The sequence below is a fragment of the Paractinoplanes ferrugineus genome (genome assembly GCF_016862195.1).
In the GTDB taxonomy this organism is placed as follows: Bacteria; Actinomycetota; Actinomycetes; order Mycobacteriales; family Micromonosporaceae; genus Actinoplanes; species Actinoplanes ferrugineus.
The window spans coordinates 228,472-269,281 of sequence record NZ_BOMM01000050.1 but is presented as its reverse complement, the minus strand read 5'-3'; the positions used below and the strand labels follow the sequence as shown (position 1 = coordinate 269,281).

Annotated in this window: 26 protein-coding genes (1 of these 26 cut by a window edge); 13 read left to right on the top strand and 13 right to left on the bottom strand. The window is 69.3% G+C overall.

What is annotated here, in order from left to right; genetic code table 11:
• The first annotated feature begins 680 nt into the window (after positions 1-680).
• Positions 681-1,745: a tyrosine-type recombinase/integrase gene (locus Afe05nite_RS28330; protein WP_239118248.1), complete on the top strand. Its 1,065-nt coding sequence runs from the start codon at positions 681-683 to the stop codon at positions 1,743-1,745.
• A gap of 84 nt (positions 1,746-1,829) precedes the next feature.
• On the opposite strand, the gene Afe05nite_RS28325 is transcribed toward Afe05nite_RS28330, so the two are convergent.
• The 3 genes from Afe05nite_RS28325 to Afe05nite_RS28315 form a co-directional block, all read right to left on the bottom strand.
• A complete protein-coding gene (locus Afe05nite_RS28325; protein ID WP_203820270.1) occupies positions 1,830-2,213 on the bottom strand; it encodes a helix-turn-helix domain-containing protein in 384 nt (127 codons plus the stop codon).
• On the bottom strand, positions 2,210-2,605 hold the full coding sequence (locus Afe05nite_RS28320; RefSeq protein WP_203820269.1) for a hypothetical protein: 396 nt from the start codon (positions 2,603-2,605) through the stop codon (positions 2,210-2,212). Before Afe05nite_RS28320 ends, Afe05nite_RS28325 begins: the two co-directional genes overlap by 4 nt.
• Positions 2,606-3,565: 960 nt before the next feature.
• Positions 3,566-6,340 (bottom strand): AAA family ATPase, encoded by a 2,775-nt coding sequence (locus Afe05nite_RS28315; RefSeq protein ID WP_203820268.1) that lies wholly within the window; start codon positions 6,338-6,340, stop codon positions 3,566-3,568.
• A gap of 187 nt (positions 6,341-6,527) precedes the next feature.
• Between Afe05nite_RS28315 and Afe05nite_RS28310 the strand changes: the two genes are divergently transcribed.
• A complete protein-coding gene (locus Afe05nite_RS28310) occupies positions 6,528-9,059 on the top strand; it encodes an AAA family ATPase (protein WP_203820267.1) in 2,532 nt (843 codons plus the stop codon).
• Complete coding sequence (locus Afe05nite_RS28305) at positions 9,056-11,809, top strand: helix-turn-helix transcriptional regulator (protein WP_203820266.1); 2,754 nt, start codon at positions 9,056-9,058, stop codon at positions 11,807-11,809. The genes Afe05nite_RS28310 and Afe05nite_RS28305 overlap by 4 nt, the downstream gene beginning before the upstream one ends.
• Here the strand turns inward: Afe05nite_RS28305 and Afe05nite_RS28300 are convergent.
• Positions 11,779-12,645: a serine/threonine-protein kinase gene (locus tag Afe05nite_RS28300; protein ID WP_203820265.1), complete on the bottom strand. Its 867-nt coding sequence runs from the start codon at positions 12,643-12,645 to the stop codon at positions 11,779-11,781. The genes Afe05nite_RS28305 and Afe05nite_RS28300 overlap by 31 nt on opposite strands.
• Before the next feature lie 197 nt (positions 12,646-12,842).
• Here Afe05nite_RS28300 and Afe05nite_RS28295 point away from each other — a divergent pair, with 197 nt between their 5' ends.
• The 4 genes from Afe05nite_RS28295 (at position 12,843) to Afe05nite_RS28280 (ending at position 17,713) form a co-directional block, all read left to right on the top strand.
• Complete coding sequence (locus tag Afe05nite_RS28295; RefSeq protein ID WP_203820264.1) at positions 12,843-13,667, top strand: alpha/beta fold hydrolase; 825 nt, start codon at positions 12,843-12,845, stop codon at positions 13,665-13,667.
• A gap of 8 nt (positions 13,668-13,675) precedes the next feature.
• Positions 13,676-14,995 carry an MFS transporter gene (locus tag Afe05nite_RS28290; RefSeq protein WP_203820263.1) on the top strand — a complete coding sequence of 440 codons (1,320 nt, stop codon included), beginning with the start codon at positions 13,676-13,678 and terminating at the stop codon, positions 14,993-14,995.
• 92 nt (positions 14,996-15,087) lie between these two features.
• Positions 15,088-16,116: a DUF4331 family protein gene (locus tag Afe05nite_RS28285; RefSeq protein WP_203820262.1), complete on the top strand. Its 1,029-nt coding sequence runs from the start codon at positions 15,088-15,090 to the stop codon at positions 16,114-16,116.
• A gap of 4 nt (positions 16,117-16,120) precedes the next feature.
• Positions 16,121-17,713, top strand: coding sequence for a SulP family inorganic anion transporter (locus Afe05nite_RS28280; protein ID WP_203820261.1), 1,593 nt, complete (start codon positions 16,121-16,123; stop codon positions 17,711-17,713).
• Positions 17,714-17,771: 58 nt separating this feature from the next.
• Here the strand turns inward: Afe05nite_RS28280 and Afe05nite_RS28275 are convergent, their stop codons facing one another.
• The 5 genes from Afe05nite_RS28275 to Afe05nite_RS28255 all read right to left on the bottom strand — a co-directional run bounded on the left by Afe05nite_RS28275 (position 17,772) and on the right by Afe05nite_RS28255 (position 26,044).
• Positions 17,772-18,719: an NADP-dependent oxidoreductase gene (locus Afe05nite_RS28275; RefSeq protein ID WP_239118252.1), complete on the bottom strand. Its 948-nt coding sequence runs from the start codon at positions 18,717-18,719 to the stop codon at positions 17,772-17,774.
• A gap of 2 nt (positions 18,720-18,721) precedes the next feature.
• Entirely contained in the window at positions 18,722-19,510 is a 789-nt protein-coding gene (locus Afe05nite_RS28270) for an alpha/beta hydrolase (RefSeq protein WP_239118247.1), read from the bottom strand.
• A gap of 94 nt (positions 19,511-19,604) precedes the next feature.
• A complete protein-coding gene (locus Afe05nite_RS28265; RefSeq protein ID WP_203820258.1) occupies positions 19,605-22,340 on the bottom strand; it encodes a helix-turn-helix transcriptional regulator in 2,736 nt (911 codons plus the stop codon).
• Between the two features lie 101 nt (positions 22,341-22,441).
• Positions 22,442-25,222, bottom strand: a complete 2,781-nt coding sequence (locus tag Afe05nite_RS28260) for a helix-turn-helix transcriptional regulator (RefSeq protein ID WP_203820257.1) — start codon at positions 25,220-25,222, stop codon at positions 22,442-22,444.
• A 66-nt stretch (positions 25,223-25,288) separates the two neighbouring features.
• Positions 25,289-26,044: a PP2C family protein-serine/threonine phosphatase gene (locus Afe05nite_RS28255; protein ID WP_203820256.1), complete on the bottom strand. Its 756-nt coding sequence runs from the start codon at positions 26,042-26,044 to the stop codon at positions 25,289-25,291.
• Positions 26,045-26,235: 191 nt separating this feature from the next.
• On the opposite strand from Afe05nite_RS28255, the gene Afe05nite_RS28250 reads away from it, so the two are divergent.
• Complete coding sequence (locus tag Afe05nite_RS28250; protein ID WP_203820255.1) at positions 26,236-26,706, top strand: DUF1003 domain-containing protein; 471 nt, start codon at positions 26,236-26,238, stop codon at positions 26,704-26,706.
• Between the two features lie 11 nt (positions 26,707-26,717).
• Here the strand turns inward: Afe05nite_RS28250 and Afe05nite_RS28245 are convergent, their stop codons facing one another.
• On the bottom strand, positions 26,718-27,176 hold the full coding sequence (locus Afe05nite_RS28245; RefSeq protein WP_203820254.1) for a YidB family protein: 459 nt from the start codon (positions 27,174-27,176) through the stop codon (positions 26,718-26,720).
• 206 nt (positions 27,177-27,382) lie between these two features.
• Here Afe05nite_RS28245 and Afe05nite_RS28240 point away from each other — a divergent pair, with 206 nt between their 5' ends.
• Complete coding sequence (locus Afe05nite_RS28240; protein ID WP_203820253.1) at positions 27,383-27,796, top strand: hypothetical protein; 414 nt, start codon at positions 27,383-27,385, stop codon at positions 27,794-27,796.
• On the opposite strand, the gene Afe05nite_RS44085 is transcribed toward Afe05nite_RS28240, so the two are convergent.
• Complete coding sequence (locus Afe05nite_RS44085; RefSeq protein WP_239118253.1) at positions 27,763-28,077, bottom strand: hypothetical protein; 315 nt, start codon at positions 28,075-28,077, stop codon at positions 27,763-27,765. The genes Afe05nite_RS28240 and Afe05nite_RS44085 overlap by 34 nt on opposite strands.
• Between Afe05nite_RS44085 and Afe05nite_RS28235 the strand changes: the two genes are divergently transcribed.
• Complete coding sequence (locus Afe05nite_RS28235) at positions 27,967-28,374, top strand: site-specific integrase (protein WP_239118246.1); 408 nt, start codon at positions 27,967-27,969, stop codon at positions 28,372-28,374. The genes Afe05nite_RS44085 and Afe05nite_RS28235 overlap by 111 nt on opposite strands.
• Positions 28,375-28,846: 472 nt before the next feature.
• On the opposite strand, the gene Afe05nite_RS28230 is transcribed toward Afe05nite_RS28235, so the two are convergent.
• On the bottom strand, positions 28,847-29,584 hold the full coding sequence (locus Afe05nite_RS28230) for a tyrosine-type recombinase/integrase (protein WP_239118245.1): 738 nt from the start codon (positions 29,582-29,584) through the stop codon (positions 28,847-28,849).
• Here Afe05nite_RS28230 and Afe05nite_RS44080 point away from each other — a divergent pair.
• Together Afe05nite_RS44080 and Afe05nite_RS28225 are read left to right on the top strand one after the other, a co-directional pair.
• On the top strand, positions 29,564-29,854 hold the full coding sequence (locus Afe05nite_RS44080) for a GNAT family N-acetyltransferase (RefSeq protein ID WP_239118244.1): 291 nt from the start codon (positions 29,564-29,566) through the stop codon (positions 29,852-29,854). The two genes, Afe05nite_RS28230 and Afe05nite_RS44080, sit on opposite strands and share 21 nt — an antisense overlap.
• Positions 29,855-30,191: 337 nt before the next feature.
• A complete protein-coding gene (locus Afe05nite_RS28225; protein ID WP_203820252.1) occupies positions 30,192-31,970 on the top strand; it encodes an AIPR family protein in 1,779 nt (592 codons plus the stop codon).
• Positions 31,971-32,570: 600 nt separating this feature from the next.
• Here Afe05nite_RS28225 and Afe05nite_RS28220 read toward each other — a convergent pair.
• Complete coding sequence (locus tag Afe05nite_RS28220; RefSeq protein WP_203820251.1) at positions 32,571-37,490, bottom strand: LamG-like jellyroll fold domain-containing protein; 4,920 nt, start codon at positions 37,488-37,490, stop codon at positions 32,571-32,573.
• Positions 37,491-37,823: 333 nt separating this feature from the next.
• On the opposite strand from Afe05nite_RS28220, the gene Afe05nite_RS44670 reads away from it, so the two are divergent.
• Positions 37,824-40,810: the 5' end (the start) of an RHS repeat domain-containing protein gene (locus tag Afe05nite_RS44670; protein ID WP_203820250.1), read on the top strand. Its footprint extends 3,298 nt past the window's final position; the window shows 2,987 of its 6,285 coding nt (coding positions 1-2,987); the start codon lies at positions 37,824-37,826; its stop codon lies beyond the right edge, outside the window.

Sequence of the window (40,810 nt, the reverse complement as noted above, 5' to 3'; positions counted from 1 at the left end):
GTCGATGACGCGGGTGAAGCGGCTAGCTCATCGTAACGTGGATGGCTTTCGCTAGCTTGGGATCAGCGCGGCCGCGTCGCTATCCCGGCCCAATTCTGCTAGATGGGTAACCTTGATCCTCCAGTATGGAGGAGCTTCAATGGTTGGGATGGTGCGCACCGCACTTGATTGACGGTGGTCACATGCCTGGTCACAGCGATGATCAACTTCTCGGGGATTGGGGTGACATCGGGCGGCACAACGGTGCCGTTCTGTCCGATTCTGCGTACATAGAGACACGTACTAGAATTGCTTGATAGAAATGTAACAATGCTGGGGGTCAAGGGGTCGCAGGTTCAAATCCTGTCAGCCCGACTTTTTGGAACGTCTTCGCAGGTCACAGACTTGCGGAGGCGTTCTTTTCATTTACGACGAGCGATATTTGCTGCTGATGGAGCCCTTTACTCGGCTCTTTGGATGAGGTCCGAAAGCGCTCTTCGGGTCGGCATTTCCGCAGCTCAGGACCGTTTCTGGTGGTCCTGGTCGGTTGTTTCTTGGACTACTTGACTCGGCTCCTTTCTTTCCTGGTTCCCGCGTCGGCCTCGCCGGAGCGGGTCCGTACTTCTGCAGGTCAGAGGGTTATGTAAGTCGTTCGGGTGTATCGCCTTGAGGTCGGTGCCCGGTGGCACCACCCTTTACTCGTGAGCCGGCTGCTGCTCCGCGGTGGCGCTCAGCTGGGAGATGTGAGCACGCCGCTGTGCGACCCCTTGACTCGGTCGGTTGCGACACCTGTCAGCGATCCCTTGACTCGGGAGTGGACATTGAAGATCGAGAATCTTCTAGCGACCGTCCGGAGCGAGTCCTGGGCGGTGTTGTTGAGAGACTGGGACCGGTCGTTGCGTGCCGGCAATCATCCGGAGACCACCAGGTACAACTACGTGCTTGCCGCGTCGCAGCTGGCTGCGTATCTCGGTGAGGGGATGCCGGAGGCGGGTGGTGCTTGCGATCCGGCCTCGGTCGATGGTCGGCAGGTGGTGGCGTTCCAGGCATCAGTGGTCGAATCTCGCTCGGCGGGAACGGGGCTGAACAAGCACAAGGCGTTGCAGCAGTTTTTCCGGTGGCTTGTCGCGGAGGGCGAGGTGGAGCGGTCGCCGATGAGCGAGGTGCCGAAGCCCAAGGTTGTACAGGAGCTGGTCGAGGTCCTCAGCGATGAGCAGACACGGCGGATCCTTGATGTCTGCCAAGGGCAGGGCTTCGTGCAGTTGCGTGACCAGGCGCTGGTGCGGATGTTCTACAACACGGGCGCGCGCCTGTCCGAGGTCGGTGATCTGCTGGTGTCCGAGGTTGATCTGGATACTGACTCTGTGGTGTTGACCGGTAAGGGCGGCAAGCAGCGCCGGGTGCGGTTCGGTGTCAAGACCGCGGCGGCGCTTCGCCGGTACGTGCGTGCGCGCAGTCGGCGTCCGGGCCTGACGGGTATTGACCAGTTGTGGATCGCTGCCAAGGGTGCCCGGCCCTTCAAGTCGAATGGCATCAAGATTCGCCTCAGAGTGCTGGGGGAGAGGGCCGGGGTCGAGCATGTGCATGCGCAGCGGTGGCGGCACAGCTTCGCGCACGAGTGGAAGCTGGCCGGGGGCGATACCGGCGATCTGATGCTGCTGATGGGTTGGTCGTCGGAGGAGATGCCACGCCGCTATGGTGCCAGCGCCGCTGCTGAGCGTGCGCAAGCTGTCCACGCCCGGCTCGGCATCGGCGAGCGCGTGTGAGTGCGCGTTTTACGCCGGGTGACAAAGGATGCGACTTTGGCCATCCCAAGCCTTCGCCTCACCAGGACTCTGCCGAGCGAACCGCTAATGAGCGAAAGCGGCAGTCAGGTCGAGTTCTACGTCCCGCCCGTTGACTGTCACCACGACTCGTGGGTGTTCGCCGGCCGCAGTCAGATAGCTGACCAGAGTAGAGAGCAGCATGTCATGGCGCCCCTCGATGCGGCTGATCTCCGATTGCGCCACACCCATCTCCGCAGCGAGCGCCCGCTGTGTCAGGTCCGCGGCCTTGCGGATCGCAGCTAATCCGTCGGCGTAGGCGTGGTCGGCTTCTGCCATCTCCGCCCGGATCTTTTCGGAGCGGGCTACTGCTCCCGGTCGTGCCCGGAGCTGGGTGATCCTGGCCGCTGTGGCTGCGGTGCCGACGAAGGTCTCGTCGCTGGCGTCGGTAGAGATGTTCTTCCCGCTCATGCCTGAGTGCCCCCTTGTGCGCGGAGAAATGCCTTGATGATCTGGTCGGCTCGCGAGCCGACGCTGTCGTAGAACACGTCCCCCATGACGGCTTTGTCATTAGCGAACAGGATGATCATGGGTGGAGCTTCCGCAGGGAACCAGACGATCAGCCTGATGGCAACGCCCTCTCGATACGGATGAGAGACACGCCAGACGGGATAGGCACCCGATTGGCGTACCCGGCGCAGGGTGGGCGTGTCCGCTTCGGGTGGATCCTTCAACTCCTGCAGGTAGCTGAGCTGTGCCAGCACAATGTCAAGGCGTTCCTGTGCACCGGGCTGGCCCGCGTCGGCCTGACTCTCCAGCAGGTCGAGCCATGAACCGAAGTTAGATGACCAGTCGATCAGCACGCACCAAATATAGCACCGACAGCATATTTCGGGGAGGCGCCGGCCGGAGGGCTCCAGCGCTGGTGCAAGCCTGTCCCTTTCACTGCCCTCGCCATCACCGGCAACCTCACCAGCGGCCCAATCACCAATCGGTTCGGCCGCGGGCTGCCGGTCGTCGCCAGCCAGGCGCTGATGGTTCTTGGCCTGGTCGCCTTTTTGCCACCGTGCACCTGAGGTCGGTCGCGCTGGTCACGCTGTGCGTCATCCCGATCGGCGCGGGCGGTTCCCTGGCTATGCCGGAGGTCACTGGCGTGTTCGTCGACGGCGTCGACCCGGCCGGTCGGCACGGCCAGCGCGGTTTGAATACCTTCGCCAGGTCGGGGGAGCGGTCGCAATCGCCATCTTCGGCTCGCTGATCGCCGGCTCGTTGACCTTTCCACCGGCATGCGGGCAAGCCTGGCCATCGTTGCGGCTCTCCTGCGCTGCATCGCCTCGCCGAGCCCGCAGATCCGCGCCGGGAGTGACGGCCTCGCAGGGCAGGCGTCCCGGGTAGAGGCAGGTCGACGCGGCCTCCGCGCACAACCCAACCGTTGCCTGATCGGTCTGGAGTCAGCCGTGGTCGGCTGAGAGTGCTTGCCGGGTGTTCCAGCGGTGTTCGACGTTGGCGATGCGCCAGTAGGCGATGGCGGCGACCCAGACCGTGATGAACAGGCCGACGACGCCGAAGCCGACGTTGTTGAGGTTCCTCGTACGCGGCGTAGCCGTGCGCGACCATGGCCTTGCGTTGAGCCGGATCCAACGCTGTCTGGGGCAGCGTTGCGGTATACAACCGGGCCCGCTACCGCCGCTCCCGCACCCAGGACCCCGCCGCGCTGGACGCCATCGTCCACGACGAGGCCGCCGCCTGCTTCCGCGACGCCGAAGCCGCAACTCGCGACCGCCAAATAAGTTGAGGGGGCGAGGCGGTGCGGTCGTCGGCAGTCAGAGGTGAGTGGATTGGTGGACGCGTGGGTCGGCGTACTCCTCGCTGAGCCGCGCCGCGATCTGACTTCGCGTGGAGATTTGGAGCTTGGGGAAGATCCGGTACAGGTGAGAGCCGACGGTTCGCGGGGAGACGGCGAGCCGCTCGGCGATCTCGCGGTTGCTCATGCCCAGTGCGGCGAATCGGGCGATCTTCAGCTCCTGCGCCGAGAGGAGGCCGGACACGGGCAGGTCGTGGTCCTCGTCGCCGTGTACGCCGGAGGCTTCCAGTTCGGTCCGGGCTTCTTCGGCCCATCTCTGGGCGCCGAGTTGCTCGAGCGTCGCCAGCGATGTCTGCAGCGGGCCCCGGGATTGGGTTACCCGGTGTTGACGTCGCAGCCAGCGGCCGTAAGCGAGTTGGAGTCGTGCGCGGGCCCACAGCGAGTCAGTCGCGGGCGACGCCAGTCCCGCGAGGAAACTCTGCTCGGCGACATCATCGGGCGCGAGCACGGCCGTGGCGTACACGAGGTGGGTCTGGAGCAAGGGTGATCCGGAGGTTTCAGCGATCGGCCGCAGCCGCTCGACAACGTTTCGCGCGTGGTCCTGCCGTCCGGTACGCACGGCCAGTTCGGTCAGGTAGGTGACGGCGCCGAACTGCTCGCGGAAGTGATGGCTGGTGTCCAGCGGATCGAGGACGCGGCTCAGGGCGGTGTACGCCTCCAGGGGTTTGCCGGCCGAGATGTTGGCGATGCCCCGGACGATCTGCGCCTGCGCCAGGTGTCTGCTGCCGCCCCGGACGGCCGGCGAGTGCTCCGCCTCGGAGATCAGTTCGAACGCGGCCGCCGGGTCGCCCCGAAGTGCCATCGTCCGCGCCGTTGACAACAGGGCGGCCGTACCGTGATTGGTTGACATCGCCGCACCGGAGAGTGTCGCGAACTCGGTCAACGCGGCAGCGGCGCGATCCCAGTCGCCGAGCTCGAGGCGAACCTCGGCGGCGACGCAGAGATTGCGCGCCAACTGTCCGAACAGGCCGCGCGCCCGCAGTTCGATCTCGGCTCGATCGAGCAGCCTGGCTGCAACGGCGTAGTCGCCCACCGCGCGGGCCGCGACGGCATAGGCGCTCAGCCGGCTACTGGTGATCGCGGCTTCGTCGCCCAGGTCGGAAAGCTCGGAGAGTGCGGTCCGGCCGTTGCCGATCGGGTCGGCCAGGGCCAGAACGGCGATGGCACGGGCGTCCAGGGAATCCTGGGCCAGGCTGCCGGCCAGCGCGATCACGTCTGATCGGGCGCGGGAGTCGAGCGGCGCCGCGCACCGGCGCCGAGCGGCCGCCTCCGTGAGATCCAGCGCCAGCTCCCGGTCGCCGGCCGCCTCCGCCCGCCGCGCGATCGCGCACAGCTGGATCACCCGGTTGCTGTCGGCCATCACGGGCGGCTGGAAGTCCTCGTGAAGCAGCTCGGCCCGGACCTGGTCGAAGATGGAGAGCTCACCGCCGGCCGCGCCGGTCAACAGCCGGGCGACCGTGTCAGGGCGTCCGAGCCGGGCGGCGTACCGCGCGGCTAGAATCTGCCGGCGTCCACGCTCGACGGGTTTCGTGCTCAGCTGAGCGGCCCGTTCGAGGGCCGTGATGGCGGCTCCGATGTCCCCATGTCTCGCGATGTCCGAGGCGGCCGCCTCCAGCTCGGCGGCGATCGCGTCGTCGTGTTTCGCCGTGCCGAGAGCGCGGTGCCATGCTCGGCGGTAGGCGCTCACTGTGATGACCGCGCCGAGCGCGCGGTGCGCGGCCTGCCGGCGGCTGGCCGACTCGTTCTGCGCGATCGCCGCTTTGACCAGCGGGTGGGTGAAGTGCACCCGGGTCTCGTCGAACCGGAGCAGGCCGAGTGACTGCGGCCCCTCCAGCACCGTGGCGGTCACGCCACGTCCGCTCAGCACGGTCGCGGCGGCGAGAATCTCCGGCAGACTTGCTCCCGCTGCCACCGCGGCGACGAGTACGACGTCGCGGCCGGAGTCGGTCAGGTCCTGCACGCGTACGCCGAAGGTGCGCGTGAGAGCCGGGGACAGGAGCGGACCCGAACTCGTGGGATCCGATGGGATCCCGCCGGGGGCCGGTGGCGCCTGGGCGAGTTCGATCAACGCCAGGGGGTAGCCGGCCGCTTGTTCCAGGATCCACTCACGCCGGGCGTCGTCGAGCTGGGGGGCGCGAAGGTCGAGGACGCGCCGCGCGGCCGGTTCGTCCAGCCGGGGCAGGCGCACTTCCTGGAAGACATCGCTCAGGTCGGGCAGTCCGTCGACGGCTGACGAAGTGGCCACCACGACGACGCGTTGGCGGTCCAGCTGCCGGGTGACGAAAGCGAGAATGTGCCGGGTTTCCTGGTCGAGCCACTCGATCTCGTCGGCGGTGATCAGGAGCGTGCGGTGTGCGGACGCGGCGCGCAGGAGGTTGAGCACGGCGACCGAGATCACGAAACGGTCCGTCGGCCCACCCTCGTGCAGGCCAAGGACGGTACGGAGGGCATGGCGCTGAACGCCGGGCAGGGAGTCGGTCGAGGGGAGCAGCGGTCGCAGCAGCTGGTGCAACCCCGCGAATGGCAACTTCGTCTCGGCCTTGTTGCCGGCCGTGCCGAGGGTCAGGTGCCCCGCTTCCCGGGCCATCGCTTCGGCGGTGGCCAGACAGGTGGTCTTGCCGATGCCCGGCTCGCCCAGAAGCAGGAAGGCTCCGCCGCGATCCGCCGGCGCGGTCAGCGCTTCGGACAGGAGGCGGAGGACGGCGTCTCGGCCCACAGGCTCGCTCGTGCCCATGCGCACTCCCGTCCCCACCTCTCGGCCGGCGTCCTCCGGCTGGATCGGCGGCCTTCAGTCTATGTCCGCAGTGGTGCCCCGACTTGAGTCAATCGACTGAAGGCGGTCACCGGCGGCCCGCGATAGCTTCGGCACGGATGGACAGGCGTGCCGCGGCGACCGTACTGAAAGTGATGTTGAATTCACTATGGGTGATATTCGGATCGTGGGCCGGGAGTCCGAGGTTGCGGTCCTCCGTGCGGTTGTGGCGGCCGGGCTGGTCCAGGGTTCGACCCTGCTGGTGATCGGTGAGCCCGGGATCGGCAAGTCCGCGTTGCTCGCCACGGCTCGGAACGCCGCCCACGAGGCCGGCTTCACCGTCCTGCGCGCCGCCGGGGCGGAGAGCGAGATGCACCTGCCGTTCGGCGGCATCCAGCAGGCCGTGGCACCGCTGATCGGCCGCCTGCCGGTGCTGCCGGACGCACAGCGGCACGCCCTCGCGGCCGCCCTCGGCCTGGGCGACGGCGCGACCCCGGATCTCTTCCTCATCGCCGAGGCCATGTTCGCGCTGCTGGTGATCGAGCGGAGCGACCGGCCGGTCATCGTCGTCGTCGACGATGTGCATTGGCTCGACCCGCAATCGCACCAGATCCTCGCATTCCTGGCCCACCGGGGCGCCGGGAGCGGGATCAGCGTGGTCGGCGCGATCCGTTCCGGTCATCCCGGCCCGTTCACCCAGGCGGAATTCCCCCGGTTACCGCTCGGTGGCCTCGACGACGACGCCGCCGACGAGATCCTGAGCATGCAGGCCGGCGCGGTCAGCCCGGCGAATCTGAAACGGATCCGGCAGGTCTCGCGGGGAAATCCACTGGCGTTGTGGGAGCTGCCCCGTTCGTGGGGAGAGGGTGCGCCGACCGATGGTCACCCGTTGGCGGTGTCGGCACGACTGGAGCGGGCCTTCGCCGGGCGGATCTCGGGATTGACCCCGGCGACCCGGGACGCGTTGCTGATCGCGGCGGTCGGCTCGTCCAGCGACAAGACCGAGATCCTGACCGCCTTGGCGGCGTTCGGCACCCCGGGTTCCGCGGATGACGTCCTCGGGCCCGCTGTGGTCGCCGGCCTGTTCACCGACGCTGGTGCCACGATCGGATTCCGGCATCCGCTGGTGCGCTCCGCCGTCCTGCAGCTGGAGACCGTGGCCCGGCGGCACTCGGCGCACGCGGCACTGGCCGATGTGCTGACCACCGACACGTACCGCCGGACGTGGCACCGGGCCTGGTCGATCATCGGCCCGGACGACGACGTCGCCGGGGCGCTCGCCGCCACGGTGCCCGATTCGCTGCGCCGCGGGGCGGTCATGTCGGCGGTGTCGAGCCTGGAACGGTCCGCCCAGCTGACCGGCTCACCGACGCGGCGGGGTCAGCGCCTGATGGGTGCGGCCGACCTGGCCTTCGGCGCCGGCCGGGCCGACGTGGTGGCCCGCCTGGTCCGGGAGGCGTCCCAGGTCGATCTGACGGACCTCGACCGCACCCGGCTGACCTGGCTGACCGAGGTGCTCAACGACGACATCCGGGCGAACTCGGCGCTGGTGCGCAGGTTGTGCGAGAGCGCCCGGCGCGCCGACGCGCTGGGGGACGCCGGCCTCGCCCTCAACCTCCTGCTCTGCGCCGCGGTGCGCTGCTGGTGGGCCGACAGCGGCGCCGACGACCGCGCGGAGGTGGTCCACGTGCTGGACCGACTGACCGAGGCGCCGACCGACCCGCTCCACATCGATGCCGTCGCGGTCGCGGAGCCGGTGCTGCGGGGCTCGGAAGTGATGCGGTTGCTGGGCTCGATCGACCTCGACGAGGAGACCGACGGCGATCGGCTCCGGGTGTACGGCCAGGCCGCCTATGCCGTCGGTGACTTCGTCCTGGCCACGGATCTCCTGGACCGGGCGGAGGAGTTGTTCCGGGCCGACGGCCGGCTCGGCATGCTGCCGCTCGTTCTGGCCCTGCAGTTGCACATCCGGCTCGATCTCGGGGACTGGGTGGGCGCCGAACTGGCCAGCAAGGAAGTCGCCACCCTCTCGCGGGAGACCGGGCAACCGCTGTTCGCCGAGAACAACGTCCTGGTCGAGGCCCGGCGAATGGGCCTGCGGGGACAATGGCGGGCCGCCCTCGACATGATGGCCGGCGCGGAGTCGGAGGCGACCCGGTTGCGGATCAACGACCGGATCTGCCTCGCCTATCACGCGCGGGGGGTGGCTCTGATGAGCGCGGAGCGGCCGGCCGAGGCCTTCGTCTGCCTGAAGCGGCAATTCGATCCGGCCGACCCCGGGTACCACCTGAGGGAATCGTTCGCGGGCCTGGCCCTCCTCGCCGAGGCTGCCGCCGACTGCGGACGCGCGACCGAGGCACGCGGCATCGTCCAGTCCCTGGAGACGGTGGCGCTGGTGACGCCGTCACCGCTCCTCGAGGTCAACTTGCTGTACGCCCGGGCGGTGCTCGCGGCCGACGACGCCCGGGACCGCCACTACCAGGATGCGCTGGCCTACGACCTCACCCGCTGGCCCTGGTTACGGGCCCGGACTCAGTTGGCCTACGGCCGGTGGCTGGCCCGGTCCGGTCGGTGCGGTCCGGCCGGCGCCCAGCTGAACGCCGCCTCGGCGGTGTTCGAGCGCATCGGCGCCGTCCGGTGGTCCCGGTGTGCGGCAATCGAGCTGGACGGACTCAAGGGCTTGGGGGGTGGGCCAAGATGACAGCGCAACCGGTAGCGGTCCGAGACGGCCTGGTCGGTAGGGGTACCGAGCTCGCGCTCCTCGATCGGGTGATCGGCGGCATCGAGCACGAGGGTGCCTCGCTCCTGGTGCGCGGCCAGCCCGGAGTGGGCAAGTCGAGCATCCTGCGAGCCGCGGCCGAAACGGCCCGCCATCGGGGCGCGCTCGTGCTCCCCGCCTCCGGGGTCGAGTCCGAGGCGATGCTGCCGTTCAGCGGGCTGCATCAGCTGCTGTTACCCCTCATGTCCGGGCTGGTGGCGTTGCCGCCGGTCCAACACGATGCGCTGTCCACCGCGTTCGGCGCCATGGCCGGACCGCCGCCCGAGCTCTTCCTCACCGCCCTGGCCGCCCTGACCCTCATCACGGACGCCGCCGGCTCGAGGCCGGTCGTGCTGGTCGTCGATGACGTGCAATGGCTGGACGAGCCCACGCAGGACGTGCTCGCCTTCGTGTCGCGCCGGATACGCCACGATCCGGTGGTCATGATCTCCGGGCTCCGCGACGGGCACCCAGTCGCCATCAGCGCGGCCGACGTCATCGAGATCAACCTGCCGGCCCTGGACGCCGAGTCGTCGCGCGTGCTTCTCGCCATGTCCGGCGACCTCACCCCGGCCGACCAGCGCGCCGTGCTGAGCCAGGCCGAGGGCAACCCGCTGGCCCTGGTCGAACTGCCCACCGCATGGCGCTCGGCCGGGATCGACATCTTCAGCTCGGGACCGGCCTCGGTGCCGCTGACCACCAGGCTGGAGCACGCGTTCGCGGCCCGGATCACGGAGTTGCCGCCGCTCACCCGCGACGCCCTTCTCGTCGCGGCTGTCAACGCGACCGAGAGCCTGGCCGAGATCCTGGCCGGAACCGCCATCCTGGCCGGGGTCGGCGTGTCGACGGAATGTCTGGAGCCGGCCGCTGAATCCCGCCTGGTGGCCTTCGACCACGTGGGCGTCCGTTTCCGGCATCCGCTGGTGCGCTCGGGCGTCCTGTACAACGAGCGGTTGCGCCGGCGGCAGGCGGCGCACGCGGCGATGAGCGAAGTGTTGCGTTTCGAGCCGTACCGCCAGGTATGGCATCAGGCCCAGTCCGTCGACGGCCCCGACGACGACGTCGCCGCCCGGCTCGACGACAGCCACGTGGAGAGCATCAGGCGCGGATCGGTGCTCAGCGCGATCACCGCCCTGCAACGATCGGCCCAGCTGACCAGCGACCCGGAGACCCGGGCGCGACGGCTGCTGCTCGCCGCGCAGCATGCTTTCGGCCTCGGCCGGGCCGATCTCGTCCACCGGCTCGTCGACGCCGCCGAGATCAACGATCTATCCGATCTCGACCAGGCCCGGGCCGAATGGCTGCGGGAGCTGTTCAGCGAGGGCAAGCTCGGCGATTCGGCCCGGGTTCGTGAGCTCTGCGCGCTGGCGACCCGGTCGGCGGAGTCGGGCGGGCTGGACCTGGCCCTCGACCTGCTGTCCAGCGCCGCGCTGCGGTGCTGGTGGGCGGTCAGCGATCAATCCGAACGGGCCCACGTGGCGAGCACGGCCGAGAGCCTGACCGAGGCGGCGGCTGATCCACGCCGCACCTACGCGATGGTCGCGGCCGACCCGCTCGGGCGAGCGCGGCAGACCCGGATCCGGCTCGAGACGATCACCGCCGAGGGAGTGTCCAACGTCGACCAGTTGCGCCAGCTCGGCATGGCCGCCCGGGCTGCGGGCGCCGACCCGTTGGCCGCCGACTACTTCAACGGGGCGGAATCGAAGTTGCGCGAACGCGGGCAGCTGGGCCTGCTCTCGCAACTGCTGGCCGTCCAGGCCGCGGTCTGCCTCGACCTCGGGAACTGGCGTCGCGCCGGCCAGAGCCTGGAGGAGGGCCGGCAGCTCGCCAAGGACACCGACCAGTCGACCTGGCGGACCGGTACGGTCGTGGTTGAGGCGGTGTACGAGGGGCTCACCGGGGACACGGACCCGGCGCTGCGGCACGCGGCCGAGGTCGAGGCCGCCTGCGCCGGTCAGGTGGCCGGCGACTTCCGTTCCCTGGTGCAGCTTGCGCGGGGCACCGCTCACCTGTCCGAAGGGCGCCATGCCGCGGCGTACGCCGCGCTCGCGCCGATCTTCGATCCGCTAGGCCCCTGCCACCACCCGCGCGAACAACTCAGTGCGGTGATGTTCCTCGTCGAGGCGGCCGTCGGGTGCGGGGCCACCGAGGCGGTCCGAGCGGTGGTGGCGCGGCTGGAGACGCTGGCCGAGACGACACAGTCACCGATCCTCGGCGTCCATCTTCTGTACGCCCGGCCGATGCTGGCGAAGAACGCCGACGCCGAGCGACTGTTCCAACTCGGGCTGGCGCAGGACCTGACGCGCTGGCCGTGGCCGCGCGCCCGGATCGAGCTGGCCTACGGCAACTGGCTCAGGCTCGGGCGCCGGCCGGCCGAATCGCGCGTTCTGCTCCGGTCCGCTCTGGCCACCTTCGAGGTGCTCGGGGCGAGGGGATGGGCGCGCCAGGCCCGGGCCGGGCTGAGGGCGGCCGGGGAACAGATCCCGATCGACGGAGCGGAGACGCAGGCGTCGACGTTGACACCGCAGGAGATGCAGATCGCCCGGCTGGTGGCCTCGGGGCTCTCGAACCGAGAGATCGGACAACAGCTCTACCTGTCGCCGCGCACGATCGGCTCGCACCTCTACCGGATCTTCCCGAAGCTGGGCATCAGCTCGCGGGCTCAGCTCGCGTCCCGCATGTCCGACCTGTGACGGCCTTCGCCGGGCTGCTGCTGGGCCGCAACGGCGTCCAGCCAGCAGGCGAAGGCTTCCGCTGCGGTCAACCGCTCGCACGGGTCCAGCTTGAGCAGTCCGCCGATCAGGGTGTCCAAGGCACCCGCGTAGCGGAAGGTCGGCCGGGCCTCGACGAGGGGTTCCGCCCAGGCGGCGCCCGGGAACGGCAGATGTCCCTCGGCGGCGCAGAAGAGGGTCACGCCCAGCGCGTACAAATCGGTGGCCGGGCTGAATGGGGCGCCGGCGAAGACCTCCGGAGCCACGAATGCCGGGCTGCCCGCGGGGAACGCTGTCCGTTCGGCCGGGCGCCGGCAGCGGTCGACGGCGATGCCGAAATCGAGGAGAACGACGTCGTCCGCGGCGGTCAGTTGCACGTTGGCCGGTTTGATGTCGCGATGGATCACGCCGTCGGCGTGCAGGGCCTCGAGAACGGTCAGCAGCGCCCCCGCGATCGTCGTGGTCCGGCCCGCCGTGAGCCGGCCCCGCCCGGCGATCTCCGTGGCCAGCGACCAGCCGCTCAGTAGTTCCATCACCAGCCACGGGCTGTCGTGATGGACCGCGAGATCGAAGATGCGGACGACGCCGTGCAGGCTGAAACGTCCCGCTATCCGGCCCTCCCGCTGCGCCAGCGCCAACGGCCGGGGCAGATCGCTGTGCTGGGCGGCGACGTCGTACTGCTTGGCCGCCACCCAGCGGCCCAGGACCTCGTCGAAGGCCTGCCAGACCGTACCCATGCCACCTCGCGCGATGCGTGAGTGCAGCCGGTACCGTCCGGCGATGACCGCTCCGGCGGCCGGGTCCGCGATCTGGTGCATCGGTACCTCCCTGCCCATCACCCTGTGTGGCTCGGTCGGCGGGTGGCCGACAAACCGAAGGATTCCCGGCTCCCCGGTGCGTCGGCATCAGTCAGACGACTATCCGCAGGACCGGCGATTACCCGCCGTTTATCGAGGTCGGTGTGGCAGTCATTTGACCCAAGCTCGGTACGGGGCTCGCTCCTAGCGTCACCGACGTGCATATCACTCGCCGCGCTGCGGCTCTCACCGTTTCCACCCTGGCCGTTGTGGCCCTGCTGCTGTACGTGGCCGGCGCCGCGTCGGCCGGTACCGCGGGACATGCCCGGGTGAAGCCCACCGTCGTGCTGGTGCACGGCGCCTGGGCGGACAGCTCCAGCTGGGACGGCGTCGCCGCCCGGCTGCTCGACGACGGCTACCCGGTCGAGGTGTTCCCGACTCCGCTGCGCAGCCTCTCCGGCGACGCCCGCGCCCTGCGCGAATACCTCGGCGCCATCACCGGCCCGATCGTGCTGGTCGGACATTCGTACGGCGGCGCGGTGATCACCAACGCCGCCACCGGTTCCGCCGCGGTCCGGGCGCTGGTCTATGTGGACGCCTTCGCACCGGCCGAGGGGCAGGCGGTCATCTCGCTGTCCGGGCCGGACTCGGTCCTCGCCAACCCGGTGATAACCGACGTGTTCGACCTGGTCCCGGCCGGCGCTCCCGTTCTCACCACGGACTTCTACATCAACAAGGCGCTGTTCCCGTCGGCGTTCGCCAACGACCTGCCGCCCGCCCGCGGCCGGGTCCTGGCCGTCACCCAGCGCCCGATCACCTACGGCGCGCTGGGTGAGCCGTCCGGCGCCCCCGCCTGGCAGACCATCCCGTCCTGGTACGAGGTCGGCACCAAGGACAAGGTGATCCCGGCCTCGGCCCAGCGGGCGATGGCCGCGAGCATCAAGGCGCACGTGACCGTCTCGCCGACCGGCCACCTGCCGATGGTGTCCCGGCCCGGCGATGTCACCGCCACCATCGAGTCCGCCGCCCGGGCCACGCAATGAATCCCACTGTGGCTACCCGGTACGAACAGGTGGCGAAGAAGGCGATGACGCGGCTGTTGTCCATCATCGGCATCACGTACTTCATGTCCTACGTTGACCGCGCCAACCTCGCGCTCGCCAAGACCGCGCTGGCGGCCGATGTCGGGATCGGCGCCGCCGCGTACGGGCTCGGCGCCGGCCTGTTCTTCCTCAGCTATGCGCTGCTGGAGATACCGAGCAACCTGGCGCTTCACCGGGTCGGGCCGCGGGTGTGGATCACCCGGATCACGGTGACCTGGGGCGCGGTGTCTGCGGCCATGATGTTCGTGCAGAACGAGACCTCCTTCTACCTCCTGCGGCTCCTGCTGGGCGCGGCCGAGGCCGGGCTGGTTCCCGCGCTGATGTACATGGTCACGCTCTGGTTCTCGCAGAAGCACCGGGTCACCATGGTCGGCCTGATCTACACGGCACCCTGCATCGGTGCTCTGGTCGGATCGCCGCTGAGCGGCGCCCTGATGGAACTGGACGGGGCCGGCGGGTTGCACGGCTGGCAGTGGATGTTCCTGATCGAGGGGGCGGTCACGATCCTCGTCGGCGGCCTGGTCTGGCGGTTCCTGCCCAACCGGCCGGCCGACGCCCGCTGGCTCACCGCCGAGGAAGCGGCTCTGCTCACCGAACGCGTCGAGGTCCGGGCGGCCCCGGCCGGCGCCCGGAGCGGCAACTTCCGGCTGGCGTTCGGTCGCCCGGTGGTCCTGGTGCTCGGGGCGATCTTCTTCGTCAATCAGGCGATCCAGGCCGGCGTGGCGTTCAACTTCCCCTCCCTGCTGCAGGCACTCGGTCTGGACAGCGCCTTCCTGGTCGGGGTGGTGGCCGGCGGGGTCGGGCTCACCGGCCTCGCCGGGGTGCTGCTGTTCCCCTGGCTGAAGCGCCGCTACGGCCACGAGGTGCTGCTCATCGGCATCTGCGCGGGCGCCGTGCTGGTACTGATGATCGGCTTTTTGGCGTCCACCGACGCGGTCTGGCGGGTGAGCCTGATCCTGGTGTCCAGCTTCTTCAGCCTCGGCACACTTCCGCTTTTCTGGTCCGCGGCGATGTCCCGGATGGCCGGTGTGGTGGCCGCCGCGGGCCTGGCGTTCGTCAACACCGTCGGCGTCGCCGGCAGCTTCGTCGGCCCGCTGGTCTACGGCCGGATCGAGGAGGCCACCGGGAGCCTGTTCGCGCCGTACTACGCGATCGTGGCGGCCGCGTGCGCCGGTCTCGCGCTCGTGGGACTGCTGGCGGCGCTGATGCGGCGCGAACAGGCGGCCGAGACCCGGCCGGTGCCCGAAACCGTGGGGAGCCTGGCCTGATGTTCTCCATTGCAGTCGGATGACTGCGGCGTGGCCCGGCCGGTTGCTCCGAGGATGAGACGACGAAGAACCACCGACCACAGGAGACGCTCATGTCGCACCACCTCGACTCGCCGCTCGCGCGGCAGGACCCGCGGCTCAACATCACCGACCAGTACCTCTTCGACGATGCCACGGACACCGTGCTGATCATGAATGTGCGGACCTCGCTGGCCGGTGACACCCACCCCGACGCCTTCCACCCGGAGGCCCGCTACGAGTTCAAGGTGCATCTGGACGGCGAGCTCGATGAGGGGCTCACCTACCGGCTGGCGTTCGAGCCCGACGACGGTGACGGGCAGCCGTTCACCGTCTCCCGGCTGACCGGGGCCGATGCGCGCGACGACTCCGCCGCCGGCACGGTGCTGGCCCGCGGGCGTACCGGGCGGGAGGTGCCCACCGCCGAGGGCGGCCGGGTCTGGGCGGGGCCGGCGGTCGAGCCGTTCTTCCTCGACCTCGGCCAGCTCGACGCCGTCGACCAGGCGGTCCAGCACGGCGCCGACGCCGACCTGACCCGCTGGGCGGCCGGCGCCGCCAAGGACACGTTCACCGGCTCGACCGTGCAGTCCATCGTACTGACGGTGCCGGTCGGCACCGGCGAATGGCGGGCGGGGCGGCCGATCGCCACGTGGAGCACGGCCAAACTGGCCACCGACGCCGGCGGCTGGCGGCAGGTCGGCCGGACCGGCCTCCCGATGATCTGGCCGATCTTCCGCGACGCCGGCGGCGAGCCGGCCAGCCACGCCAACGAAACTCACCCCCGCGACGACGCCGCGAACTACGGCTCGGCCATCGGTGATCTGATCGCCTCGGTCGTCCGGCGGCGCGCCACCTCCGAGCGGCCCGAGGCGTACGCCGCCGACGTGGTCGCCCGGATTGTTCCCGACCTGCTGGGGTACGTGGTCGGTGCGCCGGCCTCGTACGGCTTCGCCGCTTTCAACGGCCGCCGGCTGGGCGACAACGCCCCGGAGGTCATGTTCTCCGTGGCCACCAACTCGGCGATCTCGACCGGTCTCCAGGCGGGCGACGTCGCCCGCAGCCAAAACCTTTTCCCGTACGTCGTGCCGGTCGACGAGCACTGAGATCGTGGCCGGCCGAACCGCCCGTACCGAGGTGGTCGCCGCGCTGACCGCGGTGGCGCTGCTCGCCCCGGAGACGGTGGCTTTCGCGCTGATCGCCGGGGTGCCGGCCGCGCAGGCGCTGGCGGCCGCGCCGCTGTGCGTCCTGGCGTACGCGGTCGTCGGCCGCTCCGTGCGCATCCTCGCCGGCGCCACCGCCGCGACGGCCGTCCTGGCCGCTGCGGCGTTGCAGCGCCTGCCTTCCGACCCGGATCAGCGCGGACGGCAGGTGATCGTGCTGACCCTGCTCACCGGGGGGATCCTGCTGCTCACCGGCCTGCTGCGGGCCGGCTTCGTGGCCCGTTTCGTCGCCCCGGAAGCGCTCCGCGGTTTCCTGTTCGGCCTCGCGGTCGTCATCGTCGTGCGTCAGGCCGCGGTGCTGGCCGAGGTGGCGACGCGAAACGGCGACGTCTTCGAGCGGAGCTGGGATGTGCTGCGGGCGGTACGGCAGTGGAGCCCGGCGTCCGTCCTGACCGGCGTCGTCGCTCTCGGGATCCTGCTGGCGCTGGAGCGCCGATGGCCTCGCCTGCCCGCCGTACTCATCGTCCTGATCACCGCGTCCGCGGTCGCGGCCGGTCTGCATCTGAACCGGCACGGTGTGGCCGACGTCCCGCGGGTGCCGGCCGGATTTCCGCAGCTCGCCCTGCCGCACGCCGGCGCCGGTACCTGGCTCGCCATGGCCCCGGCCGCGGCGGGTCTCGCCCTCATCTCCTTCGCGCTGACCCATGGCATCGCCGAACGCCTGGCCGGCCCGGACGATCCGCCGGCCGACCCGAGCCGGGAGATGACCGGCCTCGGCGCCGCCAATCTCCTCGCCGGGCTGGCCGGCGGCCTGCCGGTGGCCGGTAGCCCGTCGGCGAGCAGCGCCGCCGCCGGCGGCCGGACCCGCTGGCTGCCGGCGCTGTGCGTGGCGCTGCTGCTGGTGGTGGCGGTCGCGCTGGCTCCGGTGTTCGTCCTGGTTCCCGAGCCGGTGCTGGCCGCCGTCGTGATCATGGCGGTGCGCCCGTTCCTGAGCCTGGCCCAGCCGTTGATCTACCTGCGGCAGGATCGGCGCGCGACGATCGTCTGGTCCGCGGCCGCTCTGGGCGTCATGCTCTTCACGCTCGTTCCCGGCCTGCTGATCGCCGTCGGCCTGTCCCTGCTCATCTTCATCGCCGATGCGAGTCGACTGCGGGTCTCCCGGCTGGGCCGCGCGCCGGACGGCGCCTACCTCGACCTCGAACGCTTTCCGGAGCTGCCGGCGCCGGCCGGGGTGGTGGTTCTGCGTCCCGACGGCCCGGTCTTCTTCGCCAACGTCGATCGGCTCGCCGCCGCGGTGAACCGCGTCCTCGCGGGCGGCGAGCGGGTGGTCGTCCTCGATCTCGCGGCCTCGTTCGAGCTCGGCGCGAGTGCGGTCGACGGCCTCGCCCGGATCCGGCACGGCGTCGAGAAGCGCGGGGGGAAGCTGGTGCTGGTGCACTTATACCTCGATGCCCGCCTGACGATCGAGGCCAGCGAGCTGGCCGACGTGCCGGCCTACGCCACTGTGGATGAAGCGGTGGCGGCGGTTCCGATCCCATGATGCGGCGAGCCCCGGTGAGTTGCCCTGCTCGGCATCTCACCGGGGCGCCTACCCGCCCTTACCTCGGCGTTGAATCGGGACGTACCGCAAGGATGATCTTGCCCGGGCGGCGCGGGCCGCGGCCGTGCTCGAATGCGGTACGGCCCTCGGCCAGGGGGAAGACCTCGGAGACGATGGGGCGCAAGATGCCGTCGTCCACCGAGGTCGCGATGTGGGTGAGCTCGTCGTGGTCGGGCCGGACGATGAAGAAGACCGCCTGCAGCCGATACCGGTCGGCCTCGGCCTGGTCGGGCGGGGCGGACAGGGTGACCAACCGCCCGCCAGGGCGCAGCACCGCATAGGACCGGGCCAGGGTGTCGCCGCCGACCGCGTCCAGGACGACGTCGAGACCGGACAGCTCCTCGTCGAAGCGCTGCGTGGTGAAGTCGAGGAACTCGGCGGCGCCCAGGTCACGGACGAGCGCCTCGTTGCCCGGCAGTTCGGTGGCGATCACGTGGGCGCCCAGCGCGGCGGCGATCTGGACACCGTAGACACCCACCCCGCCGGCCCCGCCGTGCACCAGCACCCGCTCGCCCTTCTGCAGTTCGGCGTGGTCGACGAGCGCCTGCCACGCGGTCAGTGCGGCCAACGGCAGAGCGGCCGCCTCGACGTGGCTGATCCGGGCCGGCTTGGCGGCCAGCGCCGAGGCGGGAACGGTGACGAACTCCGCGGCCGCGCCGTTGCGGTCGAAGTCCACCAGCCCGTACACCTCGTCGCCGGCCGCCAAGGCGGTGACCTGATCGCCGACCGCCGCCACCACGCCGCTGACCTCGTGCGAGGGGATCGTCGGGGTACGGTCGACGCCGTCTCGGGTCTGCCAGGTCTCTTCCCAGGTCAGCTCGGCCAGGGTGATCGCGGCCGCGTGCACCTCGACCAGCACCTCGTCCGCACCGGGCACCGGGACCGGGACGTCCTCGAGCACGAGCTGCTCGGGACCGCCGCGGTGGTGTGCGCGAAGTGCCCGCATCGTCACAGCCCTTTGTCCTTGAGCCAGGCGAGACCGGTGTCGGCCACTTCGCGCCAGCCGTGGTCGATGGTCAGGGAGTGGCCCCGGTCCGGGAAGTCGATGAGATCGGTGACCGCCGGCGAGTGCCGGTACTGCTTCTGCGTCGCCTTGGTGATCACCTCGGGCACGGTGTGGTCCTTGCCGCCGGCGATCAGCAGCAGCGGGCCGCGTTCGGAGTTGCGGACCTCGACCGATGCGGGGGAGTGCAGCGAGAAGTTCGCCGCCGCCGCTTCGAAGAGCGGCTTGCCGGGCGCCGGGATGGCCCACTGTTGCCAAAGGGCGTGCGACTCGGCCTCGCTGATCGCGTTGCCGAACCCGTACCGGAATTCTTCGGCCGTGAGGGAGACGGCGCGATGGAGGTTCGCCGGGTTCTTGAACACCGGCAGGGTCGAGTGCAGCGCGGACAGCGGCAGGGGAAGAACGCCCTTGATCTGCGCGGCGTCGATGCCGATCGCGGCCGCGGCATGGCCGAGACCGAGGATCTTCTCGGCGATCATGCCGCCGAACGAGTGCCCGATGAGGATCGGCGCCTCGTCCAGGTTCTCGATGATGCCGATGTAGTGCGCGGTGACATCGTCGATGCCGTGATCGGCGATCGAGTCAGGGTGGGCGCGGGCCTCGGCGACGGTGTCCGGCGTGCCCGGCCATTCCGGGGCGATGGAGGGGTAGCCCGCCTGGGCGAAATGCTCCTGCCAGGGGGCCCACGAGGTCGAGTGCAGCCAGAGGCCGTGGATGAAGACGATGGTCGGCATGCGTGCTCCGTTCGGATCGAGCGATGCCGTCATCGTCGCCGATGCGCCACCGTCCCGGCTTCGGTGATTCGACTGTCCTTGACGGTGTTCGTGGTCACGGCTTCTCCGGGTCCACGGCCTCGGAGCGTCCCGGGAGGACCCCGTTCAGCTGACCGCGGGACGTGATGCCCAGCTTCGGGAAGATGCGGTAGAGGTGGCTCCCCACGGTGCGGTGGGAGAGGTAGAGGCGGGAACCGATGTCGCGGTTGCTCAGCCCGGCCGCCGCCATCTGGGCGATCTGGAGTTCCTGCGATGACAGTTCGGCCCACGCCGCCCGGGACCGCATGATGTCGGCATCGCCGGCCGCGCGGAGCTCCTGACGCGTCCGGGCACCCCACGCGGGTGCGTCGAGCCGGTCGAACGCCTCCCGCGCCTCCCGCAGCGGCCCGCGCGACTCGACGACGCGGCGCCGGCGCCGCAACCACATGCCGTAGAACAGGTTGCACCGGGCCCGGTCGAAGGGCGACGGCGGAACGACGTCCCGCAGCGCGTGGACGAACGCGGCCTCGGCGTCCTCGTCGGTGGCGACCAGCGGCCGCGCGTGATCCAGACCGGCCATCACCCCGGTGAGCCCCGCCGACTCCACCCTCGCCCGCAGCCGGTCGACGATCACTCGGGCCTCGGCCTGCCGCCCGGTCAGGGCGGCGGAATCCGCGAAGAACCCGACCGCCCCGAACTGCTCGGTGTCATGGTGGGCCGCGTCCTGGGGGTCGAGACACCGGGCCAGCTGGGTGTGCGCCTGTTCGTAGCGTCCGGCACTGAGCTCGGTGAGGCCGCGCGCGATCTGCACGCGCGCGAGCCCCATGCTGACCCGCGCCGGCAGCAGGACCGACTCCGCCTCGGTGGCGAGCTCCTGCGCGCGTTGCTCGTCGCCGCGTACCCCGGCCAGCGCTGCCAGGGTGGCCAGGGCGAGTCCGCTCCAGACGGGCTGGCCGGTCAGCCGGCCGAGCCGCAGCCCTTCCTCGGCCGCCGTTCCCGCCACGTCCCAGTCGCCCAGCAGCAGCGACGACCACGAGCGGGCCGCCTCGACGTGGGTGAGCAGCCCGAACCGCCCGTCGCTGCGCAGCTTGTCCACGGCGGTACGGAAGATCTGATGGGAGGTGGCGAAGTCGGTGACCGCGTGCGCGGCGATGCCGAGCAGGTGCGCCTCCTGGGCGGTGGCCGGCCTGGCCCGGGGCAGGTGCTCGGACACCCGGGCGCCGTGCGTGATCGGATCGGCGACCGCGAGCGTGGTCAGCAGGCGGACATCGCACCGGTCGACCGGCGTCGCCTCGGCCGCCCTGGTCAGGCGGGCCCGCAGTGCCTCACCCGGGTCGGCCCACCAGCTGCGCACCGATGCGCCGAGCAGCAGTTCGAGCGCGGCGTCCGGGTCGCCGCGCGCGGTGGCCGCCTCGGCGAGCATGACGAGCGACCCGACGCGGGTGCGCTCACCCGACGGGTCGTCGAAGGAGAACGGCCGCAGATTGTCGGCCCGGGCGCGGCCTACGGCGTCCAGGGTGATCGCGGACGTCCGGTCGACGAAGGCCGACACCAGGTCGGCCCGCCCGACCTCGAAGGCCAGCTCCGCAGCGCGCAGTAGCCGCCGGCTCCGGACATGGTCGTCGGCGGTGAGTTCGGCCGCGCGTCCCAGCGAGGTCGCGGCTTGCAGAGCCGCCCCACGGCCGTCCGCCCGCCGGGCCCGGTCGTCCATCTGCTGGGCGATGAACGCGTCCGGGCCGATGGCCGATGCCGCCCGGTGCCAGATCGCCCGGTCCTGGTCCACGTCGAGGACCCGGGCCAGCGCGGTGTGCGCGGCGTACCGGGCCTGCAGGCCGGCCGCCTGGTAGGTCGCCGAGCGCATCAGGGGGTGGCGGAAGTTCAGGCCGTTCTCGTCGGCGCGGAGCAGCGCCGCGTCGATGGCCGGCTCGAGGTCCGAGAGGGTCATCGGCTGGCCGGTCAGTGCGGCGCCGCCCGCGAGGATCTCCGATGTCGAGGCGGTCGCGTCGGTCGCGCAGAGCAACAGGAGCGCGGCCGTCGACGCGGGCAGGGTCCGGCCGTGGCAGCCGAAGGCTTCCGCCAGCCGCCGCGTCACCGGCAGTGGGCCGGACACACCTTGGTGGAGCGCCCCGAGCGTGCGGTGACTCGGCAACTCGATGAGGCCGAGCGGATTCCCGGCGGCCTCGGCGAGAATGAGGACGCGGGTTCCGGCGGCGAGCCCGGGCGCGCCGGCGTCCAGCAGGTCGGCGGCGTCCCGATCGCTCAGCCGCGGGAGCGTGAGAGCGGCGATGCCGGCGTCCCCGAGTTCTTTGCCGTAGCCCTCGCGGACGGCGCCGAGGACGACGATGGGATCCGAACCCGCGCGGCGGGCCACGAACGCGATCACCTCGCGGGATTCGCGGTCCAGCCAATGGACGTCGTCCGCGATGAGCAGGAGCGGCCGCCGCTTCGCCACGGACGAAAGCAGTTCGAGCGTCGCCAGCGCGACCTGCATGAGGGCCTCGCCATGCAGTTCGCCGAGTCCGAACGCGTGGTCCAGCAGCGATCGGTGCCGCGCGTCCAGCGACCCGGCGTCGGCGGCGAGCGGGCGCAGCAGCCGGTGCAGGCCGGCCAGCGGCATGTCGCTCTCGCCCCGGACCCCGGCGGTGTGCAGGACCCGCAGCCCGAGGCCGCCGGCCGCGTCGCGGGCGGCGGCCAGGATCGCGGTCCTGCCGATCCCCGGCTCACCGCGCAGAACCAGCGCCGAGCCCTCGGTCCGGACCGCCTCGAGCATGGCCGTCAACCGGCGGAGCTGGGAGCCGCGGCCGATCAGCACGGTCGGGTCGGCAGGGTCGCGGTGGCCATGATCGGAAATTACGTGCGTGGGCGAATGGTCCGCATCGCATGGTCGTGCGATCTGCTAAACGGCGACCGCGGTCAGCGCTCGTTGCCGTGCTCGGCGAACAGCCGCGCCAGGTCCACGCGCGAGTTGACACCGAGCTTCGCGAAGGAATGCCGCAGGTGCGTGCTGACGGTGTGCGGCGAGACGAACAGCTGCTCGGCGACCTCGCGGTTGGTCTGGCCCTCGGCGACCAGGCGGACGACGTTGAGCTCGGTCTCGGTCAGGGCCGCCCAGCCCTCCCGCGGCGCGGTCGTCGCGCCCAGCCGGCGGCGGACCCCGACGTCCCTAAGACGCCGCCGGACCCGGCCGGCGTCCCAGGCCGCGCCGAGTACCGCGTACCGCTCGAGCGCGGTCGAGAGCACCTCGATGCCGGTCTCGCGCTTGCCCTGATCGAGCAGCAGCCGGCCCTGGTCCTCGGTGGCGAAGGCATGGGCGAGCAGCCGTCCGGTGCGCTCCAGCCCGGTCATGGCCTCGGCCAGCCCCTCGGTGTCGCGGTCGAGCAGCGCCGCGGTGTACGTCGTGAAGGCGGCAATCGCGTCCACCCCGGGATTGAGCGACGCCCGGGTGGCCGCGCCGATCCGGGCGGCCTCGGCCAGCGCGCTGTCGTCCGAGCTCTGGGCCAGTCGCGCGATCCAGACGAGGTCGTCCTGCCACATCGGCCAGCGCGGCACGCCCCTGCTCACCCCGCCGAGGCGATCGAGCAGCTCGCGGGCGCCGGCGACGTTGCCTCGGGCCAGCGCGGCGCGGAGCAGCAGCCAGCCGGCCTGCACGCGGAGCTCGCCGCCGGTGGAGGCGACGGTCGCGGTGGCCAGGTCCACGCACACCGCAAGGGTGCGGGCCTCGCCGAGGTGCAGCGCGGCCTGACCTAGGGCGACCACGCCACTGGCGTCGACGGTGTTGAGGACGCGCGGGCGCTCGTCCGGCTCGTACAGGCCCTCGAGGGTCGCCGCGGCATCGGAGAGCCTGCCGAGCACGAGAAGCGCGACCGCCCGCTGTTGCTCCCAGACCATCGCGGTCCACTGCGACCCGACGCGGTGGGCGGCGACCAGCCCCGCCTCGCAGATACGCACGATCGCCGCCGGGTGCTCGACGGGACCGAGGAACCGCGTCCGTACGGCGTCGCGCTCCGGCCGGTCGATGTCGGTCAGCGTCCCGCGTTTGCCGGCGCGGTCCTGCCGTTCGAGCGCGTCGACGAAGCGGCCCTCGGCGTACGGGATCATCGCCAGGCACATGTCGGTGAACGCGGCGACCGTCGGATCGCCGGAAGCCGCCGCGGCCTGCTCGGCCTCGGGCCCGAGCGCCTTCGCCTCGGCGAAACGCCCCGCACCCTGCGAACTCGAGACCAGGTTGGCGAGGAGGTTGGCTCGTACATCGAGGGGAACGCCGTCGAGCGCGAGGGCGCGCCGGGCGGCGTCGACCCGGTCCTCGGCCGGGATCCACAACATCTTGGCGATCTGCAGCCGGATCTCCGCTTCCTGCGCCGGTGGGAGCACCGTACGCAGCGCGGTGTCCGCGAATGCCTTGCCCTCCTCCGCGCGCCCGGCGATGTGGAGCGACAACGCCACCTGCGCGACCAGCGGCCCCCGCAAGGGATCCTCCGGCCCGATCATGTCGAGCGCCTTACGGCCGAGGTCGGCCGCGGCCGCCGCGTCCAGCGAGCGCAGCGACCGGGCGGCGCTCAGCAGGGTCTCGGCCGCGAAGCGGTCACCCGTGTCGGCGCCGGCGACGAGGAGGCTGGCGACCTGAAGGGGCGGTGCTCCGCGGGCGAGCATGAGGTCGGCGGCCTGACGCTGCAGCGCGCGGCGGGCCGAGGCCGGCAGGGTGTCGCGTACCGCCTCTCGGATCAGGTCGTGCCGGAATCCGAGCCGGCCGTCGGCGGTCTCGGTGAGCAGATCGGTTCGGACCAGCTCGTCGACCGGCGCCAGGACGGCGCCCGGCGAGACGTCGAGCATGGCCGCGAGCAGGCTGAAGCTGAACCAACGGCCCAGGACGGACGCCACCCGGGCGGCCTGGCGCGACCCGCTCGGCAGGCGGTTCAGCCGCTCGCGCATCGTCTCCCGCACGCGTACGGGCAGCTCGTCGCCGGTGAGCTCGACCAGGCCGTCGTTCCGGTGAACCAGTCCCTCCTCGAGCAGGCCACGGAGCAGTTCGACCAGGAGGTACGGGCTGCCCTCGGTGCGATCGGCGAGATGCAGCAGCTCGGTGTCGGCCTGCCCGTGCACGATGTCGGAGATGACCAGCGCGACGTCGTCCTCGCCCAGACGGTCCAGCACCAAGCGGTCGGCGCCGCCCCGGACGAGGCGGTCGACGACGTCGCGCAGGCTCGGCGGCGCCTGGCCCGGACGGTAGGCGATCATCCACACGATCGGCAGCGAACGCAGCCGCCGGGGCAGCACCCCCAGCGCCGCGATCGTCCCGGGGTCGGCCCACTGGACGTCGTCGAGGCAGATCATCATCGGCTTGACCAGTGCCGCCCGCTCGAGCCGAGCCTCGATCTCGGTCACGTCCCACGCGGGGGCCGACTCGGCCACAACCGATTGGCCGCTGCCGCCCAGGGCCCCGGCCAGAGCGGCGATGAGCTGCGCCATGGGGACGAACGTCATGTTCTGGTCGCCCGGGTCGGCGATCGCCGAGGCCATCGCGAACTGCTCGTCGCCGGCCACCCGGGCCGCCTCGGCCAGCAGGCGCGTCTTGCCGAACCCGGCGGCGGCTTCCACCAGCACCGTGGAACCCAGGCCACGACGGGCATCGCGGACCCGGTCGCCGATCAGGGCGAGCTCCACGTCGCGTCCACGGATGGTTGGCGAAGTGCTCATACCGTCAGTGTGGACCATCGGCCGGCCACCGGATCTTCGTGGTCGAGGTCGGGCCAGGGCTGGGGTTCAGTGGAGCCGTTGCGCCATCAGGAAGCAGGCGTCGTCGCCGCTGGCCCCGTATTCCAGGCGCTCCAGCAGCGCCTGAGCGTCACCGTCCGTTTCGCGCAGACGGTCGGACTGACCGGCGGTCCAGTCATCCCTGGTCTGCCCGCGCCGGTGGAGACCGTCGGTGTGGAGCAGCACGTGTTCGCCGAGGTGAACCCGGCGGGTCGTGTGGTCGAAGACGGCGTTCTCGACGACACCGAGCAGTGGCCCACCGGTGTCCGTGAGGGCCGTCGCCCCGTGCGGGCCGGCGATCAGGACGGGCGGGTGACCGGCCCGTGCCGAGGTCAACTCCCCATTCGAAGGCCGGTACCGGGCCACCACCGCGCTGGCCGCGACCGCCAAGCCGCTGCGGCAGACGATGCTGTTCAGCCGCTGCAGGATGCGGGCGGGGGCACTGTCCTCCGCGGCCAGCGCGGCCATGGCGAATCTCAGTCGCAGCATCCCCGCCGCGGCGGCGAGCCCGTGACCAGTGGTGTCGCCGACGGCCAGGACGATGTCATCACCCGGCAAGGGGATGGCGAGATACCAGTCGCCGCCGATCTGCAGGTCCGGTTCGGCACTGGTGCACCGGGCCGTCACACGCAGGCCGGCGATCTCGGCGGTGCCCTGGGCCGGCTGCATTGTCTGCTGCAGCAACCGGATCGTCCGGCGTTGTTCGGCGACGAGCATCCGGTACGTCAGCTGCGTCCGCCGCCGGTTGATCGATGCCGTGTCCATGCGTCGACGGTATGGACCCCGGCCGGGGCCGGCTTGAGTCATCCGACGCTGCCTGCGGGTCGGTCACCGATTCGCAGTCAACCGACCGAAGACGCCTGCGGGAGCCGGGCCGCACACTCTGGCGGTCGACCTGCGACACGTTCTGAGGGGAACAGCCATGCCCAGCACCCAACGCCCGTACTGATCGCGACATGCAACTGTCATCGCACAGCGTTGAACAGCACCTGGCCGCGGCCCGGGACGCCGCGGCCAGGCGGCGGCTGCTCGCCGCCCGGATCGAACCCCGCGCGTCCACCCGGGGCGAGCGTGCCGCCGACGCCGTCGCCAACGTCCTGGGGTCCTGGCGATTCCTGATCATCCAGAGCGTCGTGCTCGGCGGGTGGCTCGTGCTCAACGTCGTCGCGGTGGTCCGGCACTGGGATCCATACCCGTTCATCCTGCTCAACCTCATGCTGTCGTTCCAGGCGGCCTACGCGGCGCCGGTTCTGCTCATGAGCGCCAACCGGCAGGCCGCCGTCGACCGTTCACAGACGCACAACGACTACCTGGTCAACCAGCGCGCCGAGGCCGAAGTCGAGGAACTGACCAGCCTGATGCATGCCCAGCTGGCCGGCACCAAGGAAATCCTCGACCGGCTGGACCGGCCCGGACCGGCAGCATGATCCTGCTCCGCTCAGTGCACGTGCGGGCCGAAGACGCCACCCGAGCGATCGCTCTCGCCGGCGGCCTCGTCCAGCTCCCGGGCCAACTCGGCCGCACCGACCAGCACACCGCCGGGGCTCAGGGCGTCGGCGAGGTCGGGCAGCACCGCGGCCAGTTGGAACGCGACGGCTTCCGGGCTGCTGTCGGTGTACCGGGCCACGTCGGCGATCGCGTCGTATCCGATGACCGCCCGGACCTGCTCGATGCCCATCGCGGTGTTGCGTTCGGTGTCCGACAGCCAGCTGCGGTGCTGCTCGACCGGTACCGTCTCGATCAGGTACGCGACCAGGACCCGCAGCCGTGCCGGACCGGTACGAGAGCCGGCGATCGCCGGCCCAGGGATCGCCGGGCCGGCGTGGGCGAGGCCGTAGAGCAGGACCCGGATCTCCGGATCGTCCAGGAGCGTGAAAAGTTTGCTGAGGTCGGTCACCCGACGATGATGCCGCGGCCGCGGCGGCGCGGTCTTGAGTCGACCGACTGAGCGTCGTCGGTTCGGCCGCCGCCGCAGTCGCCTGACTCAAGCCGCGGACAGCGTCCGCTTCCTAGCGTGGCCGGAGAGCGTATCCGCTCCACCTCACCGACCTGGTCGCGCTGCCGCCATGGTCATCACCCTTCGAGCCTCTTGAGGAGCGCAACGTGCCGGTCGTCGCCGACAACATCGATCAATTCGTGATTCATCCGACCTATGCCCTCGCCGGCCTGCTGCCCGATCAGGAACACGCCGATCGGGTGCTGGAGGCCCTGTCCACCGCCCTCGACGCCGACGTCGAGGTGCAGTTGTTGCACGGCGAGGAAGGGCTGCGGATTCTCGACCAGGGCGGTTCAGGTCACGGCCGGACCGCCTGGTTCCACCGGCTGTTGCAGAACTGGACATACTACGAGCAGATCCTGGGCATCTACAGCGAAGGCCTCCGGCGCGGTGAGCTCCTGACCGTGATTCCCTGCGCCCTGGACGTACGCCGCCAGGTCGCCGCGACCATGGTTCCGCACGGCGCCCATCGGCTCTACTACTTCGGCTACGACACCGTCGAGTCCATGGTCACCGGATGAAGCCCGGGGCTGGTGTCCGTACGTTGGTACTTGACCCGGTGACACTCGACCTGCTGAGGCCGCTCGCGCGGGGCAGGCGTCGCGGTTTTGTTCGCCGGCCGTTGGGGCCAGACGATCCGACCGGACAAACCTGACCGGACAACCTGACCGACCGGTTCAACCAGCTTGCTGTGGCGGCGAAGGTCCGGCCGATCGGCCTGCATCGGATCCGGCATCTGATCGCGTCGACGCTGCTGCACGCCGGCTACGGCGTCCACGAGGTCGCCGAGCGTCTCGGCCATGATTCGGCCACGCTCATGCGCTACTACGCCCGGGTCAGCGCAGCCCGGCGTCTGCAGGCCACGGACTGGATCGCCGAATTGATGACAGAGCCCGAGATCCAGCCAAGGGCGCTGCCTAACTGGGCAGGCTGCGCCACGAGTCTTCTTCCGAGTCGGGTATGTGGGCGGAGTTACGCCCCGCCTGAGGCGCGAACGCCTGTATCCGTCTGCACGCGACCTCGGGCGCGGCAAAAGGACCGAATCCAAAACTCGCCCACATGTGGTCGGTGGCATTGCCCCGGCCAGGTTGAGTGTTGACGGAATTCGAGTAGGAGAGGTTCCTGAGGAATGGTCTACAAAGCGGCTAAGTCGCGATGGAACTCGTGGAAGGAGTCTTCTCTGAAGAAGAATTAGTCGCGGGGAAGTCTGCTGCCGAGTCAAGGGGTCGATTCGCCGACGGGTTAGCACGCCGCTCGCTGGTCTCAAGCAGCCTGCTGGCGGGCCGATAAAACACTGACAAAGGTCCGCGAGAACACCTTTGAGGGAACCTGAGCAAAGAAACCGCTGATAGGGGCGTTATGATGGATTCACCGGGAGGTGGTTGGTAGCGACACCTTTACTCGGCCTGGTATGGTTATCGGTGACCTGGTAAAACGTTGGTGAGCACGTCGCTGGGCCTTTCATGTCCTGGGGGTCAAGGGGTCGCAGGTTCAAATCCTGTCAGCCCGACAATCTTGAAGGGCCGTTGACTAGGGTATAAACCCTAGTCAACGGCCCTTCTGTCATTCTGCTAGATCCGGATATTCCTACTAGGCTGCCCGGAGTTGGGGACCGTTTGGGGACCGGGGGGCCTCAAGTGGGCGCTGAGGGCATCTCCCGCCTCGTTGATCGAGCGCTGATCCGGGTGCAGGTACCGCTGTGTGGTGGTCAGCGAACCGTGCCCGGCGATCTTCCGGAGGACGTGCACCTTCACGCCCGCATCGGCGAGCCACGTCAGGCCGGTGTGCCGCAGGTCGTGCCGCCGCAGGTGCTCGTAGCCCAGCGCGGCAACCACCTCGTCCCAGTGCGTGGCGTCGCGCAGTACCGCCGTGCTGATCCGGCCGCCGCGCGGTCCGGTGAACAGCCGCGCGTCCGGGCCTGCCGCCGAGGCAAGCCGCTCGATCACCATCGGCCGAACCTCCTCGATGATCGGCACCTTGCGAGCACGCTTGCCCTTGGTGCCCTTGTCGATCAGACCGCCCGGTCCCGGTGTGGTCTGCCGGCGCACGGTCCACGTCCACGTTGCCCGGTCGATGTCCCCGGCCCGGACGCCGGACACCTCGCCGATCCGGGTGGCCGTGCAGGCGGCGAAGGTCACGATGTGCCCCCACCCGGTGAAGTGGCCCTGCGAGCGAGCGACGAGGGCGTCCGCGAGAGTGGTCAGAGCCTCCCAACTCGGCAGGGCGAGCGTGCGGGGATCGTCCAACTCGTCCTCGGCCTGCTGGTACTCGCGCTGCCAGCCCTTCACGTGCGCGACGTTGTGATCCACGATGCCGTCACGCTTGGCCTGTTCGAGCACTCTGACCAGGATGGCAAGCGCGGTGTAGGTCGAATGCTCGCCGAGGCCGCACTTGCTTACGCTGCGGGAAAGCGCCTGCGAGCGGTTTTTGATGTCATGGAAAAGGACCGTACGGCCATCAGCATGTACGAAAGAATGGGCTGCGTCTTGCTCGGCCGCACCCTGCACCACGTTGCCGGTGGCCGAACCATTCCGGCGCTGTGCTACGCGGCACCCGGTGCCGTCGATCCCGCAGCGTAGTGGCCTGCCCGCGTCACTCTGTCACTGGTGTCACTGTCGTCACTCGATGGCCGTTTAGCTGCGAAAACGTGAGTGACAGCCTATCCGCGGGCTGTCACTCGGTTGCCTCAGAAGCTCCGGGATGCCGCTCAACGGGGCTGGAACCTTGACCAGGCACTGCGGGGGAGTGTCACCGCTGTCACCTGTGTCACCGAGGTGGCTGGCCGAGCAGCACCACCGGTGTGACGGTCCGCCCCGCGTGAGGTCACTGTCAGCGGCGGATGGCACGTCACGTACCCTGAAATCCTCACCGTCAGCCCTACTGAAGGGCGAGGTTAGTAACTCATGAGGAGGGCTGATGCACACACTTACGAGCAAGCGCGTGGGGAAATTCTCACGTGACTTTGGCTTCGAGGGAACCGAGTCGGAAAAGTTTGAGCGATACGTCGCAGCGAACTACCTATTCCCATACGTGCGTGATGATATTGATTCAATTGAGCGTTCAGTTCTTGGTGGCGGCAATGACGAAGGCGTTGATATTGCCGCAGTCGTCATTAATAACCGCGTCGTCTTTGAACCCGAGGAAATCGACGAACTGATTGCAGGGCAAGGTGCCAATTCTGCAAAGGTAATCTTCATCCAGGCTAAGACAAGCGAGTCGTTTGACTCAAAGCTCATCGCCAAGTTCCTTCACGGTGTTGAGGCGGTGACAAAGTATGCAGTGAAGGCCAACACTGTAACGCTGCCACCTAGGTTGGTTGATTTGGCAATCCTTATTGACCGCATAGCGGAAAACGGCGACAAGTTCGCTGACAGCCGCATTCCGTTAGAGATCTATTATGTCACGACCAGCCCTAATGATGGCCAGAATGCGCAGGCTGAGCTTCAGGTAACGGAAGCGCTTGAACGTATCCGTCAGTTCGGAGTTTACTCAGAGGGATTCAAACTCCGTACCCACGGCCACGAGAAGCTCGCTGCTAAACAAAAAGAGCGTCACGGACCCCAAAACGTTCAGTTCAACTTCGAGAAACGACAAACGATCCCGGCAACAGATAGGGTCAGTGAGGCTTACATCGGCCTCATATCTGCCACCGAGATCATGAAGCTGCTCAAAGATGAATTTGGTGAAGCGCGCGCTGGTATCTTCGACGACAACGTGCGACTCGACCTCGGGCCTCACAACCCGGTGAATAGCCGGATCATGGGAACTTTGAGATCAAACGAACGCGAACACTTTCCTTTTCTAAACAATGGCTTGACTATTATTGCCACCGAGCTTCGTGGGAATGGCGATAGATTCTTCATCTCGGGATACCAGATCGTCAATGGCGGGCAAACAAGTCACCAGCTCATCCGTTGGTCAGAGACGGACGAGGTGAAGAATGCTTCTCACTTGTTGTCTAATCTTTGGATCCCAGTCAAAATTGTGAGTTCTAACGACCCGGACGTCCGAACAAGCGTTTCTATCGCGACTAACCTGCAAACCGCGATTGGTTCGACAGACATCCAAGCTAGTTCTCAAATAGCTAAGAATGTCGAAGAATACTTCGGGCAGTCCGGCTCGGATGGATTGCGTTATGAGCGCCAGAGCCGTGGGGCGGCGCTCGATTTTGCGCGCACCCGTGTAGTGACCACACCAGAGCTGAATCGGGCTGTTGCCGCAACCCTTTTTGGCGAGTCCTCCCGCGCAATCGGATCCCCAAAAGACTTTGAAGTCGAAGGGTCTTTTGTATGGGGAGAATACCCTGTAGAAACGTACTACTATGCAGCCTGGATTATCTATCGCATTGACAGGTATTTTGCGAGGACACCGGAATCTACGACGTTGAAGGCCGCCAAATACCACATCGCCATGATGGTTTCTGCGCTCGTGAATCCAGGCATCGTCTCGATTTTTGAGTCTAGCGATTTGGATGCGAGCAAGGCGCTCAAGAATCCAAAGAAGCTTAGTTTCCGTATATCTGACAAAGCGTTCTCGGAGAAAATTGAGGCCGCGATTGCGTCCGCGATAGCGTTGGCTGCGGAACAGTTCAGTCAGGTGCTCGCCGAAGGTCGAAGCCTGCGTAAGGACGACGTTAGAAGCAGGCGTAGCCAAGAGGCTTTGCTGGAGAGGGTGAAGACTGCGAGCAAGCCCTAAGCAGGCGGCGTTGTGTCAGCGCTGAGCGGGTAGAGGTTGTGTGACGTAGAGGTTGTGTGACGGGTCCAGCAAGTCGTGCGGGGACCATATGGGGACCACACGCTATGCACACTCGTACCCAGACCTGCACACTTGACATCCTCTTGAACGTCGCGCATCGCGCTTGACGTGCACAAGCGCCGTCCACAATGGCCTGGGGGTCAAGGGGTCGCAGGTTCAAATCCTGTCAGCCCGACTTTGTGAAAGGCCAGCTTGGCTGGCCTTTTTCATTTCCCGCCGTAATGCTTGCGGATCTTCGCGACACGCATTTTCCCGAACGCGCGTACGGTTTAACGAGTTCTCGTTGATCGCGTCCTTCTTGTCGGCCCGTCGGGAAGTGTCGCGCCGGCTCTTTGCGAGTCGTTATTCGCCACGATCAAAACGGAACTCATCCACCGGCAGCCCTGGCCCACTCGGGCCGCCGCCCGACAGGCGACTCTCGGGTGCCAGCGTCACGTCAGCCGGTTCCGCCGGCCTGCTCGCCACCGCCCGACACGACATCGTCGGCGTCTGCGTGGCGTGGGCCGGTGGGCGGGCCCGCGGGCCCGCCCACCGTCGTTGTCAGTGGATCTGCTTGCAGAGCGCGGTTACCTGCTGCGAGGTGAGGGTGTAGTTCCACGCCTGGACGTTGCTGATGCTGCCGGGCAGGTACGAACCGGCCCCACTGTGGCCCAGGTCGAACGTTCCGGCGCCGTTCCAGGCCGTGGTGTTGGCCGCTGTTCCGGCGGGGGCTCCGTTCACGTACAGGGTCATGGTGTGGGTTGCGGCGTTGTAGCTGGCGACCAGGTGGGTCCAGGTGTTGAGGGCCGGCGCGGCCGCCGCGGACACGTGCGGGCTTGTCGCTGGGGCCGCGGTGTCCGAGCCGGGCGCGATGAACGTCCAGGCGTTGTAGGTCTTGTTGTACTGCAGGGCGAAGGCCGAGTTGGCCGTTCCCTGCTGACCGGCGACGGTGGCGGTGGCGGCGATGCTGCTCAGCTTGACCCAGGCCGAGACCGTGTAACTGCCGTTGGTGGTCAGCACTGGCCCAGCCGTGCTCGCGCCGGCGTCGGTGCCGTTGAGCGTCAGGACGGTGCCCCGGGTGGCATCGCTGCTCCAGGTGGCGCCGCCGATCAGGGTGGCCGGGTTGTTGCCGGCGAGCGGATTGGTCACCAGGTACGGATTGGTGCTGCCGGGCGCGCTGTCGGCCGCGGTGACCACGACGTTGTCGGGGTCACTGGCGTCGGCGTCGTTGAGCGCCCAGGTGTCCTGTGGCCCGAGATAGGCCGAGGCCAGCGCGGCGTATCCGGCGTCGGTGAGGTTGACGTGGTCGGTGGCGACGGCGGCGTTGGGGTCGAGCTTCGTCTCGCCGTTGGCGGTGTCGGGGACGCCGACGGCGGCGTCGGTGTCGATGAAGAACTGGGCCGGGGTGGTCCAGGGGTTGGTGTCGCCGAAGCCGCCACTGCTGAGCCAGGTGTTGAGGTCGACCCGGTCGGCGTCGACCGCGGCGGTGCAGGGGTCGTTCGCGGTCGCGCCGGCCGCGGTGGTTGCGCCGTCACCGGTGTATCCGTCGCAGGGGCGCACGCCGAGGACGATGACGTTGATGTCGTTGAGCTCGAGCGCGGTCAGCAGCTGGGTGTAGCCGCTGTTCTCCAGCGAATCCAGGTTCCGGCCGTTGAGGATGTCCTCCAGACCCTCGTCGAGCACGACGGTGTTGACGCCGGGCTGACTGAGGATGTCGCGGTCGATCCGGGACAGCGCCGAGGGGCCACCGATGCTTCGACCCGAGTAGTTCTGCGGGTTGTCGGTCATCAGGTAGTTCGACTGGATGCCGGCGGCGATCGTGCCGTACGGGCCGGGGGTGGTCGGTTCGGCGGCGAGGAGGTCGTCGGAGAGCCGTACGCCGGTCTCGCCGTTGGGCGCGGTGTTGGGTTGGAAGGCGTCGATCAGACCGTCGCCGAGGACGGCCTGGGTCGGCGTTCCGGCGGTGGTGACGTCGATGTTGGTGAGCAGATTGGTGAAGTTGCCGTTGTGCGTCCCGGTGCCGGTGAAGGCGGTGGCCGCGGTGTCGGTGGTGTGGTCGCCGGAGCCGGGCGCCGACGTGTAGATGTGGTCGGTGTCGGAGGCCCAGGAGTGCTCGGGCAGCGACGCGACCGCGTTGGTCAGCGAGAACGAGACCAGCAGCCACTGGTTGGCGGTGACCGCGAAGGTCAGCGGATCGCTGTAGATCATGCCGCCGGCCGGGATCTTGGCGGTGGCCGCGCCGGCGAAGGTGAGGTTGTGGAACGCGCCGCTCGGGGTGGCCACCGGCGGGGCGGCGCCGTCGAGGGCGACAGTGGCGTGCCCGATCGTCAACGGAGCGACGCCGAGAGCGTTGTCCAGGCGGATGCGCAGGGTGTCGCCCGAGATCGAGGGCTTGACCGCGGTCCGGAAGGTCATGTTGGAGAACTTCGTGCCGGCCGGGGTGAGGTAGTTGTAGGCGAACTCGGTCGGGCTCGCCCACGCGCCGGTCCACGACTTGGCGGCGGCGGGGCTGACGGCGCTGCCGTTGGCCTCGACCGTTCCGGTGGTCGTGTTACGCGGCGCCATTGCGAAGATGTGTAGCCCCTCGGTGCCGTTGCCGACCTTGTTGCTGACGTCCGGCAGGGTCACCGACGCGATCGTCTTGCCCGCCTCCAGCGGCACCGAGAACGGGTAGATCTTCGGCGTCCTGGTGTCGGCCGTGCCGCTGATGTTGTTGCGGTGCGGCAGCGTGACGGCGGCCAGGCTCGGCGGCCCGGCGACCCAGTCGGGCACGTTCAGCACGTACGGCTGGATCTCTCCGTCGGTGTAGGTGATGACCCCGCGGGCCGGGCAGTACGCCTCCGGGTTCTCCCCGTCGAAGCAGTAGGTGCCGGCGACAGCGAGGCCTGCGGCCAGGTACGGCGTGGTCGCGTTCTGGTCGATCTCGGCCGGCTGCTGCTCCTGCGCGTTGGTGGCGGTGGTCAGGAATTCCAGGCTGCTCGGACCGCGCGCGGGCACGGTGTACGCGTACGTCACGGTCTGGTTGGCCGCGAGGACGTTGTCGGCCTGCCCGGCGCCGAACGCGGGCAGCGTGAACCCGGCCCCGTTGACGTTGACCTTGCTGCCGGTGGTCCAGCCCGCGTTGGCCAGGTCGGTGGCCGAGAACGAGGTGTTGCCGTCGGCCGACCCGGCCGCCATGGCGGTGTCCGCGGTGATGGCGGTGTTGTTGAAGCAGGCCGCCAGGCTCGCGCAGGTCGTGGCCGCGTGGCTGGCCGCCTCGAAGTTGTAGCCCTCGGTCGCCGACGCGTCGCCGGCGGCGTCCAGAACCGCGACCCACAGCGTGTGCGGGCCGGGCGCCAGCGGCGTCACCGTGACCGTGGCGGCGTTGCTGGTGGCGGCGACCACCTCGGATGCCGGAGTGTTGGTCACCGGCGGCGGGGTGTCGAGGTTGTAGACGAACTTGGTGGCCGCGGTGCCGGTGTTGTGCAGCGTGAACGTGGCCGTGGTGCCGGCCGCCGCGCCGATTCCGCCGCCGTTGTCGGTGTCGGGATAGGTCGCGTTGGCGTCGATGCTGGGGTCCAGTACGGCGTGCGGCTCGGCGACGAAGTGGCAGGACCAGGTCGGGTAGGCGGTGGTGGCCATGCCGTCGGTGACGGTGACTTGCCAGTCGACGATCTTCCCGTCGGCCAGCCCGCTGATGAAGGCGGCCGGTAGGCTCACCTTGGCGGTCGTACCGGACGCGAGGTTGTCGCCGGAGAGCAGCGTGTACGTCGTGGTGGTGCCGTCCACCCAGTACTTGAAGGTCGCCCGCAGCTTGTCGCTGTCCGGGTCGGAGATCTTGGCCGACAACACTGGGGTGTTGGTGACGATGCTCTTGCCCATGTACGGGTAGGGCGCGGCGGTGTCGCAGCCGACGTTGTTGGTGCCGGAGACGGCGGCGAGCTGGGTCGCGGCCGGGGTGGCCGGGGCCCGGTTGAACGTCACCTGCAGCGCCGGGTTGTCCGCGAACCGCTTGAACGCGTTGCGATTCTTGCTGGCTTCGGTGCTGTCCTGGCTGAGCACGACGGTGAACTTGCTGCCGGTGCGCGCCTTGACGAACGCGGTCTTGACGTCGAATCCGTGGGTGACGTTGTCGGCGTTCGGGCAGCTGTCCGGGTTGGATGCCGGGCCGTACGACTGGCTGGTGCTGAATCCGCTGTTGGTGGCGGGCCGGTTGTTCCAGTCGGTGCCGGAGCCGATCGCGCCGGTCCAGTGCAGGTTCACGGTGGCGGTGACGGTGCAGTACGACGAGTACGTCTCGGTCGCGTTGACCTGTGCGGTGTTGATGGTGACGTTGCTGGTCTTGAGCACCGCCGGGATCGTCCACTGGTAGTACGCGTGCTCGTCGCCGACGCAGCTGGACCAGCCGTTGTAGCCGACCCCGAGGTTGCCGTAGTTCCCGGCGCTGCCGGTGTTGTTGTAGTAGGACGCGCCGTTGCACGGCGAGCCCTGCTTCACCTCATCGAACGCCGGGGTGCCGCCGCTGGAGCTGTGCCAGTTCGGGCTCGGGTCGATGTAGAGCGGGAAGACCGTGGACGCCGCGTGCAGCAGCGTGCGGTCCGGAATCAGGCTCAACGCGGTCGAGCTCGCCCGCATCCGCACCGGGGCGACGCGGGCGGCCGCGCCCGGGTGCGCGGCGTCGGAGCGGTCGGCGGCGGGCGCCTTGGTGGAGTCCCACATCAGCGGCGTGGCGGTGTCGAGCACCATGCCGGTGTCCGGGTTGGCGGTCAGCGTCGTGCCGTCCGGGGCGCGGCCGTGCCGGGTGGCGGCGCGCAGGGCGAGAGCGTCGAGCGTCTTGTGGCGGGCGGCCTGCGCGGTTTTGACCACCAGCACCTCGTGGAAGCCGCCGCCGGTGGTCGCGCTGACCACCAGGTCGACGCCCGGCAACACCTCCGGGTAAGTCGCGGTCGATCCCGACACCCGCGGCGCGGGCAGCTTGCCGGGCCAGGTCACGGCGTAGCTGGTGGCGCCGGAGCTGGTGGTGGCCAGCGGCCCGGCACCGCCGGCGGAGAAGCGCACCGAGCCGTACGCCGTGGCCACCGGCGCCAGCGTGCCGTCGGAGCCGCGGTGCAAATTGGTGTCGATCGGCACCCACTTGCCGCTCTGCTTGGTACGCACCGGCGTCGGAGTGCCGGAGTAGACGAAGCCACCCTGCGGCTCGGCCGTGACCAGTTGGGTCTCGGTGGTCAATCGGCTGACCACGACCTCTTTGCCGCTGCTTTGCGCCTGGGTCGCGGCTGCCTCCATGGCTGCGGCGGCGTCGTCGCCGAGGACCGGACCGCTCTCCATCTGCCGCAGGTCGGACGGCTGCGCAGGGGTCGCCGGCGGTTGTGGGCCGGATCCGGTCAGGCCCGAGTCACCAGCGGGCGGCGTCGCGGCGGCCGGCGCGGCGAGCAACAGCACGGCGGTGGCCGCCACCGACGCAGCGGCCAGCGCTCGCCGGCCCCTATTTTCTTGTGGCACTGTGCACCTTTCCCATCGATCGCGCAACGGCGAGCACGGCCTTCCGGCCTGGAATTCAGGGAACGTCTAATTAGACCGTTGACTAATCACTGGGAAAACGTGCGTCATAACGAGCCCCCGTGCCCGCGCACGCAGGCCGGAATGGACTGCGCGCAGCGGAAAGTACCTGCGTAAGGGGTGGTTATTCAATGTATTTCAGGTCACTCGAGGTGCGGACCACTCTATTTAGACGGACGTTATGAAAAGGGGGGCACAGTGACGGCCCTCGTCGATGCTAATGTCCGCCGTCTACGCGGCTTGATCATCTGCCGCAAACGCGGGGGAGAGGGCTAAATGCTGCCCAAAATCAGGTCGGCGCTGGTCGCGCTGACAGCGGTGACGCTGGCCGTCGGGGGCAACATCCTCCCCGCGCAGGCAGCCCCGGCCAAACCGGTGGCGCCGGTCGTGCCGGCCACGCGCTCGACTCCGGTGAAGCCGCTCAAGGGCAACTACACGGCGCCCAAGCCGGCGTCCAAATACCGCGCGACCACGGCGTCCTGGCCCGCCGGCGTGGCCGATGTGCCGGCCACGCCGGTCGTGCCGGCCGGCGCCGCCGACGTGCCGGCCGCCCGATCGGCCGCCAAGGGCGTGCGGGCCGGATCGCTACCGGTCTGGATCGGCGGCAGCAAGGCGCCGGCCGTGCATGTCGAGGCTGAGACCCACGCCGCTGCCACCGCCGCCGGAGTGGACGGCGTGCTGGTCGCCCTGCGCTCGGCCGGCTCCGGATCAGCCCACCTCACGCTGTCCTACGCGTCGTTCGCCGACGCCTACGGCGGCGACTGGTCCTCCCGGCTGCGGTTGGTCTCGCTGCCCGCGTGCGCGCTCACCACACCGGACGTCGCCGCCTGTCGCACACAGACCCCGCTTGCCTCGAGGAACGACGCGACCGGCCAGACCCTCGAGGCCGACTCGGTGCTGAGCGCGGCCGCGACCACCGTCGTCGGCGCCACCGCCGACAGCAGCGGCGGCAACGGCGACTTCTCCGCCACCTCACTCAAGGCCGCCGGCAGCTGGCAGGCCGGCGGCAGCGGCGACGCGTTCACCTGGTCCTACCCGATCACCGTGCCGGCGGTTCCCGGCAATCTCCAGCCGAAGGTCGCGCTGAGCTACAACTCGCAGGCCCAGGACGGCCTGATCTCCTCAACCAACAACCAGGCGTCGTGGATCGGTGACGGCTGGGAGTACTCGCCCGGCTTCATTGAGCGGTCGTACGCCTCCTGCCACGACAACGCGGCCGGGGCGACCAAGACCTGGGACAACTGCTGGTCAGCCAAGAACACTCTCACCCTGTCGCTCAACGGATCGAGCACGCCGCTCGTGCTCGACGACGGCGGCGCCGGCTACCACCCGCAGAACGACCAGAACGAGAAGGTCGAGCACCTGACCGGCGCGATCAACGGCGCGCAGAGCGGCGAGTATTGGCGAGTCACCACCGCCGACGGCATTCAGTATTACTTCGGCCGCAACGAGCTGCCCGGCTTCAGCAGCACCAGCACCGCGACCAACTCGGTGTGGACCGTGCCGGTCTTCGAGACCGACTCCACGCGGCCCTGCTACAACGCCACCTTCAGCAAGTCGAGCTGCCAGCAGGCGTACCGATGGAACCTCGACTACGTCGTCGACACGCACGCCGACACGATCGCGTACTTCTACCACGCCGACCAGAACTACTACGCCTCCGCGCTCGGCAGTACTGCCGCCTCGGCGTACACCCGCTCCGGTTACCTCTGGAAGATCCAATATGGCCAGCGCGACGGCGCGGTGTACAGCACCTCGCCGGCCGCCCAGGTGACCTTCACGGTCAACGGCCGCTGCGACACCGACGCGGCCGGTTGCGCCACCTCCACGCTCACCTCGGCCACCGCCAAGGACTGGCCGGACCTTCCTTACGACGCCACCTGCGCGAGCGGCGCCACCTGCAAGAACCAGTCCCCGACGTTCTGGTCGACCACGATGCTCACCGGCATCCAGACCCAGGCGCTGGTCGGCACGACCGAGACCGCCGTCGACTCCTGGTCGCTGAGCCACTCGTTCCCCGACCCGCAGGACAGCAAGTCGACCGCCTCGCTGTGGCTCGACTCGATCACCCACACCGGCATGGACACCACCGCCGGGCCGATCGGCACGATCGAGCGCACCCTGCCGGCCACAGTGTTCGGCGGCACCCTGCTCGCCAACCGCGTCAAGATCACCAATGGCTATCCGCCGCTGACCCGGATGCGCCTGAACCTCATCACCACCGAGACCGGCGAGAAGATCTCGGTCGGCTACTCCACCGCGATCTGCCCCACCTGCGCCCCGACCGACCCGGCCCAGAACACCACGCTGGCCTACCCCGCCTACTGGACGCCGTCCGGTCAGAGCTCGCCGATACTCGACTGGTTCAACAAGTACGTCGTCACCGCGGTCACCAAGCAGGACACCACCGACGCGTCGTCCAACGACGACATCGTCACCACCTACACCCCGGTCGACAAACCGGCCTGGCACTACGACACCAACCCGCTGACCCCGGCCGCCCAACGCACCTGGAACCAATGGCGCGGCTTCAGCGGGATGACGGTGGCGGTCGGCAACACCCCCGACCCGATCACCAAGACCACCTACACCTATCTGCGAGGTATGGACGGCGACTACCTGACGTCCACCACCCACCGCAGCGTGTCGGTCACCGACTCACGTAGCGAGGCGCCCATCACCGACGCCGACCAATTCGCCGGCGTCACCTACGAGACCCGCGTCCTCAACGGCTCCGCCCTGGTCAGCGACACGATCACCGACCCCTGGACGTCGGCCGCCACCGCCAACCAGGCCGCCACCGGGCAGCACGCATACCACACCGGCACGAACCGTACCCGGGTCTTCACCGCGCTCGCCTCCGGCGCCACCCGGACCACAGAGGTCGACGAGGCCCACGACGGATACGGCCGGGTGACTCGTACCGACGACCAGGGCGACGTCAGCACCACGACCGACGACACCTGTCTGACCAACACCTTCGCCGACAACACCACCACCGCGTGGATCCTCGACAGCAAAGCCGAGGAGCGCAGCGTCAAGGTCTCCTGCGCCGTCACCCCGGCCATCCCCGCCGACGTGCTGTCCGACCAGCTCACCTACTACGACGGCGGGACCACGCTCGGCGGCGCGCCTACGGCCGGCGACCCCACCATGGTCAAACGCCTCCAGTCGTACGTCGCCGGGGCGCCCGTCTACGTCACCGCGTCCACGGAGGTCGACCAGTACGGCCGCGCGACCAGCGCCACCGACGGCAAGAACCA

Excerpts from the sequence above, each read along its gene's own strand:
- Afe05nite_RS28325 (WP_203820270.1), bottom strand. The coding sequence starts at position 2,213 with ATGAGCGGGAAGAACATCTCTACCGACGCCAGCGACGAGACCTTCGTC.
- Afe05nite_RS28315 (WP_203820268.1), bottom strand. The coding sequence starts at position 6,340 with ATGGGCACGAGCGAGCCTGTGGGCCGAGACGCCGTCCTCCGCCTCCTG.
- Afe05nite_RS28310 (WP_203820267.1), top strand. The coding sequence starts at position 6,528 with ATGGGTGATATTCGGATCGTGGGCCGGGAGTCCGAGGTTGCGGTCCTC.
- Afe05nite_RS28305 (WP_203820266.1), top strand. The coding sequence starts at position 9,056 with ATGACAGCGCAACCGGTAGCGGTCCGAGACGGCCTGGTCGGTAGGGGT.
- Afe05nite_RS28300 (WP_203820265.1), bottom strand. The coding sequence starts at position 12,645 with ATGCACCAGATCGCGGACCCGGCCGCCGGAGCGGTCATCGCCGGACGG.
- Afe05nite_RS28285 (WP_203820262.1), top strand. The coding sequence starts at position 15,088 with ATGTCGCACCACCTCGACTCGCCGCTCGCGCGGCAGGACCCGCGGCTC.
- Afe05nite_RS28275 (WP_239118252.1), bottom strand. The coding sequence starts at position 18,719 with ATGCGGGCACTTCGCGCACACCACCGCGGCGGTCCCGAGCAGCTCGTG.
- Afe05nite_RS28270 (WP_239118247.1), bottom strand. The coding sequence starts at position 19,510 with ATGCCGACCATCGTCTTCATCCACGGCCTCTGGCTGCACTCGACCTCG.
- Afe05nite_RS28260 (WP_203820257.1), bottom strand. The coding sequence starts at position 25,222 with ATGAGCACTTCGCCAACCATCCGTGGACGCGACGTGGAGCTCGCCCTG.
- Afe05nite_RS28255 (WP_203820256.1), bottom strand. The coding sequence starts at position 26,044 with ATGGACACGGCATCGATCAACCGGCGGCGGACGCAGCTGACGTACCGG.
- Afe05nite_RS28250 (WP_203820255.1), top strand. The coding sequence starts at position 26,236 with ATGCAACTGTCATCGCACAGCGTTGAACAGCACCTGGCCGCGGCCCGG.
- Afe05nite_RS44085 (WP_239118253.1), bottom strand. The coding sequence starts at position 28,077 with ATGGCCGAGACGCTCGGCGACCTCGTGGACGCCGTAGCCGGCGTGCAG.
- Afe05nite_RS28225 (WP_203820252.1), top strand. The coding sequence starts at position 30,192 with ATGCACACACTTACGAGCAAGCGCGTGGGGAAATTCTCACGTGACTTT.